The sequence below is a fragment of the Synechococcus sp. CS-1329 genome, assembly GCF_025128055.1.
Taxonomy (GTDB): Bacteria; Cyanobacteriota; Cyanobacteriia; order PCC-6307; family Cyanobiaceae; genus Regnicoccus_A.
On record NZ_JAHLYS010000024.1, the window covers coordinates 1 to 54,899 of the forward strand.

Sequence of the window (54,899 nt, forward strand, 5' to 3'; positions counted from 1 at the left end):
CATGGCGACCCTGGCCTTGAACTCGGGGCTGTGGGTTCGGCGTTTGCTCAACTCCTTCGGAGAAGGCTTCGCCAACGTTGGGAGCCCCTTTCAGGGGCGGTGCCCCGCCTCAGAGGTTAACGATGGGCCCTGTCCAGAAAAGCCAGACCACCTCATAGAGCACCATCAGTCCGGTGCCGAAGCTGGCCATGAGGCTGGGGAGCAGGAAGCGGGAATCACGGGCCAGGCGGCCATAAATCAGGGCGACCTCGCCCAGAGGCAACCGCGCCCTCCTCTCCCCCTGGGGCAGGCGATGGGCCTCCGTCAACCCACGCGAAACGGCCACCGCCGTGGCCGCTCCCAACAACGCCAGCAGCAGAAAATCGCCCCGCCACGGAGCCACCCGGGCGATCTGTCCGTCCAAAAAGGGCGCCAGGCCGAGGGCCAGGGCAAAACTCATCGCCACGTAGGACATCGCCCGTGTCAACGACCGATCGCTGAAGACATCGCGCAGACAGGCCCTCGACACAGAGGTGCCGCAACCGGCGCCGATGCCCTGGATCAGGCGCAGGATCAGAAAGGGAACAAAACCCGGGACCAGCCATCGGAGAGAGGTCCCCAGGCCAACTGCGAGAGGCCGTAGCCCAGTGCATAGGCGGTGATCGTCTCCTGGCTGGAAGCGGCGCTCACCTGAAAGTCGCGCGCCAGCTGCGGCAGGGAGGGCAGATCGATGAACAGCCCCGCCTGGCCCAGAAACGTGGCAGCGCAGCCGTAAAGAATCGGGCTTCGTTGCGCTGCCGCTGAAGTGATGCCGAATCCTGCATCTGAGCGTTGATCGTATCGGCGGCCACAAGCCAAAACGCTGCAGCAGGGCCTGTCTGGCGACAGGGCGCGCCATGGTGGAGCGGTAGCCGCCGCAGCGAGCATCGTGAAGGCAGAACCGCCTGAATCCAGCAGCGCCCCTGAGGTGGGCGGCGGCTGGCCCGTGATCGACGGCTGGGCCAAGGCCACCCTCTCCCCCCAAGGCCCCCTGCTCTGGCAGACCCTGCTGCACAAGAGCGCCTGCCTCTCCTGCGCCTGGGGCACCGGCGGCCAGAATGGCGGCTTTCGCGATGAGCTGGGCGAACCGCTGCAGCGCTGCCTCAAGAGCGTCGAGGCGATCGGGGCGGAACTGCAGGCGGCGGTGCCCGAGGCGGTCTTCGGTCAGCGCAGTCTCCAGGAGCTGCAGCGGCTCAGCTCGCTGGAGGCCGACCGCCTCGGTCGCCTCAGCCATCCCCTGATCCTGCGCGAGGGGCGCAGCCATTACGAGCGCCTCAGCTGGGACGACGTGCTGGAGCTGGCCGAAACGGCCTTCCGGCGCCCGCCGGAGCGGGTGGCCTCCTACAGCTCCGGCCGCTCCTCCAACGAGGCCGCCTACCTGCTGCAACTGCTGCTGCGGGCCTGGGGCTCCAACAACCTGGCCGACTGCTCCGACCTCTGCCACGCCCCCTCCACCGTGGGCCTCAGCGAGGTGTTTGGCTCCGGCACCTCGATGGTGAGCCTCGAGAGCCTGCAACAGGCCGAGTGCGTGGTGCTGGTGGGCTCCAACGCCCCGGCCAACCACCCGCGGCTGATGAACGAGCTGATCCGCCTGCGCGAGCGCGGCGGCAGCGTGATCGTGATCAACCCGGTGCTGGAGGTGGGCCTGCTCAAGTTCGGCTCGCCGGCCTTTCCGATCAAGTCGATGCTGCGGGGCTCGGAGATCGCCTCGCTGTTCCTGCAACCGGTGCCGGGCAGCGACACCGCCGTGTTCCTTGGAATCCAGAAGGCGCTGCTGGAGGCCGGTCAGGTTCGGCTGGAGTTCCTCAAAGCCCACGCCGAAGGCGCCGAGGCGGTGCTGGAGCAGCTGCGCACCACCAGCTGGGAAGCGATCAGCGCCTGCTGCGACCTCAGCCGCGAGGAGCTGGAGCAGGCCGCCGCCGTGATCGCCCGCTCCAGCGGCGTGGTCTTCGCCTGGGCGATGGGGATCACCCACCACGCCAACGGCACCGCCAACGTCCATGCCATCGCCAACACCGCCCTGCTCAGCGGCAACGTGGGTCGGCCCGGCGCGGGCACGATGCCGATCCGCGGCCACTCCAACGTGCAGGGCTTCGGCTCGATGGGCGTCACGGTGAAGCTGCGCGCCGAGATGCAGCAGGCCCTCGAAGCGCTGCTGGGCCGTCCACTCAGCCGGGTGCCCGGCTACGACACCCGCGCCCTGATCGAAGCGGCGGAAGCCGGAGGGGTGGACACCCTGCTCTGCCTGGGGGGCAACCTCTGGGGCGCCAACCCGGATTCCGAGCAGGCCCGCCGCGCCCTCGGCCACATCGACACCGTGATGTATCTGGCCACCAAGCCCAACCAGGGGCACTTCCATGGCCTCGGCGCCCGCCAGACCCTGGTGCTGCCGGTGTTCAACCGCTTCGAGACCCCACACCGCACCACCACTGAATCGGGCAACAACTTCGTGCGCCTGAACGAACCCGGCACCACCCACCTCAAGCGCGCCGACCTGATCAGCGAGGTGGGCTTCCTGGCCGAGCTGGCCCGGCGGCTGATGGGCAGCGAGCCCGTGGACTGGGGCCGCCTCCAGGATCCTGTGTATGTGCGCCAGTTGATCGCCCGCACGGTGCCCGGCTATGGCCCGATCGCGGCGATCGATGCCACCAAGCGCGAATTCAGCGTGGAAGGGCGGGTGTTCGAGCAGCCCAGCTTCCCGACGCCGTCAGGGAAAGCACGGATGGAGCCCACACCCCTGCCGGCGCTGCAGCTGCCTGAGCCGGCCCACTTCGGTGGCCTGGCGCCGGGGGAGAGCGGCCTGGTGCTGGCGCTGATCACCGCCCGCAGCTACGGCCAGCACAACACGGTGGTCTACAAGGCGGGCGACGCCTACCGGGCCATGCCCCACCGCCAGACGATCCTGATGAACCGCGCCGACCTGGCCCGCACCGGCCTGGCCGCCCACCAGCGGGTGACGGTGCAGGGCGAGGCCGGCCGCCTCGAGGAGATCGAGATCATCCCCGGCGAGATCCGCGAGGGCGCCGCGCTGATGTTCTATCCGGAGGTGAACGCGATCATCCGCGCCCCGGTGGATCCCCGCAGCGGCACGCCGGCCTTCAAACGGGTGCCGGTGCTGGTGCGCGGCGGGCTCAGGCCGGTGGCGACGGCGCCAGGCGCCGCGTCAGCTGGTGCAGGGGCAGGCTGAGCAGGATCAGGCCGAAGGCAGCGGCGCTGTTGGCGGTGTCGTTACCGATGGCGGCGATCAGGAAGGCCAGGGAGCCCAGCCAGACGATCAGCGCACTGATCGGATAGCCCGGGTCGCGGAAGGGCCGCTCCAGGCCGGGCTCCCGCCAGCGCAGCAGCAACAGCGAGGTGATGCCGCTCAGATACAGCAGCACATAGAGGAAGGAGGCGATCCCCAGCAGGATCGTGAAATCACCGAACGCCACCAGCAGTCCCGCCGTGGAGGCGGTCAGCACCAGGGCCAGCACGGGGGTGCCGCCGGCACTCACGGCCGCGAACTGAGGCAGGAAAAGGCCATCGCGGCTGAGGCCGTAGAGGATGCGCGGCGCACCCATCACCACGGCATTCACCAGGCCGAAGGAGGAGATCAGCGCCAGCACCACGATCAGCTGGGAGCTCCACGACCCGAAGATCACCTCGGCGGCATCGGCCAGGGGCAGCACCGACCCGGCGATGCGCGAGACCGGCAGCAGCCGCAGCAGGGCCAGGTTCACCAGCAGATACAGCCCCGCCACGCTGAGCACGCCGCCCACCAGGGAGCGGGGCAGATCCTTGCTGGGCTCGGCGAATTCCTCGGCGAAATAGATCGGGCTGTGCCAGCCGTCGTAGGTGGTGATCACCGCCTGCATGGCGAACACCGCACCGATGCCGAGGCTGATCCCACCAGCCGCCAGAGGATCAGCGGGGCCCGCGGCCTCCAGCAGCGGCTCGGACAGGCCCGCCAGCTCCCTCACCGGAGGGTGCAGGAAGCAGGCCGTGATCAGACCGAGGAAGGCGATGGCCTTGCCCAGGCTGAGGATCTTCTGGCTGAGGCTGCCGGCCTCAAGGCCCAGCTGCTGGATCAGCGCAAAGGCCAGCAGCACCAGCAGGGCCACCACCTTGCTGCCCACGGGCAGGGCCGGCAGCAGACCGATCGTGTAGTCGCCGATGGTGACCGCCACCCAGGCCAGGCCAGCGCAATGGCCCACCCAGTCGATCCAGCCCACGGAGAAGCCGGCCTGATCCCCCAGGGCCCGACGGGCATAGACAGTCCAGCCGCCGGCTTTGGGCATGGCCGTGCTCAGTTCGGCCACAGCCAAGGCCCCCAGCAGGGCATAGAGCGCCCCCACCACCCAGGCGGCCAGGATCAGGGGCGCACTGCCGAGCTGCTCGGCCACCAGACCGGGGGTGCGCAGTATGCCGGCCCCGATCGTGCCCCCCACCGCCCCGGCGATTCCAAAGCTGACCCCGAGGATCTGCAGCAGTGAGCCGGACTGGGCTGGTGCTGGTTCGGGTGCAGCAGCGGTTGCTGGTTCAGTATTGGACATCGGGCAGCCTGCGATCAGCGCTGGCGGAACCCGAACCGGCTCCCACCAGCGGCGAGTCTGCTTGGCGGCCAGGGGGCAGTGACTTACCGGGGAGTCATCGCCCCGCCGGTTCCTGTGCCCGTTTCCGCTAGAGGCGGGCACTCCAGATTCCCCTGCCACGAACCACCTCCCTTGGAGTGGGCCGCCCAGGTGATGCCGGGGCGGCCATCACGAGCCACCGCCTTGCATGAGCGCCGCTCTCCCGCAGCGGTGGTCAGCAGAGCATCACCCGTCTGGCAGCTGTAGGTCTCTTTCGTCCCTTTGCCACTGGCCCTACAACCGACCAGGTTGGAGAAGCTCACCTTCGATCCATCCTCCATCGCTTTCTTGCCGAGATAAGTGGCAAAGGAGGTGGGGTCGGGCTTGAACGGCAGGGCGACGGCAGCCAATGGCAAGCTGAGCACCAAGAGGGCCAGCGCGACTTGAAACGTGTGGCGCATGAAAGGCAAGGCGATTGACGGCTGAAGCGAACGCATGGGCGTTCTTTCGATCATCACCCGCCCAGATAAGCCATCTCCGCATGGGGCCGTTGAGTTGTGACAGTCCCTGAAGATTGCCCCTGGGCGCGCTGCTCGCTGTAACGGTCGTGGCGTGCACTCCAGAGGCTGTGCAGTCCTTCGTTCAGGTTGCCGCCAGCGGCGGCAGAGGCGCGCAGCCAGGGTTTGAGATCCAGGCCGCTGGAGGCGAACAGACAGGTGTAGGCCACCCCGTCGGCGGTGACGCGCAGGCGGTCGCAGTCGCCGCAGAAGGGGGCGGAGATCGAGGCCACGACGGCCAGATGGCCCGCTCCATCGCGATAGCGCCAGCGGCTGGCCGTGCCATGGGCCTGGCGACCCAGGGGCACCAGGGGCCAGTGGGCGCCGATCCGGCGCACCATCTCGGTGGCGGGCAGCACCAGATCCGGCTGCCAGCCGTTGCGGTTACCCACGTCCATGAACTCGATCAGACGCAGCTCGATCCCCCGCTGGCGGGCCAGCTGCGCCAGCGGCAGCAGCTGATCCTCGTTGCGGCCCCTGGCGATCACGGCGTTGAGCTTGAGGGCGCCGGCGGCGGGATCGAAACCGGCGGCGGCGGCATGGTCGAGGGCGGCCAGCACCTTCTCGAGCACGGTCTCACCGGCCGCCGGGCCGCCGGCGAGACCCGCCATGCGCGCCACCGTGGCGCCATCGGTGCCATCGAGGCTGACGCTGATCCGATCCAGGCCAGCCGTCCGCAGGGCCTGGGCCCGCTCGACGCTGAGCAGCACCCCATTGGTGGTGAGGGCGATCTCGTTCAGCCCCGGCTCGCCAGGGCTGGCCGGGGCTGAACGCAGGGGCTGCAGGGCCGCCACCAGCTCCTCCAGACCCCGGTGCAGCAGGGGTTCCCCACCGGTGAGCCGCAAGCGACGGAAGCCCAGCGCCGACGCCGCGCTCACCAGCTGGAGCCGTTCAGCCTGGGTCAGCAGCTCGGGAGGGTCGTGGCTGTCCGGGCAGCAGTAGGGGCAGGCGAGGTTGCAGCGAGCGGTGAGGGAAAGACGCAGCACTCCACCCGGGCGGCCCAGTTGATCAAGGGGTGGGGTCGAAGCTGCCACATCTGCCCGGCCGGAGCGGCCGGCTGCCGGGAGTTCAGCCTGGCGCAGACCCGCTGAAACCGTCGCCTGGCGCCGGCCCGCAATCGGCCGGGGTATTGGCATTGAGCAGCTGGACGGGATCGAGGTCCACGGCGCAGACGCAACGGGTCTGCTCCAGCCAGCGCAGCAGGCTGCGGCCGCCCCGGCCGGTGAAGGCCTCCGCCGCCGCCCGGTTGGAGGGGGTGGCCGGATAGAGGCCCAGCAGGGGCTGCAGGCGGCGGCCGTCATGGGCCAGGTGAATGGTGTCGGGATCAAAGCCGGCCTCGGCAGCACCCACCAGGGTCCGCAGGCTCTCCAGCTGCAGGCGCGGCATATCCACCGGTGCGAGCAGCAGGCGCTGGCCGGGGTGGAGCGCCATCAGCCGGGTGAGTGCCAGCAGGGGTCCCTCCCGGGGCGGCGGCTCCAGCAGCACCTCAATCTCCAGCCCGAGCCGCTGGTTCAACTCATGGGCCAGCCGGCCGTGGGAGCGGTGACGACTCACCAGGGTGAGCGGGACTCCAAGACCAGCGAGCAGCTCCAGGGCCTGCTCCAACCAGGTGCCGCCATGGGGGTGGGGCAGCAGGGCCTTGTCGGTGCCCATGCGCCGGCTGTCCCCACCACTGAGGAGGCAGGCCCGCAGGGGGACCGGTTGCGGCCTGGGATCAAGGCGCGACGGGCCGCCGGCTGCTCCGCTCATCCACGAACTGAAGCACGCTGGCGACCACCACTTCCAGACTCAGTGCTGGGCGAAGGGACCCTGCTTCATCATCCGCGCCGAGACTTTCTTCTCCGGATCCACTCCGGCGAAGGTGGGTGGCAGCCAGACCCTCACCACCAACAGCAGGGCCATGGTGATCAGGAACATGCAGACCGCCAGGATCTGGTGCCAGTCGGTTTCAAGCACGCCGTTCACAATCACTTCCCGCAGCACCGACACGATCGCGATCTCCACCGACACACCGATCGACACCCTCTGCTCCTGCAGATAGATGATCAGCAGGCGGAACAGCTCCACCAGGATCAGGATGAAGAGGATGTCAGCGGTGATGGCGTGAAACTGGGGCGCCATCAGCAGCGTTGAAAAGAGGATGCGCATCTGCAGCACCATCACGCAGAACAGGCCCACGCAAAGGGACACCGCGATCAGGTCCTGAATGGCTTCCAGCGACTGAACGATCTGGACACGGCGGAACTGCTGGTACCAGCGCACATCGCCCGGGAGCGGTGTAGCCGAGCCGACCGAGGCCGGCAGCGGTTCGGCGTGGGCCGGCGGCCGCTCGACGCTGATCGGCTCAGCGGTGCTGGTGGGAGTGACGGTTGGGGTGGGTGAACTCACGGGGAATCGGGCTCAGCGATCGGGAATCTGTGGGCTGACCTTAGGCGGCACTTTTCTTATGGGTCAACCAGTGAACGATGAGGTTTGTTGATTGGCGCCATAGGCCCCTGCTCCCACGGCCACGTCCACACCCCTCCAGCACGGGCGATGGGCGAGCATGGGCTGTGGCCCCCCTTGCACCACCGACCCAGTGCCAGCTCCCGCCAAGGCTCAGTGCCCCTACTGCGGGGTGGGCTGTGGCCTGGAGCTCAAGCCACCGGCGGCAAACACCCCCAACAGCAGCAGCAGCCCAGCAGACAGCCCAGAGGGCGCCGCTGCGATCTGGTCGGTGCGGGGAGACCGGCAGCATCCCTCCTCCCTCGGCCAGGTGTGCATCAAGGGGGCCACGGTGGCCGAAACCCTGGATCGCAATCGCCTGAGCACCCCCCTCTGGCGCGAGCAGCGCGACCAGCCCTTTGAGGCCATCAGCTGGGAGCGGGCCTTCACGATCCTGGTGGAGCGGATCCAGGCCATTCAGGCGGAGCGGGGATCCGCTGGGATCGCCATGTATGGCTCCGGCCAGTTCCTCACCGAGGACTACTACGTCGCCAACAAGCTGATCAAAGGCGCCCTGGGCACCAACAACTTCGATGCCAATTCACGGCTGTGCATGAGCTCGGCGGTGTCGGGCTACAAGCTCAGCCTGGGCTCCGATGGCCCCCCCTGTTGCTACGACGACCTCGACCTGGCCGGCACGGTGCTGCTGATCGGCACCAACACCGCCGAATGCCACCCTGTGCTCTTTCAACGGCTGCTCAAGCGCAAGCGCCGCCAGAAAGACGCGCTGCAGCTGATCGTGGTCGACCCCCGGGCCACCGCCACCAGCGAGGCGGCCGACCTGCACCTGGCCATCCGCCCGGGCACCGACCTGGTGCTGCTCCATGGCGTGGGCCATCTGCTGCTGCAGCTGGGGGCCGTGGATCCGGAGCGGGTGGCGGCCAGCGCCGATGGCTTCGCTGAGCTGGCCGCCCTCTGGGCCGACTGGACACCGCAACGGGTCTGCAGCCTCTGCGGCATCGAGGAGGCGGCGCTGCGGCGCCTGGCGGCGCTCTGGGCCGCCAGCAGCGGGGTGCTCAGCCTCTGGTCGATGGGGGTGAACCAGAGCGTGGAGGGCACCGCCACGGTGGCGGGGATCATCAACCTGCATCTGGTCAGCGGCCAGATCGGCAAGCCCGGGGCCGGGCCCTTCTCCCTCACCGGACAGCCCAATGCCATGGGCGGGCGGGAAGCCGGGGGGCTGGCCGCACTGCTGCCCGGCTACCGCTCGATCCATGAGGCCAGCCACCGGGCCGTGATCGAGCAGCACTGGGGCTTTGCCCCTGGGGCGATCTCAGCGCGCGATGGTCTCTCGGTGTGGGAGCAGATCGAGGCGATGGAGCGCGGTGAGCTGGGGCTGTGGTGGGTGGCGGCCACCAACCCGCTGGTGAGCCTGCCCTGGCTGGATCGGGTGCGGCAGGCGGTGGAGCGCTGCCCCCTGGTGGTGCTGAGCGAGCCCTACGCGGGAACCGAAACCGAAGCGGTGGCCCACCTGGTGCTGCCGGCCGCCCAGTGGAGCGAGAAGGCCGGCGTGATGACCAACTCGGAGCGCCGGGTCACCTTGTCGGAGGCCTTCCGGCCGCCCCCCGGCCAGGCCCGCCCCGACTGGTCGATCTTCGCGGAGGTGGGCCGGCGGCTGGGCTTTGCCAGCCAGTTCGCCTACGGCTCCTCGGCGGAGGTCTACGCCGAGTTCGCGGCGATCACCGCCGGGCGGATCTGCGACCACAGCGGCCTCAGCCATGGCCTGCTGGCCGAGCACGGGCCGCAGCAATGGCCGTTCCCGGCCGGCACCGCTCCGGGGGGCGGCCAGGCGCGACTGCACACCGCGGGCGTCTATCCCACCGCCAACGGCAAGGCCCGCCTGGTGGCCCAGCAACCCCTGGGGCTGGGGGAGCCGCCGGATGCCCGCTTCCCTCTGGTGCTCACCGTGGGGCGCTACCTCGGCCACTGGCACACCATGACCCGCACCGCCCATGTGGAGCGGGTCAGCCGCAGCCACCCGGAACCCCTGCTGGAGATCCACCCCGCCGACGCGAAGCGCTGCCAGCTCGAGGATGGCGGCCAGGCAAGGGTGAGCTCCCGGCGCGGATCCCTGACCGTGAAGGTGCAGATCAGCGATCGGATTCGCCCGGGCACCGTTTTCCTGCCGATGCACTGGGGCGCCGCCCAGGAGCAGGTCTGCGAAGCCAACCGGCTGATGCACGCCCTCGGCTGCCCGATCTCGAAGCAACCCGAACTCAAGGCCGCCGCCGTGCGGGTGGAGCGGGCCGAGGAGGCTGGTTAACGCTCAGCTGTGCTGCAGCACCGCCTCCACCAGCTCAGGGGAAAGGCGCAGCAGCAGGGGGCCTCCGCCGGTGGGATGGTCTTCCACCAACCCCGACTGGCGCAGCCGCGAGAACATCTTGGTGACCGTGACGCGGGTGTTGCCGATCAACTCCGCCAGGCGCTCGTGGGTGATCCGGATCGGCAGTTCGTACCAGAGGCCATTGCGTCGTCCCAGCCGCTCCACCAGCAGGGTGAGCAGCGCCCTCAGGCGTTTTTCGGTGTCCGGGTGATGGCGGATCATCAGCAACTCCAGGGTCCAGGTGCTGAGGTCGGTGAGATCAGCCAGCGCTTCAGCTCGCTCCACCCGCTCGATCTGCACCTGGGTGAGGGCTTCGAGGCCCACCCAGTCGCGGCGAAGGGCGAGGGCATCGCAGACATCACCGGGCTGCAGAAAGCCGATCGTGATCTCCTGACCCGTGGAGACCAGCAGAAACACCCGCAGAACACCGGAGAGGATCCGCACCGGGGAGGTGGCCGCCGCGGTGCCGCCATCAAGCAGCAGGCTCTGACCCACCGCCATCGACAGCTGGCAGAAGGATTGATGAAGCGAAAGAGCTGTCCTCACGTGTCGTCGTGGGCGAAACGGCGGTAGAGAAAATCGAGGGCGCGGTTGCGGTAGTCGAAGTATTCGGGCAACTCCATCAGGCGGGCCCGATCGCGGGGCTGCGGGAAGGGAAGCTCAAGGATTTCGCCGATCGTGGCCGCCGGTCCGTTGGTCATCATCACCACCCGATCCGCCAGAAACAGGGCTTCATCGATGTCGTGGGTGATCATCAGCACCGTGATCTTGTGCTCCGACCAGATCTTGATCAACTCCTCCTGCAGCTCCTCCCTGGTGATCGGATCGAGCGCCCCGAAGGGTTCATCCAGCACCAGCACCTTCGGCTGCAGGGCCAGGGCCCTGGCGATCGACACCCGCTGTTTCATGCCGCCGGAGAGGCTGCCCGGCTTCTTGGCGGCGGCCTCAGTGAGGCCCACCATGGCGAGGTGCTTGTCGACCAGGGCCTTGGCCTGGCCGTTGCGCTTGAGCTCGGGAAAGACGTTGTTCACCGCCAGGGCGATGTTGTCGTAGGCCGAGAGCCAGGGCAGCAGGCAGTAATTCTGGAACACCACCATGCGATCGGGGCCGGGCTCCACGATCGGCTGCGACTCCAGCCGCACCTGACCGCTGGTGGGCTCGCGGAAGCCGGAGACCATATCGAGCAGGGTGGATTTGCCGCAGCCGGAGTGACCGATCACGCAGACGAACTCACCTTCGTGCACCTCCAGGTGCACATCGTCGAGAACGGTGTAGGGGCCGTTGGCGGTGGGATACACCTTCGAGACCCCATCGATCACCAGGAACGGCTCCGATCCCTGGCTGGTGGCTGCGGCTGAGGTGGCGGTGGGAAGGGTCTGCATCGGTTGGAAGGTGAGGAATCTCAGCGGAGCGGCGCCGCCGGCTCAGGGGTGGTGGGTCGCTCGGGCAGCACGATCGTTTCGTAGCGGATGCTTCTGCTGGAGCCGAGTTGCCGGAGATAGGCCATCGGATCGCTGGGATCGAGGGACTGGTTCTCGAACAGCGGCACAGGCAGCAGCCTGTGGCCATTGGCGCTCGGCTCAGGGGCCAGTTCGCCGCTGGCCTGGGCAAAGAGATCGGGGCGCTGAACGCGCTCCAGCACCTCGCTCCAGTTCTCGGGGAAAGCGGTGATGCCCCAGCGGGCCAGCTGAGTGAGAATCCAGAGCCCGTCGCGGCTGTTGGGGGCGTTGGCCTGGGCGGCGTGGAACCGGTTGAAGTCCGGGATCAGCTCCGGAGTGCCGGTGCCACGGTCGTAGGGGTCCACCAGGCCTGGCCGGATCGTGGCCAGTTCGGTGCCCACGTACTCGCGGCGGGCCAGCAGTTCGGCCACCTCGGCACGGTTGGCGGGGTCCTGGCAGTAGCGGCAGGCCTCCAGCAGTGCCTTGATCAGGGCCTGGTGGGTGCGGGGATGGGCCGCAGCCCAGTCTTCGCGAACCCCGAGCACCTTTTCGCAGTGGCCGGGCCAGAGCTCGCTGTCGGTGGCGATCACCGTGCCCAGCTGCTGCTGAACGGCCCGGCTGTTCCAGGGTTCGCCAACGCAGAAGCCATCAATGGTGCCCGCCTTGAGGGTGGCCACCATCTGGGGGGGAGGGATCACGATCAGGCTGACATCGCGGTCGGGATCGATGCCGGCCGAGGCCAGCCAGGCCCGCAGGATCAGGTTGTGCATCGACGCCGGATGCACCATGGCCAGCACCGGCTTGCGCTCGGGATGGGCTGCGATCCAGGCCTTGAAATCGGCGAGGCTGCGCACACCGGCGTCGTGGAAGCGGCGATGCAGCGTGACGGCGTTGCCGTTACGCGAAAGGGTGAGCGCCGTGACCATGGGCAGGGGCGGTTTGCCCTGGGAGCCGAGGGTGATGGCCAGAGGCATGCCGGCCACCATCTGAGCGCCGTCGATCACCCCCTCGCGCAGGTTGGCCTCCAGGGTTTTCCAGTTGGTCTCGCGCTGGAGGCTGACCTGATCGAGCCCGAATTTGACGAAGAATCCCTTCTCCCTGGCCACCACCAGGGGGGCGCAGTCGGTGAGGGGGATGAAGCTGAGGCTGAGGTTGACCTTCTCGAGGTCGTTGGCCGCGATGGCCGCCGAGGGATTCAGCCGCTGCTTGCGGGCCTGCTTCTGCTGGGTGAGGAACTGGACCACCTCACCACGCAGGCTGTAGTAACCAGGGTCTTCAACCACGGTGAGGTGGGTGCGGGGGCGGGCCAGGGGCACATCGAGGATCTGGCCGATGTAGGCCTCAGGGCCATTGGTCATCAGCACCACCCGATCGGAGAGCAGCAGGGCCTCATCCACATCGTGGGTGACCATCACCGTGGTGACCTTGGCCTCCTCACAGATGCGCATCAGCTGCTCCTGGAGATTGCCGCGGGTGAGGGCATCAAGAGCCCCGAAGGGTTCGTCGAGCAGCAACAGCTTGGGGCGCAGGGCCAGGGCTCGGGCAATCGCCACCCGCTGCTTCATTCCACCGGAGATCTCACTGGGGAACTTGTCGGCGGCGGCATTGAGACCCACCAGTTTGATGTTGTAGTCAATGATCGAGTGGCGCTCTTCCTGGGTGGAGCCCAGCATCACATTATCGACAGCCAGAGCGATGTTCTGACGGACTGATTTCCAGGGCAACAGGGAGTAGTTCTGGAACACCACCATCCGATCCGGGCCTGGCTCAGTAACTTCCCGACCAGCCATCAGGATCCCACCTTCGCTGGCCCTGGTGAGGCCAGCGAGCAGATTGAGCAGGGTGGACTTGCCACAACCGGAATGGCCCACCAGAGAAAGAAATTCTCCTTCGGCCACGTTCAGGAAAATATCCTTGAGAGCCACATAGCTGCCACCATCCTTGAGCGGAAAGGTCTGGGTGACGTTATCAACAGTGAACAGAGCTGGCATGATCAGTGTCCTCCACTCACCTTCGAGCCCACATAGGCCACGAGGCGGTCCAGCAGCAGCCCCACGATCCCCACATAGACAATCGCCAGAATGATCTGACTGGCACTGGTGTCACCACCGGCGTTGTAGGCATCCCAGATGAAATAGCCGATACCACCATCGGCCTTGAGCATTTCTGCCGCCACAATCGCCAGCCAGGCCAGACCCACAGCAATGCGCAGACCGGTGAACACGTAAGGGACCGTGGCCGGAATTACAATCTCGCGGATGTAAGAGCGCTTACGTAAACGCAGCACCCTGGCGACATTGGTGTAATCCTGCGGGATCTGGCGGATGCCCACAGCTGTGTTGATGATCACCGGCCAGATCGAGGTGATGAAAATCACGAAGACCGCTGAAGTATTGGCATCCTGGAACACCATCAAGGCAATGGGGAACCAGGCCAGCGGTGGCACCGTGCGCAACACCTGAATCACCGGATCAAAGCCCTTACCGATGAAACGGTTGAGGCCCAGAAGGCCCCCGATGGCGATGCCCACCACGCCAGAAAGGCTATAGCCAATCGCCACCCGCTGCAGCGAGATCAGAATCTGCCAGCCGAGGCCCTTGCTGGTCCCCCCGTCGTCATAGAAGGGATCGCTGATGTAAGGATCCCAGGTGTCCACCACCACTTTGATGGGCCCAGGCAGCCGGGCAGGCCCGAGGATGCCCGAGAGCAATTGCCAACTGATCAGGAAGGCCCCGATACAGATCACATAGGGGACCATTCCCTTGAGAATGGCTGAGTTGAACGGACGGGGTCTCCGCCGCTCGAGGGGAGCAGTGAGGGTCATGGAAAGACGTTGGTGAGTCGGGCTGGATCCCGATCAGGTCAGGCCAGGGCCTTGAACTTGAGCGAATCGAGGTAGGCCTTGGGGTTCTCGGGGTCGAAGACCACACCGTCAAAGAAGGTTTCCTTGCCGCGGGAATCGGAGGCGGGAATGGCCTTCTCCTGACCGATGGCGATGGCGGCCTCCTTCCAGAGGTCGGAGCGGTTGACCTTGTCGATCAGAGCTTTGGTATCGGTGGTCTGGGGCAGGTAGCCCCAGCGGATGTCTTCGGTGAGGAACCAGAGGTCGTGGCTCTTGTAGGGGAACGAGTGGGAGTCGGTCTCCTGCCAGAAGTGCATTCTCAGGGGTGAATCGGTGACGCTGCGGCCATCACCGAATTCGAAGGTGCCAGCCAGACGGGGCTTGATGTCCGCGACGGGAGTTTTGAAGTATTTGTCCTTGGAGGTGATCTCACACAACTCATCCAAGTTGGCAGGATCCTGGCACCAGATCTGGGCTTCCTGAACCGCCATCAGCATGGCCTTGGTCGCCTTGGGGTTCTTATCGACCCAGTCGGCCCGCATGGAGAAGGCCTTCTCCGGATGATCCTTCCAGAGTTCCCCGGTGATCGCTCCGGTGTAGCCGATCTTCTTGTTGACGGTGCGCTGGTTCCAGGGTTCACCCACGCAGAAGGTGTCCATGGTGCCGGTCTGGAGGTTGGCCACCATCTGGGCCGGGGGCACCACCACCAGATCCGCTTCAGAGACCGGATCCACGCCATTGGCCGAGAGCCAATAGCGCATCCAGAGATCGTGGGTGCCGCCGGGGAAGGTCATGGCGGCCTTGAGCAAGGAGCCGCTGGCCTTCTTGCGATCAGCGATCTCTTTCACCTTGGGGCTCTGAAGAGTGACTTTCTCCTTCAGAAATTCATTGGAGAGGGAGATGCCCTGGCCATTGACATTCAGCCGCGCCAGGATGTACATGGGCAGCGGCTTGCTGGTCTTGGTGATGCTCCCCACCGTGAGCAGGTACGGCATCGGCGTGAGGATGTGAGCCCCATCAATGCCCCCGCGGTCTGCTCCCAGTTCCAGGTTGTCGCGGGTGGCGGCCCAGGAGGTCTGCTTCACCACCTTGACATCGGGCATGCCGTGCTTGGCAAAGAAGCCCTTCTCCTTGGCGATGATCAGCGGAGACGCATCGGTGAGGGCGATGAAGCCGAGGGTGGCCCCTTTCACCTCAGTGTCGGAAGCACCAGCAGCCATCGGGGCCGTGCTGGTTTCGCTCTTCTTGCCACCGCAGGCACTCAACCAGACGGCACCAGCAGCTGTGCCGGCTGCGGTGATCAGAAACTTACGGCGCGAAAGATTGGACATGGAGCCTGAACGGATGGTTGAGGTAGTCGGGCTGCGAACAATCGCAATCCGGACGGGCTCCGCAATCAAGCGCACCGAACCGGCAGGTGGTGCTGGCGCTCAGGCTGACCAACTTACTAACAAGATCACAATCCGCCACAGCTCAGCGTAGTGATTGCTACCGGGAAAGCCTCCTGTCAGCATTCACGCCCATCCGGAACCCAGCCCGAACTCCTTCAGGGCCCTGGGCAGATTGCGGTGTTCATGGCCGGGGTGACTGAGCTTGGCCAGGGCAAAGCGCTCCAACTCATCGAGGTCCTGCCACTGCGCCAATTCCACGGCGGTGCCCAGCTGCTCGCAGGCCGCCCGCAGGCGCTCGGGCACGGCATCGACTTGCTGCCAGTCGGCGGCGATGGCCGGCTCCAGGTCCTTGGCCGGACCATCGGCCAGCTTGGCGCTGCGCCCCTTCAGCCACTGGCGCAGCTCAGTGATGGCTTCAGGCCCATCGGCCCAGGCCAGCAGCCGCCCCCGTTCGCTGGGGTCCAGGCCGTGCCAATGGCTCAACTTGAGCTTGACGCCAGCCAGATCGAGCTTGCGGCGCACCGCCATCGGCAGGCAGCGCAGATCATCGACAAAATCAGCTTCAAAGGCAAAGCAGCGCTCGTGCAGGCTCATGCCGAGAGCTCCTGACGCAGACGTTCGCCGCTGCGGGCCGCCAGCAGGGCCCTGGCCTGCGCCATGCCCGCACCAAGGCTGTCGCAGCGATCCGCCTGCCACCAGTACACCGCCAGATTCCAGAGCAAGGCGTCAGCCAGGGGTCCCACACCCACCAGCGCCGCCAGGGCCTGATCGCGCCAGATCTCCAGGGTCTGCCAGGCCACCTCCTGGGCGGTGATGCCGTGGTCGCGGGGGTGCAGCAGGATCCGTTCCATGGCGCCGTGGCGGCGGCGGGCGGTGATGCCGGCCCTGGTGGTGGGCAGGTCGGTGGAGCCTTCCAGACCCTTGACCGTGTACAGATCGAGTTCACCGGCGTGGCCCAGGGCCTCCCAGGCACGGCTTTCGGTGGGGGGGTGCACGAAGCCGCTCACCAGCAGGTGCTCCCCCTGATGGGGGGTCCAGAGCAACTCCAGGCTGGCCACGGGCGGCCGCTTGCCGATGGCATCGCGCACGGGCAGCAGGCGCTGGGCACGGGGGAAGTGCTCCGGCTGGTGGGTGAGGGCCAGGCCGAAACGATCCAGCCGCCGCTGCACCGCCTCCAGGCTCAGGCCCCGCCATTCGATCCCCAGGGCCGCGAACAGCTCCGCCAGGGTGACGCCGTATTTGACGGGCATGGGATCGCCGCCATGGAGCACCACCGGCTGATCCGCCGCCGCCAGCACCAGGGCCAGCAGGGGCAGCACCGGCGCCGTGCGGTTGCGGCCGTCGTAGGGGACACCGAAGCAGAGGGGCTTGCGCCCCGGACTGCTGAGGGCGGGGCCCAGCAGCCGGTAACTGTCGAGCATGCCGGTGAGCTCGATCGGTGACGGCCGGCGAATGCGGTGGGCGATCAGGAAGGCCCCCAGCTGGGCCTCGCTGATCTCTCCCATCAGCATCAGGTCCATGGCCTCACGGGCCTCGGAGCGGGTCAGCCCCGTGCTGGTGTGCTCGCCACTGCCCACCTTGGCCAGCAGTTCCCGGAAGCGCAGCGCATCTGAGGTGAGCTGCGGCCGCCTCGGCACCTGCCCACGGACCAGCTCTGGAACCATGTTTGGTACTACCTGCAACAAGAAAAAGCGGCACGTGCTGGGACGCTAAACGCTCAGGCCTCAGAGTTCGGGAGCGTTCGTGACTTCAGCTCAACCATCCGCAGGAGGGCCTCTCAGTCAGGTCGTGGCTCCCGTGAAGCTGAGCAAGGTGGAGAAGGCCAAGGCCGAAGCCTGCGGGCTGGATCTGGCCCCGCGTCTGGCCGCCCTGGGAGCTGAAGGGTGGGAATCCCTGGATGAGGCCACCCTCACCATCCATCTCAAGTGGCTGGGCATCTTCTTCAGGCCCGTGACGCCGGGGCGTTTCATGGTGCGCCTGCGCCTGCCCAACGGCGTGCTCAGCGCCGATCAACTGGAGGTGCTCGCCGATGTGGTCGACCGCTGCGGAGAGCACGGCAGCGCCGACATCACCACCCGGCAGAACATCCAGCTGCGCGGTCTGCTGCTGGAGGACATGGCCCCGCTGATGACCGCCCTGGAGTCAGTGGGGCTCACCAGCCGCCAGTCGGGTCACGACAACCCCCGCAACGTCACCGGCAATCCCCTGGCGGGCCTCGATCCGGAGGAATTCCTCGACACCCGCCCCCTGGTGGAGGCGATCCAGGCGGCCCTGCTGGGGCCCGAGGGTCCGCGCAACCTGCCCCGCAAGTTCAACGTGGCCGTGGGCGGAGCGCCCGACAGCTTCCTGTTGCACAACGATCTGGCCTTCCTGCCCGCCCATCACGGCGATGAACTGGGCTTCACGGTGATGGTGGGAGGTTTCTTCTCAGCCCAGCGCAACGAACTGGCCATCCCCCTGGGGCTGTGGCTGCGGGGCGAGCAGCTGCCGGCCTTCAGCCTGGCGGTGCTGCGCCACTACGAGCGGGAGGGCAGCCGCGAGAACCGCAACAAGACCCGCTTGATGTATCTCATCGACGCCCTCGGCCTGGAGGACTACCGCGCCCAGGTGCTGGACACCTTCGCGGAGTTCGTGGGCGTGGAGGAGGCCGCCGCCACCCCCACCCACGGCGGCTCCCATCTGGTGAAACGGGCCCCACGCGACATCTGCGGGGTCCACGCTCAGAAACAGGAGGGCCTGCACTGGGTGGGCCTGAACGTGCCGATGGGCCGGCTGGAGGCCGCCGAGATGGTGGAACTGGCCCGTCTGGCCCGGACCTACGGCACCGGCGAACTGCGGCTGAGCGAGAGCCAGAACGCCCTGATCGCCCATGTGCCCGAGCAACAGCTGGATGCCCTGCTGGTGGAGCCCCTGCTGGAACGCTTCCAGGTGAGCCCTGGCCCCCTGCAGGCCGAGGCGGTGAGCTGCACCGGCAACCGCTACTGCAGCTTCGCCCTCATTCCCACCAAGAGCACGGCCCAGGCGGTGGTCGACGAACTGGAGCAGCGCCTGGAGCTGCCCCATGGGGTGCGCACCCACTGGACCGGCTGCCCCAATGCCTGCGGTCAGCCCTACATGGGCCAGATCGGCCTGATGGGCGCCAAGACCCGGGTGGACGGGCAGATGGTGGAAGCCGTCAAGATCTTTCTCGGTGGCGCCATGGACGCGAATCCGAAACTGGCCGCCCTGCACGACAAGGGCGTGCCCCTCAGCCAGCTCACCGACGTGCTGGAAGGGTTGCTGGTGGAGCACTACGGCGCCCGCCCGCGTGCGGCTGCGGGCTGATCCGGCCGGGTCGGGCTGGTGGCCTGCCACCCCAAGCCCAGCGGAAGCCCGCTCGGGGCTCGACGCAGGCCGGCTCGCTCCAGTTGGCATCAAGGGCCATCAGGGCCTCGCGGTCGTCGCAGGGCTGGCCGCCATAGAGCAGTGCGGTGATGCGATCAGGATCGATCTCCAGCGCAGCCACTTCCTCCCAGAGCCGGCGGGTGAGCTCCCGGTCGGCACGAACGAACTGGGCTTCGGCCAACTGGCGCACAAGGGTGAACACCAACTGCTGCTGCTTGACCTGAGCGAAAGTGGCCGGCATCAGCCCCGCCGACCTGGCGCCGCTGCCGGCGCAGGCTCCTCGATCCATCGAGGTTGCTGTGGTGGCGTAGCCCATGGCGTCCTTGCCCTGACGACTGTGTCTTATTCCTTGCTAAGCGGGGAGCAAGCCCTTCACCAGGTCCAGTCGATGAAACGTATCAATGGAGACACTTTGCAATTCAGCCCAGCCGCGTGGGGCCAGCTGATGGCGCAGGCGAAACCCTTGTGACATCCCGACCGTGCCAGCTGCCAGCTGAAGGCAGCCCGGAGCGCTGGCCCTGGCTGCAGCGCCTCAGGCGTTCGGATGCCGTGGAGCCTGGCCCCTGGCTGGAGGCCATCGAGCAGGGTTCGTTGCCTGTCGCCAGCGACCTGGTGGCGGTGCTGGTGGAGAAGCTCGATGGCGCTGGATCGGCCCGGCTACTGCGCTGGTGGCTGGCCCTGCCCCCCAGCAACGAGCCTGCGCTGATGACCCAGCGGCTGGAGCTGCTGGATCTGATCGGCCGCCGCCGCGATCCCGCCTGCGCCGCCCTGCTGCGCGCCGCCGTGGCCGAACGGCCGGATCCGGCCCTGCTGGCGCTGCTCGGGCACCAACGGGACCGGCGCGACTTCGTCCGCCTCGAGCAGCTGGCCCGCCGGGCCGGCCCGGCGGCATCGCGTCGCGCGGCCCTGGAGGGCCTGGCGGTGGGGCTGAGCGTCTGGCCCCAGGCGGCGCTGCAACACCTGCTGCAGGAGCTCTGCACCGACCTCGATGCCCCCCTGGCCTCCCAGGCTGTGGATCTGCTCGCCCGCCTGCCCAACGCCCGCCGCGGGCTGGAGCAGGTGCTGGAGCGCCCCCTCGAGCCCGGGGCGGAAGCCCGTGCCCGGCGCCGCCTGGCGGCGCTGCCACGCAGCCCGCTGCTGCTGGTGGTCCATGGCCGCGCCGGGGGGGTGATTCCCGAGGAGCTGCAGACCCTGGCCCAGGAGCTGGAGCAGCGCCGGCGCGCTCCGGTGCAACTGCAGACCCTCAGCGGCAACCCGGTTGCACCCGAAGCCTCCCCCGTGCCGGGGCAGCCCCAGCGGCCGCTCACCCTGGTGCCCCTGCTGCTGCTGCCCGGCAACCACGTGCGCCACGACATCCCGGCGATTGCGGCGGCCTGGCGCCGCCTCGGCCCCCTGCGGCGGCTTCCCTTCCTGGGGGCGTGGCCCAGCTGGCAGGGCGCGATCGCCGACGAGCTGGCAGCCCTGTCTGAGCTGGCGGCCAGCAGCGGCCTCGCTGCGCCACCGCTGCTGCTGCATCACCCGCTGGAGCCGGGCGTGGCTGACCGCTACCTGGCCCATCTGGGGCGCCGCTGCGCAGCGACATGTCAAGCCACTCCATACACTGCGACAGATCTTGAGGACCTGGCCCTGGCAATCCGCGGCGCCGCCCTGCCCCTGGCCCTGGCCGCGAACCGGCTCACCGAGAACCTGCCAACGGCGCTGGGGGCGCCGCTGCTGCAGCGGCCGCGCTTTCGCACCCTGCTGCTCGATCAGCTCGGGGCGCTGCCATGAGCGCTGTCAGCCTGGACCGTGCAGGAGCCGCTGGCGACCAGCTATCCCCGGGCACCGTCTATCTGGTGGGGGCCGGCCCGGGCGATCCAGAACTGATCACCCTCAAGGCCCACCGGCTGCTGCAGTGCTGTGATGCGCTCGTCTACGACTCCCTGGTGCCCACGGCCCTGCTGGAGCTGACGCCGGCGGGCTGCGAGCGGCACTTCGTGGGCAAGCGCCGGGGGCATCATTCCGTGCCCCAGCCCAGCACCAATGCCGTGCTGGTGGACCTGGCCCAGCGCCACCGCACGATCGTGCGCCTGAAGGGCGGCGATCCCTTCCTGTTCGGTCGAGGCGGCGAGGAAGCGGCCCACCTGGCTAGCCATGGGGTGCCGGTGCAGGTGGTGCCGGGCGTCACCGCCGGCATCGCCGCGCCGGCCTACGCCGGCATCCCGGTCACCCACAGAAAGGCGGGCTCCAGCGTCACCTTCGTGACCGGCCACGAAGAGATCGACAAGGCTCGCCCCGGGGTCGACTGGCGTGGCCTGGCCCGCAGCAGCGATGGGCTGGTGATCTACATGGGTCTGCACAACCTCCGCCGCATCTGCGATGAGCTGATCGCCGGCGAGCTGGCGCCAGAGACGCCGGCGGCGGTGATCCAGCAGGGGACGGTCAGCGGCCAGCGGTTCCTGGTCAGCAGCCTTGGGGGCCTGGCGGATGCCGCCGAAGCCGAGGGCTATGGCTCCCCCTCGATCGTGGTGATCGGCCAGGTGGTGCTGGAGCGGGTGGCCACCTGCGCGCCCCCACCGGCGGACGTGGAGATGCCGATCCCGTTCTGAGCGGGCCCGGGGAGGGGTGGTTCGGCAAGCCGCCCCACGCAAGGCCCGTCCTGGTTTGTAACGTAATGTAAAAACAGGCCATGAACGACCCCGTCTCCCTCTCCCGCGAGTTCTCCACAGCCGTGCACTCCCGCGCCATCGACAACTGCGACGACGTTGAGGAGCTGCGCCAGGTGGCCAAGACCCTGCTGCGCGCCTGGCAGCTCCAGGCTGCCTTCACAGCCGATTACGGCGCCAAGCTGCTCAACATCAAACCCCGCTGAGCAACCTGCGCCCAGCCACCATCCAGGATCACTCCAGCTGCAGCACCCCGCGGGTGCGTTCACGCCGCTGCTGCTCCTGGGCGTTGAACTCGGCCATGCAGTTGCCCCTGGGCACCAGCAGGCAGCTCACGTAACTGGAGGCATCAATCATGGCGGCACGGATCGCCTTCGCCGCCGGTGTGCGCTGGGCCTCGGAGCTGTTGGAGCCGAAATTCAGGGTGCCGGCGGCGCCGGTGAGCCCCTGGCCGGTGCGCCCCATGTTGGGCGCCAGGAAGAGCGCCAGACCGGCGGCCGGCAGCAGATTCACCCCGTTCTCGCGGGCGGCGGCCGTGTTGCTCGCCCGCCCTTCCACCGTGCGCTGACCCACCACTTCACCGGTGGTGCTGTCCACCACCCGCACGTCGATCGCCACGTAGTCCTTGGTTTCCGCCTGCTGCTTGTTGGTGCCGAAGCCCAGCAGGCCGAAGTTGCTGCCGGAGGTCTTGCTCTCCACGTTGGTCTCGTAGGAGCTGATCGTGCCCAGCACGATGTAGCGCGCCCCGGTCATCTGACCCCGCTGGGCGGCATTGGCGTTCTTGCGCACGATGCCCAGTTCGGCGAGTTCCTGCTCCGAGAGCACCGCTTTGATGTTGTTGCGCTCCACCACCTGGATGTCGCCGGTGGCCTGGAGCTCATTGGAGAGCATCGCCGCGAGATCGGTGGCCACGGGTCCCTCCCACCACCAGGTCTGCTGGGTGACGGTGTTCTTGAAATCAGGCACCGAGACGGTGGGCCGACCCACCGGGCGGGGCTGCGCCAGGGCCGGGGCTGCAACCGTGCCCAGGCCGACTCCAGCGGCCAGGAGCAGGGACGCGGAGCGGACGGACAGCCAGCCCAGGGGCGCCGTGGGAGGGCAGGTCGGGCGATCGGACAAGGCGATGGATCCAGGGGAGCCCCCATTCAACCAATGATGGCCAGGCTTGGCACAACCGCATCGGCTTCTGGCCCCACGGATCGGTTCCGTAGCGTCCTGCACCTTGATGGGAAGGGCGGTTCTGTTCAATGGAGAGACTTCACACCGCCTGGCCATCAGCGCCGGCGGTTGCCGCCATGGCCGCATCCCTGCTCCGAAACAGTGAACAGAAAGGCCCCAGACCGGCCCCGATGTTCGAGCTGATTCCCTATGAGAAGTTCCGGGATACCCCGGCCGTGCGCTTCTTCGACATCACGGTGCCCACCTCCAATGCCCGGGATCTGGTGGTGCACACCGGCCCGGCGGTGAGCCCCCCCGACGATCCTGAAACCGGGGCCTGGCAGTTCTATCTCCACCCCCACCAGGAAGACAACCTGCTGGCGATGCACGGTGGCCGCACCTTTTTTCTGGTGAACCTGGGCTGGAACTACCCCTTCCACATCGTCCGCCTCGACACCGGCGGTGACATCCTGCGCATCCCTCCCGGCACCTTCCACCGCTCGGTCTCCGATCCGGATGGCTCCCTGGTGCTCAACCAGGCCGTGCGCGAGGAGGGTGTTTCGCTGGTGCGTGAATTTCACGTCTACAACAGTCATCGCATCCCCCGGCTGTTTGCCGTCACCAGCCAGACAGCGCCCCTGCCGAAGCTGCACGGTGTGAGCTGGTGAGGGCCAAATCCGGCGCCTGCTGAGGATGGGGGTCCCGAGGATCGAACTCGGCTCAGGCGGATTATGAGCCCGCTGCATTCACCAGATTGCTAGACCCCCGAGATGGGCTCTGGATTCACCAGAGTCCGCGCACTGGAGCCTCCTGATTGGGACGGGCCACGGGCCAATCATGGCCTGTCGGCTGAGCGGCTTGCACCGGCAACGGCATGGGAGCCCCGTTCAGGCTGGAGGAGAAGAGCGAGGGGAGGTCAGCCGTGCGCTGGGGCATCGGCAGGCTCTGCTGTTCCAACAGGGCCCTGGTGGTGGTGCCGATGGCTGAAGCGTCCCAGATGATGGCCTGCTCGGGAAAGCCGAGCCCCATCACCCGGTTGCCATCGCGGCCGCCCATGGCGATGCCGAGCATGTCGGTGATCTGGTGGCTGAGGCTGACGCCACGGGCGAAGCTGGAGCGCCAGGTGTGAGCCCGCTCGCCCATCAGCTGCGGGGTGCTCTGAACCACCTCGCAGCGGCTGACCTCCACGGGGGCACTGGGCAGCCGGCTGCTGTTGCCGCTGCCGGCCAGGGGTGCTTCCAGGGTGGTGGTGCAGATCACCGGACCCGCCAGAGCCGGAGCAGCGGCCAGCAGTGCCAGCGCAGCCATCGCGGCGGCAGCGGGGGGAGTGGCGGGGGATGTGGCTGTTCGGCGGCTGTTCATGGCGCGAAAGGCCGACTGGGCAACGGGATGGGCCTCAGACCCTGATCATCACGCAAACTAGGCCGCTGAACCGTGCTCGGCCAGGGACCTGGGCCGCAGCTCTGCCGCCACCTCCCCTCCGATGACCCTGCCACCCATCCCCTCCACAGCCCCGGAGCGGCGCCAGGTGCTGCTGGAGCTGCTGGCCACCAGGGCCTACCGCCACGGCCAGTTCACCCTGGCGTCGGGTCGCAGCAGCGACCACTATGTGAACTGCAAGCCGGTGAGCCTCAGCGGCCACGGGCTGGCCCTGCTGGCCATGGCCCTGCTGGAGCAGGTGGAGGAGGGGGCCGCGGCCGTGGCCGGCCTCACCCTCGGCGCCGATCCCCTGGTGAGCGGCGTGGCGATGGCGGCCGCCCAGGCGGGTCTGCCCCTCGACGCCCTGATCGTGCGCAAGCAGGCCAAGGGGCACGGCACCGGCGCCTGGCTGGAGGGGCCCCTGCCCGCCGCAGGGAGCCGCATCACCGTGCTTGAAGACGTGGTGACCACAGGGGGGTCCTCCCTCAAGGCCGTGGAGCAGCTGCGCGAGGCCGGCTACGTCGTGGAGAGGGTGGTGACGATCGTTGATCGCCAGGAGGGGGGCCTGGAGGCCATGACGGCGGCGGGCCTGGAGCTGCGCAGCCTCTTTCTGCTGGAGGACATCGCCGCTGCGGCTCAGACTTTGCAAGGGTGAGTCCATCGCTGAGCCCGCCATGGACCTGAACCGCTCCACCCCACCGGGCCCCTGGGACTGGCGGCCCGCCAGCCCCAGCCGCTGGCAGCAACCCGTGACTCTGGTGCGCCTTGAGGGGCCCGACAGCCTGCGCTTTCTCCATGGCCAGAGCAGCCAGGACCTGGAGCGGGCCCAGCCCGGCCAGTGCCTGGCCACCTGTTGCCTCACCCCCACCGGGCGGGTGCGCGGCCTGGCCGAAGTGCTGGTGGACGCCAGCGGGGCCTGGCTGGTGATCACCGCCGGCGATGGGGCCGCCATCCACCAGGCCCTCGACCGGGTGCTCTTCCCCGCCGATCAGGTGAATCTGGGGCCGCTGCTGGCCGGAACGCTGATCTGCCTGGAGGGCCTGGAGGCCGCCGGATCCCTGGAGGCGCCCGCCACACCTGCCTCGCCTGCCGCGGGCTGGTCCCTGCCCGGTCAGCGGCTGGTGCTCAGGGAGGACGAAGAGCTCCCCGCTGAGCTGGAGGCCCTTCCGGCCCTGGGGCCGATCGAGAGCGAGCGCTGGCGCCTCAGCCAGGGGCGAGCGCTGGCCCCCCATGAAATCAGCGATGAGGTGAACCCCTTCGAGATCGGTGTGGCGGATCGGGTCAGCCTGAGCAAGGGCTGCTACGTGGGACAGGAAACCCTGGCCAAGCTGGCCACCTACGACGGCGTCAAGCAACAACTGCGGCGCTGGTGCTGGGCGGAGCCGGCCGCAGGCAGCGCCAGCGACGGGCCAGCTCCGCTGCCGGGGGCGGTGCTGCGCACCCCCAGTGGTGAGCGGGCCGGGCGGATCACCTCCAGCCTGCGGCTGAACGCCGGGCCCGATGGCACCAGCCTCTGGCTGGGGCTGGCCCTGGTGCGGCGTCAGGCGCTGCTGGAACCACTGCTGCTGACTGGCGAGGGGATCGGCCTGGAGATCTCCGAGCCCACGGGAGTGGTGGCACCACCGGTGGGAGCTGGCGGCGCGGCGTCCTGAGTGAGCAGCCAGCGGGCCACCGCCCAGGTGGCCAGGCCGTCGTCGTGGTTGTAGCGGAAGATCCGGCGCAGGCCATGGAGGCTGCCCCGGCCCTCCGGAGTGCCATCCCCCCGCCACTGGCGCCACCAGAGCAGGCAGCGGGCGCCATCCACCCCCTTCTGGCTCCAGGCAAAGCCCAGCCAGCCCGCCACCGCCTTGAGGCCGTAGCTGTTCACCGGCAGCAGCCAGTGGCGTCGCAGCCGCTGGTGCAGGTCCACCAGGCGCTTGCGCAACGCCGCCAGCTCCCGCTCGCTGGCCCCCTGGCGCTGGGCCAGACGCACCAGCGCAATCGATTCAGTTTCGCCGTAGTGGAGCAGGGGCCAATCAGAAGGGGTGGCCGCCAGCAACCGGCGCAGACGCTGCCAGAGCCTGGCCTCGCCGTGCTCATGCAGGGCCAGCAGCGGCCTGTAGCGGCCGATGTCAGCCGCCTGCCCCTCGGGCCAGCGGCCATCGCCCCCCCGCTCGATGCGCAGGAAGCCATGCAGGAAGTCGTCGCGGGCGTCGGGGTCGGATTCGATGTCGTAGACGAGCACCCCGCTGGCGCCCGCCAGCTCGGGCAGGGCGGAGATCGGTTGGTGGGGCTCCGGCGGCAGGCGCAGGGGTTCCCCCCGCTGCTGCACGCGGGCCTGGGCCACCAGCCGCGCCGCCACCTCGCGGTGCTGCTCCCCGTGCACCTCCAGGGCATCGGCGAGGGCTTCGGGGTCGGCCGCGGCCAGGGCACTGAGCTGGGGCAGGCCCAGCTCGATCAGCAGCTCCCGCCGCTTGGCGCCGATGCCGCTCACCTCGCTGAGGTGGCCCTGCAGGGCGGCTTCGCGGTCGCAGAGGCCGCGCCAGGAGCAGAGCACACACTTCTTGCGGTCGCTCACCAGTGGCGGCGGCTGGGAGCGGGCCAGGTCTGCCGCCACTTTGGGCAGGGCCTCCTCCAGCTGGCGCTGCAGACCCTCCCCCAGCGCCAGCCGTTCCCGCTCCAGCCGCCCGGGCCCCGTCGCCACCACCAGGCCATGGCTGACCGCCCCCTGCTGCCAGCCCGAGAGCAACGTTCCCCAGAGGCCCATCACCAACCGGTGCTCGCGGGTGAGCCTTCGGCCCTGACGGGCCATCACCGGCTGGTAGGCGTAGGCCCCCCAGCGGCTCTCACCACTGCAGCGCTGCAGCAGCGGTGGGTGGGCCTCCAGCTCCAGGCCGGCGGGGCCCCGGCCCTTGAGACGCACACCCACCACCGCCGGGGCACCGGCAGCGCAGGCGGCTTCCCTGGCCAGCGGCTGCCGCTCCAGCAAGCTCACGAAACAGCGCTGCTGATCGTCGAGCTGGAGGGCCCGGTGGGCGCTCCACAGCCGCTGGCCCTGATCCCCATGGCGATCGAGCCAGGCACGGCGCCGACAGCGCAGCCAGCTGCGCAGCAACCGGTCGCTCACCAGCCGGTTGGACGGTTCAGCAGACATGGCGGCAGGCTACGGCGGACAGTGGCCTGCCGCCAGGCCGGCACCCGCTGAACCCCAGGCAGGGCGGCCTGCTGCTACGAGCTACTCAACCCCGCTGAGCCCATGGCGTCTGCCCCCCTGCCCCTGGAACCCAGCCCGATCAAATTCGGCACCGACGGCTGGCGCGGCATCCTTGGCGTCGATGTGACGCTGGAGCGCCTGCTGGTGGTGGCCGCGGCCGCGGCCCGCGAACTGGAACGCGCCGCGCCGGCGCAACTCAGCAGCCGCGAGGTGGTGATCGGCTACGACCGCCGCTTCCTGGCACCGGAGCTGGCCGAAGCCATCGCCAGCGCCGTGCGCGGCGCCGATCTCGAGCCGGTGCTCACCGATTCGGCCGTGCCCACCCCCGCCTGCAGCTGGGCGGTGGTGGAGCGGGGCGCCCTCGGGGCTCTGGTGATCACCGCCAGCCACAACCCCCCCGAGTGGATCGGCCTGAAGATCAAGGGCCATTTCGGCGGCTCGGTGGAGGAGTCCTTCACCGCCGCTGTGGAGAGGCGCCTGGAGGCGGGGGGGCTCAGCGTGCCCATCCCGGGCGACACCCCGCGCCTCGATGGCTGGGGCGGCTACCTGGCGGGTCTGAGCCAGCTGGTGGACACAGGCGCCCTGCGCCTTGGGCTGGAGTCGATGGGTCTGCGGGTGATCGTGGATCCCATGCACGGCTCGGCCGCCGGGGGATTGCCGGCCCTGCTGGGGGCCGGAGCACAGAGCGGATCACAGAGCGGTGAGGGAGGCGCCGGTGGCGCAGCCGAGGGCTCAGGCGAGGGCTGCATCGAGGAGATCCGCTCCTGGCGTGATCCGCTCTTCGGTGGCCATCCGCCCGAGCCGCTGGCGCCCTACCTGCAGGAGCTGATCGCCGCGGTGCGGGCCAGCGCTGAGGCCGGCCGACCGGCTGTGGGGATCGTCTTCGATGGCGACGGCGACCGCATCGCCGCGATCGACGAGCGCGGCCGCTACTGCAGCACCCAGCTGCTGATGCCCCTGCTGATTGATCACCTGGCCCGAGCTCGGCAACTGCCGGGAGCGGTGATCAAGACCGTGAGTGGCTCCGACCTGATGCAGCTGGTGGCCGAGGGGCTGGGGCGAGCGGTGATCGAGAAGCCCGTGGGCTTCAAGTACATCGCCACGGAAATGCTCGCCGGCGGGGTGCTGGTGGGCGGCGAGGAATCGGGCGGCGTGGGCTTCGGCATGCACCTGCCCGAACGGGATGCCCTCTTCGCCGCCCTGCTGGTGCTGGAGGCGCTCGTGGAAGGCGGCCTGCCCCTGGGCGAGCGCCTCGATCGGCTCCAGGCCGCCCACGGCGGCGCCAGCGCCTACGACCGGCTCGACCTGCGCCTGCGGGACATGGCCAGCCGCGAGCGGCTGGAGCACCAGCTGGCCCAGGAGCCCCCCACCAGCGTGGCCGGCTGGCCGGTGCAGGAGGTGGTGAGCACCGATGGGGTGAAACTGCGCCTCGGCCCCAGCCACTGGCTGATGCTGCGCTTCTCCGGCACCGAACCGCTGCTGAGGCTCTACAGCGAGGCCCCCAGCGGGGAGCGGGTGGCGGAGATCCTGGCCTGGGCCCGTCAGTTCGCCGAAGCGGCATGAGCATCCCCAGCCCCCAGCCGGCCCCGAGGGTGCTGGTGATCGCCAGCGGCAATGCCGGCAAGATCAGGGAGTTCACGGCTCTGCTGGCCTCGGCGGGCCCGGAGCTCGGCCTGGAGGTGCGTCCCCAGCCCCAGGGCCTGGAGGTGGAGGAAGACGGCGACAGCTTCGCCGCCAACGCCCGCCTCAAGGCCGAAGCCGTGGCGCGGATCACGGGGCACTGGACCTTGGCCGATGATTCCGGATTGAGCGTCGAGGCCCTCGGCGGAGCCCCCGGCATCCACTCCGCCCGCTACGCCAGCTCCGATCCGGAGCGCATCGCCCGGCTGCTGCGGGAGCTGGCGGGAGAGAGCAACCGGCGGGCGATCTTCACGGCCGCCCTGGCGGTGGCTGATCCCAGTGGTCGGACCATCCTGGAAGTTGAAGGCCACTGCCAGGGTGAGATCCTGGAGACTCCAAGCGGGGAGGGCGGCTTCGGCTACGACCCACTGTTCCTGGTGGCTGAAACGAGCCTCAGCTTTGCCCAGATGACACCTGATCTCAAGCGACGCGTGGGCCACCGCGGCCGGGCCCTCGACGCCCTGCTGCCACCACTGCTGCAGCTCTTCGGCGGGGAGGTGGCTTGATGGCCAGCCGCAGGCGAGTGCGGCGGGGTCTGGGCAGGGCGATGGCGGTAGCCAGGGCCGTGGCGGTGGGAAGCCTCCTTGCCCTGGCGGCAGTGAGCCCGTCGATGCCTGGGTTGGCGGCCCCGCTGAAGACCCCCAGAGCAGCCCCGGCCCTCTCCGCTCAACCCCTCGCTCAACCCCTGCCCTCCTGGCGTGAGGGACCCACCAAGGCACGGATCCTGGCCTTCATCGCCAGCGTCAGCCGCGAGGGGGACGCGGCCTATGTGCCACCGGCGGAGCGCATCGCTGTTTTTGACAACGACGGCACGCTCTGGTCGGAGCAGCCGATGTACGTGCAGCTGGCCTTCGCGATCGAGCGGGCCCGCGCCCTGGTGGCCCAGCAGCCCGAACTGGCCGCCAATCCGGTGCTGGCTGCGGCGGCCGCGGCCGGGAACGGCGAAGCGGTGCTGACCATGGGCACCAAAGGTCTGCTGGAGCTGGTGACGATCACCCATGCGGGCATGAGCACCGAGGTGTTCCGCGACCTGGTGCGCGAGTGGCTCGATGGCGCCTGCCACCCCACCTGGAAGCGTCCCTACACCGCGCTCACCTACCAGCCGATGCGGGAGCTGCTCGACCACATGCGCGCCAACGGCTTTCGCACCTACATCGTCTCCGGTGGCGGCGTGGAGTTCATGCGGGTGTTCGCCGAAGAGGTCTACGGAGTTCCCCCCGAGCAGGTGATCGGCTCGACCGTGGGCACCCAGTTCAGCCGCCGGGCCGGCCGCCCGGTGATCCTGCGCAAGCCCGAGCTGCAGGTGGTCAACGATCAGGCGATCAAACCGGTGATGATCGAGCAGGTGATCGGCCGCAGGCCCATCGCCGCCTTCGGCAACTCCGATGGCGATTTCGAGATGCTCGAGTGGACCACCAGCCAGCCCGGTTCACGGCTGGGGGTGATCATTCACCACGACGATCCGGAGCGGGAGGTGGCCTACGACAGCCCATCCGCCTTCGGTCGCCTCGATCGAGCGCTGCGGGAGGCGCCGCGGCGGGGCTGGTCGGTGGTGTCGATGCGCGACGACTGGAGCCAGGTGTTCGCTGCCCCCGCAGCCCCTGGCGATTCAGCCGGAGCCGGGGGAGCCAACCGCTGCGCGGGTGGCACTGGGCAGCTCCCCGAACAGCCGGCTGTAGTCCCGGGCGAAATGCCCCGGGTTGAGGAAGCCCCAGCTGGCCGCCAGCCCTGAGATCGTCACCGTGTCCGGGCCCGCCCCCAGCAGCGCCCGGCGCACCCCATGCAGCCGCTGCAGCTTGAAATAGGCCATCGGGCCGAGGCCCAGGTGCTCCTGGAATCCCTGGATCAAGCAGCGCCGCCCCACATGCACCTGCTGGCAGAGGGTCTCCAGGCTGATCGGCTCCTCGGGATGGTCCATCACCCAGTCCTGCAGCTGCTTGACCAGGGCGATCCGGGCCGGGGGCCGGGTCGGGGCGCCCTGCAGCTCCAGGCCGTGGCCCAGGGCCTCCGCCAGCAGGGGCATCAGGGCGCCCTCGGGCCTGCCTGGAAGCGGTGGCGGCGGCCCCGCCCCCACGATGAACTGCCCCTCCCGAAACGACAAGGCGTTGAGCAGGTGCCCTCTGAGCGCAACCCGGTGGTGGGTGGCGATGGGCAGGAGGTTGGCGCGGAAGGGGGCCGTCTCCAGGTCGAGGCCGCCCGGGCCATCGCTCCAGGGCGTCAGGCTGGTGGGCTCCAGCAGCAGCAGCGCCAGGTCCATCCGCTCGGGAGTGGAGAGGTGCACCTCCCCGCGGGGATCGAGCCCGAAGAGCACCTCGGCGCCGATACGCGTTCCGTGGGCCCGCAGGGGCAGCGCGCTGCTGTGGGGGTGCAGGCTCAGGGCGATCATCCGCTGATCCCGAGGTTTGCCGCCCGCCACATGCAGGCGACGGTTGGCCTGGAGGCGCAGCAACCGCAACGGCCCAAGACGGCTGAAGAACAGGCTGCCGTTGAGACGGCCGTTGGAGAGCTGGCTCAGCCGCAGATCAAGCCCAGCGCTCCGCAACTGGGTTTCCAGCTGTTCGACGGCCTCAAACCTCTGGGCCGGGGCCATCGGCGCTTGCACTTTCTGAGTGGGCTCACACTGCCATGGGCGGCATGTTGAGGAAGAGTTCACCTGCGCGACGACCCCGCCTCCCATGCCCAACGGAAAGCCCAACGTCCTGATCCTCTGGGGCGACGACATCGGCCAGAGCAACCTGAGCTGTTACAGCGACGGCCTGATGGGGTACCAGACCCCGAACATCGACCGCGTCGCCAAGGAGGGCGCCAAGTTCATTCACTACTACGCCGAGCAGAGCTGCACCGCCGGCCGCGCCGCCTTCATCTCCGGCCAGAGCGTGCTCCGCACCGGCCTCAGCAAGGTGGGCCTGCCCGGCGCCAAGGTGGGCTATCAGGACGAAGACCCCACCATCGCCGAGCTGCTCAAGCCCCAGGGCTACCGCACGGGTCAGTTCGGCAAAAACCACTTCGGGGATCGGGATGAATATCTGCCGACGATGCACGGCTTCGATGAGTTCTTCGGCAACCTGTATCACCTGAACGCCGAAGAAGAACCTGAGCTGCGCGACTATCCCCCCGAAGCTGACTACCCCAACTTCAAGAAGAATTTCGGACCCCGCGGCGTGTTGCACTGCTGGGCCAATGGCGACGGCACCCAGCGCATCGAGAACACCGGCCCGCTGACCAAGAAGCGGATGGAGACGGCCGACGAAGAGTTCATGAAGGAGGCCAAGCGCTTCATCAAGGACGCGGTGGCTTCCGGGGAGCCGTTCTTCGTGTGGTTCAACACCACCCACATGCACTTCCGCACCCATGCCAGGCCCCAGGATGTCGGCCAGTCAGGGCGGTGGCAATCGGTCTACCACGACGTGATGATCTATCACGACAACTGCATCGGTGAGATGCTCGACCTGGTGGACGAGCTGGGCATCAGCGACGACACGATCGTGATGTACAGCACTGATAACGGTCCGCACATGAACAGCTGGCCCGATGCCGGCATGACCCCCTTCCGCAACGAGAAGAACTCCAACTGGGAAGGGGCCTACCGGGTACCCTGCCTGGTGCGCTGGCCCGGCCAGATCGAGCCCGGCAGCCTGTTCACCGGCATCGTCAGCCACCTCGACTGGCTGCCCACGCTGCTGGCGGCCGCCGGTGAACCGGACATCAAGCAGAAGTGCCTGGAGGGCCACCAGGTGGGCAACAAGACCTTCAAGGTGCACCTGGATGGCTACAACATGCTCGACTACTGGACCGGCAAAACCGACACCAGCCCGCGGATAGATTTCTTCTACTTCTCCGACGACGGCGATCTCACGGCGCTGCGTTACGACAACTGGAAGTTCGTGTTCATGGAGCAGCGCGCCGTCGGCACGCTGCAGATCTGGCTGGAGCCTTTCACTGTGTTGCGCGTCCCCAAGATCTTCAACCTGCTCACCGATCCCTACGAGCGGGCCGACATCACCTCCAACACCTACTTTGACTGGCTGATGGACCATGTCTTCCTACTGGTTCCAGCTCAGGCGAGGGTGGCCCAGGCCCTGGAAACCCTCAGGGCCTTCCCGCCGCGCCAGAAGGCGGCCAGCTTCACGGTGAGCGATGCGATCGAGAAGATGACGGCCACCCTCGGCAGCTCCTGACGATCCGATGCCGCCCGCTCCCCTGTCTCGTCCCAGTCCAGCCCCTCAGGCCCTGAGGCCTCCGGGGCGTCCGCCGGCTCGGGACATGGCCTGGATTCCCGGCGGCAGCTTTTCGATGGGCTCCGATGCCCACTACCCGGAGGAGGCCCCAGCCCACCGGGTGGTGCTGGATGGCTTCTGGATCGATCGCAGCCCGGTCACCAACGCCCAGTTCCGCAAGTTCGTCAAGGCCACGGGTCATGTGACCCTGGCCGAGCGTCCGGCGGATCCGGCGGCCTATCCCGGCGCCCTGCCGGAGCTGCTGGTGCCGAGTTCGATCGTCTTCGTGCCGCCGCCGGGGCCCCTCAGTACCGGTGATCCCTACCGCTGGTGGCAGTACCTGCCCGGTGCCAACTGGCGACACCCGGAAGGACCGGGCAGCTCGATCAAGACCCGCGAGCACCATCCTGTGGTGCATGTGGCCCACGAGGATGCTCTGGCCTATGCCGCGTGGGCCGGCAAGCAACTGCCCAGCGAGGCGGAGTGGGAGCGGGCCGCCCGCGGCGGTATGGAGGGGATTGAATTCGCCTGGGGGGAGGAGCTCCATCCCGGCGGGCGGCCGATGGCCAACACCTTCCAGGGGGACTTCCCCCACCACAACAGCCTCCTGGATGGCTGGGAGCGCACCTCGCCGGTGGGAACCTTCCCGGCCAATGGATACGGCCTGCTCGACATGATCGGCAACGTCTGGGAGTGGACCGACGACTGGTACGCCGGCCATGGCGCCACCGTGGCGGCCCACAAGCAGGCGGGGGGCTGCTGCACGATCGAGTCCCCCCGGGGGACCTCGCGGCAAGCGAGCATCGACACCAGCTCCCAGCACGGCACCATCCCCCGCAAGGTGGTGAAGGGCGGCTCCTTCCTCTGCGCCCCCAGCTACTGCCGCCGCTACCGGCCCGCGGCCCGCATGGCCCAGGGCCTCGACACCTCCACCTGCCACATGGGCTTCCGTTGCCTGGTGCGGCCGCCCGTGGCCTCCCCTCCCCCCTCCCAGCCATGACCTTCGCCTTCCTCAACGGGCTTGAGCTGCTGGCGGGTCAACTGCGCCTGGTTCTGGAAACCCTCTCGGTGCTCTGCGTGCTGGCGGGGCTGCTCGCCACCCTGGTGCGGGCCCTCACCCAGCCCCACCGCCGGCCCTGGCGCCTGCGCCCCTCGAACGGCGTGCGGCTCACCTTCGGCAGCTGGTTGGCGATGGCGCTGGAATTCCAGCTCGCCTCCGACATCGTGGCCACCACCACGGCGCCCACCGAAAGCAACCTGATCCAGCTGGGGGTGGTGGCCGTGATCCGCACCTTCCTCAACTTCTTCCTCTCCAAGGAACTGGAGGCCGAAAGGGAGCTGGAGCAGCGGCGCAGCCCGGATGCCACCTCTTAAGCCCCTCCCACTGCAGATCACACCGCCGTGAGCCTCAACAACGAACTGGCCAAGGAACGCAACCGGGCCGCGGCCGAGCGCACCCTGATGGCCTGGATCCGCACCTGCCTGTCGCTGATCAGCTTCGGCTTCGGCCTCGACAAGATCATCGGCGCGATCCAGGCCAGCCGTTTTGAGGGCAGTTCCCATGCCCACCTCAGCGTGCGCCTGATCTCCATCGGCTTCGTGATCACAGGGATCCTGGCCATGGCCGCCGCCACCCGCCAGCACCGCAGCACCCTGCGGCGCCTCAAGTCCGACGACTTCACCTACCGCGAAGAGACCTCGGTCAGCACCGCCACGGCCCTGGCCCTCACCGTGATCGGTGTGGTGGCCCTGGTGCTGCTGGTGGCCGGTGGCGGGGGGAGCGTATGAGCGGCGCCGCAGCGGCCCTGGTGGGCCTGACCCTGTTCAGCTTGATGTTCAGCCTGGGGCTCAGCCTGGAGCTCGATGGATCTGAGATGAGGAAGGCGCGGCGGCGGCCAGGCGTGCTGATCCGGGTGCTGATCGGCTCCTGCCTGCTGGTGCCCCTGCTGGCCCTGCTGCTGCTGGCCTCCCCGCCTGGCCTGGCCCTGGCACCGCCGGCACGCTTCGGCATCGCCCTGATGGCCCTCTGCCCCAGTGCCCCTCTGGCGATGCGCAAGGCCCGGACGGCGGGAGGGGCATCGGAGCTGGCGGCCCTGCTGCAGGTGTCCGCCGCCCTGCTGGCCGTGGCCTCGATTCCACTGATGGCCCAGGTCTTCCGCCACAGCTTCGCCATCGAGGGATGGGAGCTCAGGCCGGAGCAGGTGATGGTCCAGATCAGTCAGGTGCAGCTGCTGCCGCTGCTCTGCGGCATCGCTCTGCGCCGCTGGCAGCCTGCTCTCACGCACCGTTTTGAGGGGACCGCGATGCGGCTGGCGAACGCCCTGCTGGTTCTGCTGGTGGTCCTGTTCCTGGTGGCATTGGGCCCTGATCTGCTGGCCTTCGTGATCGGCAACGGCCCGGCCCTGCTGGTCATGGCCCTGATGACCCTGGGCTCCCTGGGCCTCGGTGCCCTGCTGGCCGGCAGAGATCCGATCGCCCGCACCACCGTGCCGCTGGTGACCTCCATGCGCAATCCAGGCCTGGCGCTGCTGTTCGCCGGGATCCACGGCGGCGGCATGCCCGAGATCAAGACGGCGATCCTGGCCTATCTGCTGGTCACGATCCTCGTTTCGATTCCCTTTGTGAGCTGGCGGAAAAAGCGGAGGATTGCGGGCTGATCCCCTGGATCCGGCGGGTTCGCCCCAGGCGTCTGGAGTCAGGATCATTCCGTTCCTTCAGCTTCAGGCATGCCCCCGTTGCTTTCCTCACTTCGGCCCAGGGGCAGCCGGCGCGGGCTGCAGCAGGCGGATCTCTCAGCCGGGCTGACCGCCGCCGCGGTGGTACTGCCCAAGGCGATGGCCTACGCCACGATCGCCGGCCTGCCGGTGCAGGTGGGGCTCTACACGGCCCTGGTGCCGATGGCGCTCTATGCCCTGCTGGGCAGCTCCAGGCCCCTGAGCGTGAGCACCACCACCACCCTGGCGATCCTGGTGGGCAGCGAACTGAACCGGATCTCGCCGTCGGGCGACCCCGGCGCCCTGGCGGCGGCCAGCGCCACCCTGGCCCTGCTGGTGGGGGCGATGCTCTGCGGCGCGGCCCTGCTGCGGCTGGGCTTCATCGCCAACTTCATCTCCGAGTCGGTGCTGGTGGGCTTCAAATCCGGCATCGGCCTGGTGATCGTGGTGGATCAGCTGCCGAAGCTGCTGGGGCTGCATGTGGAGAAGGAAGGCTTCTTCCGCGACCTCGGCGCTCTGATCAGTCAGATCCCCCAGGCCTCACTCGCCACGGTGCTGCTCTCGGCCGGTCTGTTCAGCCTGCTACTGGGCCTGCGGCGCCGCTGGCCGTCACTGCCGGCGCCGCTGCTGCTGGTGGCCGTCGCCATCGCCAGCTGCGGCCTGCTGGGGCTCGATCGCTTCGGCGTGGAGCTGGTGGGCGCGGTGCCCAGGGGCCTGCCCCCCCTCAGCTGGCCCCAGCTGGATCTGATCGGCGGGCTCTGGCCGGGGGCGGCGGGCATCGCGACGATCAGCTTCACCGAGAGCATCGCAGCGGCCCGGGCCTTCCGCGCCAGTGATGAACCCTCGCCCAATCCCGACCGGGAACTGCTGGCCCTGGGGGTCGCCAACATCGGCGGTGGTCTCTTCGGGGCGATGGCGGCGGGGGGCGGCACCACCCAGACGGCGGTGAACCGTCAGGCCGGTGCCCGCAGCCAGGGGGCCGAACTGGTGACGGCGGCTGCCGCCCTGGCCACGCTGCTGCTGCTGGCCCCCTGGCTGGCGCTGATGCCCCTGGCCGCCCTGGCGGTGGTGGTGATCGTCTACTCCTTCGAGCTGATCGCCCCCGGTGAGTTTCTGGCGATCCGCCGCGTGCGCCATGCCGAATTCCAGTGGGCCGTGGTGGCCTTCCTGGGGGTGGTGTTCCTGGGCACCCTCCAGGGCATCCTTGTGGCCGTGATCCTCTCGCTGCTGGCCCTGGTGCAGCAGGAGGTGAACCCGCCGGTGTATGCCATCGGCCGTAAGCGCGGCACCGATGTGTTCCGCCCGCTCTCGGAGCGCCACGCCGCCGATGAGACCTGGCCAGGGCTGCTGCTGCTGCGCGCCGAAGGGCGCCTGTTCTTCGCCAATGCCCACGGCGTGCTCACCCGCATGGGCGCCGAGGTGGAGCAGCACCGGCCCCAAGTGGTGGTGCTCGATGGCAGCGCCCTGATCGACATCGAATACTCCGCCCTCAAAACGCTCACCGAAATGGAACGGCGCCTGGCGGGCGACGGCATCAGCCTCTGGCTGGCCGGTCTGAACCCCTCCGTGCTGGAGGTGATCCGTCGCTCCGAGCTGGGTCAGCGGCTGGGCCAGGCGCGCATGCACCGCAACATCGAGCGGGCCGTGGAACATTATCTGGCTGCAGCGAAGGTTGAGCCCTGAACATTGCAGTCAGGGCGTCAGCCCTGGGGCAGGGTGCTGGGGTTGCCGTTGCGCAGGGCGTGATAGCCGGGCGAGAGAATTTCCACCCCCGCCTCCGCAAACTGATCCTGCAGGGCGGCGAGCATCGCGGAGAGGGTTTCGCGGTAGAGCGACACATCCCCCAGATAGGCCACCAGCTCATAGCTGATGTGGAAATCATTGAGGGAGGTCTGCAGCACGAAGGGGGCGATTTCGCCGGTGATTCCCTCCACGCTGTTGGCGGCAGCCAGCATCAGTTCATGCACCTGCCGCCAGGGCACGTCGTAGCCGATGGTGATCGTGGTGGAGAGCGCCACCGGCTTGAGAATCTCCCGGCGCGAGAAGCTGAAATTCACCACCGAGGCACCGATCACCATGGCATTGGGAATGCTCACCAGTTCGTTGCGGGGCGTGCGCACCCGGGTCACCAGCAGCGCCCTCTCCTGCACCACCCCCACCGTTCCGTTGATCTCAACGCGATCGCCGAGGCGAAAAGCGCGGGTGTAGATCAGCATCACGCCACTGATGATGTTGGTGGCGATGGCACTGGAGCCGAGGGCCGCCAGGGCACCCACGAACAGGCCGGCGCCCTGGAAGGCCTGGCTGCCGGATCCGGGGATGTAGGGGTAGGCCAGCACCACCCCCACCAGGGAGATGAAGATCGTCACCAGCCGTGCCGTGGGCAGGGCCCACTCCTGATGAAAACCGGGAATGCGCAGCCGGCCGCGATCGAGGGCAGCGAACCAGGCCTTGCTGGCACGGATCGCCAGCACCGTGCCCGTGATGATCACCAGGATCCAGAACAGATCGGGGATCGCCCCGGCCACAGCGCCTGCTGCGTTCTCGATCACCTGCAGGATCTGCTGACGCAGGCCAGCGGCGACGACCTGCGTGGGCGGAAACAGGCTCAGCAGCAAGGGCACCAGCAGGTAGCTGATCAGCAGCAACAGGAACCAGTGGCTGAGGCGGCGGACCAGCTGCAGGATCTGGCGCACCTGAGTGGATTCCAGCAGCTGGTTGGAGCCGATGCGCAGGCCCTGCAAGCGACGGTTCTGATCAAGGGCAATCCACTGGGCCAGCCGCCGGTTCAGCTTCAGCTGGGTGCGCAGCCAGACCAGATAGACGGCCAGCACCAGCAGAGCCAGCAGGGTGCCCTGGATCCAGGCGATGGGGGTGTTGCTGCGTCTGTAGGCGCTGATCGCCGCCGCCAGCTCGCCGCGGTAGCGCTCGGCCAGCTGTTGCCGGCTGAGGCCGAAGCAGGCGCCGGCCTTGTCATCGACGGCCATCAGCCGATCGCTGCTGCCATCAGGCCGCTTGATCACCAGGAAGGTGTACGGCGGGGCATCACTGACCGCCAGATTCTCCGGCTGGAACGACTGGTCCTTGGCCAGGCGGAGCAGCTCCCGGTTGGCTTGGCGCACGAACCCCGCAGGGCTCTGGGCGCCGACCGCCGCGCGGACTTCCAGCACCTGGCGCCCATCGAGGGTCAGGAACTGGGGTGGATCGGCACAGCCCGGCCTGGTGCTGGCGGGCGGGGAAGACGATGGCTCCTGCTGGGCCTGGAGGGGAGACGGTGTCACCGCCCCCATCCCCAGAGCCAGCACCAGGGCGAGCAGCAGCCACAGAGCCGCCCGCAGCCCCCGTCTCAGCCCGCCTGATCGCCCCACGGCACCCCTCACAGCTGGCTCAACTGGATTGCACTGACGTCATGTTGCTGCCACCCAGCCCCCATCACCACGGCAAGCCGAGGGGGCACGCCAATCTCAGTAGGTTGCCCCCATCCTGGGGAGCCTCCCCGCCCATGATTGCGAAGCCACCAGGGCGCCGGCGCCTGCTGCTGCTGGCGGCCCTGCTGGTGGGCCTGCTGGCAGGCCTGCTGCCGATGAGCCCGTCGTTGGCTGCTCCCTCGCCCACGGCCGCTGAGGTCCCCTCGGCCCAGGTGGAAGTGGATGGCACCGGCCTGTTCCGGGTCTGGGCCTCCAAGGACTACAGCGCCGAGCAACGGGTGGAGGCGGCCAATGGATCGCTGCAGCGGGCCGCCCAGAACCCCGGGCCGGCGGCTCTGGAGGTGGCGGAGCGCAACGGCCTGCCGGTGATCAGCCTCGACGGCAAACCCCTGCTGACGGTGACCCGACTGGATGCTCCGGAGGGCGTGAGCCTGCAGGAGCAGGCCGAAGTCTGGAAGCGACGGCTGGAGGAGGCCCTGGGGGAGGCACGCCGCCAGCGCCAACCCGACTACATCCGCCGGATGGTGATGCGCTCCCTGGCGCTGCTGCTGGGGGCCTTTCTGCTGCAGCGCCTGTTGGGGGCCCTGTTTCGGCGCACCTTCCCCTGGGCCTGGCCGCGGCCGGGCGATGACAGCGACACCGCCGCCAGAGCAACCTCCAAAGGCTTCCTGCTGAAGGCATTCCTGCGCACGCTGCAGGCGGCGATTTGGATCGGCGTGGCCTCGGCGGTGGTGGACCTCTTCCCGGTCAGCCGCACAGCTGTGCAACGGTTGCGTGTCGCCCTCTCCGACAGCCTGGCCTCCCCCTTCCTGCCCCTGGGGGAACGCAGCTATTCGGTGCTGGATGTGATCGTGCTGATCACCCTGTTTCTGGCCCTGGCCAAGGGGCTGGGGATGCTGCAACGGGTGTTGCGCAACCGCGTCCTGCAATACACTGGAATCGGCAAAGGGACCCAGGAAGCGATCGCCTTCGTGGCGCAATACGCCCTGTTGTTCATTGGCTCCCTGGTGCTGCTTCAGCTCTGGGGTCTTGACCTGAGCTCCCTGGCCCTGTTCGCCAGCGTCTTCGGCGTGGCCCTGGGTCTCGGGCTTCAGGGCATCACCAAGAATTTCATCAGTGGTCTGATCATCATCTTCGAGCGACCGATTCAGGTGGGTGACTTCGTCGAGATCGGCGAACTGCAGGGCACCGTGCAGAAGATCAGCCTGCGCTGCACCGAAGTGGTGACCCTGGATCGCATTTCGATCATCGTGCCGAATGCCGAATTTCTGGAATCCCAGGTGGTGAACTGGAGTCACGGCAGTCCCACCTCCAGACTGATCCTGCCGATCGGCGTGGCCTACGGTTCGGATTGCAGCGTGGTGCGCCAGGCCCTGGTGGAGGCCTGCAGCGACTATGCCGGCATTCTTGCGGATCCCAAACCCAAAGTGTTCTTCAAGGGCTTTGGCGACAGCTCCCTCAACTTCGCGCTGCTGGTGTGGATCAACCAGCCGATGCGTCAGTACGAGATCATCAGTGATCTGAATTACCGGCTTGAGGCCGTGCTGCGCCACAGAGGGATTTCCATCCCCTTCCCCCAGAGGGATCTTCACCTGAGCCAAGAAACCCTTCAGGCCCTGCTCGCCAGCACCACGGCCCCGCCCGCCCAGCAGGGGGCCGAGCCTAAGGATCAGGAGCCGCCGTAAGGGGGAGGCAGGGTGCTGGCACGGCCACTGCGGATCGCGTGATATCCCGGCGAGAGAATTTCCACCTGAGCGGCGGCGAACTGATCCTGCAACGCCGCCAGCAGATCAGAGAGGGTCTGCCGGTAGGTGTTGACATCACGCACAAAGGCATTGACCTCATAGCTGATATGGAAATCATTGAGAGAAGTCTGGATCACATAGGGGCTGATCTCATCGGTGATGCCATCCACACTGCGAGCAGCTGCCAGCATCAGCTCATGCACCTGGCGCCAGGGCACGTCGTAGCCGATGGTGATGGTGGCAGCCATGGCCACAGGCTGGGCAATCTCCCGGCGGGAGAAGCTGTAATTGAGGATCGAGGCTGAGATCACCGTGGCATTGGGAATGCTCACCAGTTCATTGCGGGGGGTCTGAATCCGCGTCACCAGCAGATCACGGCCCTGCACCACACCGATGGTGCCGTTGATCTCCACTCGATCACCTTCGCGGAAGGCGCGGGTGTAGATCAGCATCAGCCCGCTGATGATGTTGGTGGCGATGGCGCTGGATCCCAGGGCCGCCAGCACCCCCAGCAACAGCCCCGCCCCCTGGAAGGCCTTGCTGCTGGAGCCGGGAATATACGGATAGGCCAGCACCACGGTGGCCAGCACGATCAGGATCATCGCCAGCCGCGCCGTGGGCAGAGCCCACTCCTGATAAAAACCGGGGATACGAATTCGGCCGCGATCCAGTGCCCGGAACACGGCATTGCTGCAGCGGCCCACCAGCACCGCGATCAGCACGATCAGCAGGATCGCGAAGAGGTTGGGGATGATGGCCTCAATCCCGCCCAGCAGCGTGGCAACCAGGGAGAGAATCTGCCCCCGCAATCCCTCGGCCATGACCTGGGTGGGAGGGAATAGGCCCAGCAGCAACGGAATCAGCAGATAGCTGACCAGCAGCAGCAGCGCCCAGTGGATCAGCTGCAGCAACAGCAACAGCACCGAGCGGATCTGGCCGGAATCCAGCAGCTGGCCGCTGCGCTGCTGTGCCAGCTGGAACAGCCCGGATTCCTGGGCGGCAATCCAGGCGCGGACGCGGTCACGCAGACGCTGCTGCAGACGCACCCAGAGCACGTAGATCCCGAGCACCAGCAGTGCCAGGGCCGTGCCGCGCAGCCACGACCCCAGGGTGTTATCGCGGCGATAGGCGGCCAGGGCCTGGCGCAAATTGTCGCGATAACGCTGGGCCAGCTCCTGACGGCTGAGTTGGAAACAGGCCGCGCTGCGATCATCCACCGCCAGGGCGGGGGTGAAGACCTCGCCGCGCTCCACACCGATCAGCGCATACGGGGGTTCATCGCGCACGACGATCTGATCCGGCTGAACGGCAAGGTCGCTGGCCCACCGCTGCAGCGTTTCGCTGCCGCGCCTGGCATACACCGGTACTTGCTGGGCACCGGGAGCTGAGCGAACTTCCAGCACCTGGCGGCCATCCAGCCTGATCCACTCCGGCTTCACAGCGCAGTGCTTCGGCAGCTTGTCGGCCGGCTGGGTCTGAGGCGAAGCCAGCAGCGGGGTGAAGTTCAGGCCAAGGACCAGCAGCAGGCCCAGCAGCCACAGAGCCATTCGACCCACAGCCCTGGTGGAACCCGAAGCGCGGGCCAGGGCCATGGACACAACACCGATCAGGCCAGAATCATGGCAGCCCCATGGGGTGGCGACGGCGGCTCAGGTTCCGCCCTGCCCCCGTCCATCCCTGAGCTGAACCTCCAGCGGCGGCACCTGCACCAGCTGCACCGTGGTGGAGGCGATACCCACCCGCCCACCACTGGCCTCGAATGCTTCAAGGATGGAGGTGAACAGCAGGTCCTTGGTGAAGCGCCGCCGTTTGCAGTCCACGATGTAGCGCAGCGTGAAGGCCAGCCAGTTGTCGGTCACCACCATCGAAACAGAGGGCTCCAAACTGGCGGACTCCAACAGATAGCGGCGGATCAACTGCTCCCAGGCCTGGCGGGAGGCGAGCATCAGATCATCGGTGTAGAGATCCCTCACCGCTTTCTCCAAAATAGCCCGGGCCAGACGGTGATCACTGCCGTGCTTCACCGGCACCTTGATCTCATCCCAGAGAAAGGGAAAGTCGCCGGAGTAGTTGAAGACAGGCTCCTTGAACACAAAGCTGTTGGCGATGCGCACCACCCGGCCGCTGTAGAGATCGGAGTCCACCCATTCACCCAGCTCCATCATCGTTGTTCTGAGAATGCCGATGTCGATCACATCTCCCTTGATGCCACCGAGCTGAACGCGATCGCCAGGTTTGTAGAAGCCGCCGAAGGAAATCGCGATCCAGCCGGCGATGCTGCCGATCACCTCCTGCAGCGCGAAGGCGATGCCGGCACCGGCCACGCCGATCGCCACGGTCAGCCCCACCAGGCGGTCGCGGTAGACGATCGACACCAGCAGAATCCCCGCCAAATAGCCGGCGAAGGTGATCAGCTTGCGGCCGTAGTAGCGGCTGTCTGAATCCTTGAGGTTGCGGGTGATTACGTGCTGGGCCAGGCGCACAGCCAGCCCGATCAGCAGCAGGCCCACCAGGGCTGCCAACAGTTTGGCGATCGCCGGCTCCTGCCACCAGGACACAGCCATCAGGGGGAGGGGAAGCAGCGCTGGCACGGCACGCCGACGACGGGAGGGTCTCCAGCCTCGCGCCTCTGCCCATGGACCGGACTGATCAGCCCACCTAAGGTGATCAGCCCTGATCGGCACCAGGCCCATCGCACTGCCGCCACTCCTTGCGGGTTTGAGCACCCGAGCGCCACGGCGCCCCGTGCCGCAACAGCGCATTCGCCAGCTGATCACAGAGTTTCAGCAGGACGCCCGGCTGGATCAGGTGTTCGTGGTGCTCACCCTGGGCTCCACCCTGATCGCCAGCCTCGGCCTGCTCTCCAACAGTGCCGCCGTGGTGATCGGGGCCATGATCATTGCCCCCTGGATCACACCGCTGCGGGCCACCGCCTTCGGCATCCTGCGCGGTCGGTTGCCCCAGGTGCTGCAGGGGCTGCTGACCCTGTTCGTGGGGGCGCTGATCACCGTCAGCCTTTCGTTCCTGCTGGGCAAGGTGGCCGGGTTGCCTGATTTCGGCAACGAGGTGCTCTCGCGCACCTCACCGAATCTGCTGGATCTCGGCATCGCCCTGGTGGCCGGTGGCATCGCCGCCTACGCCAAGGTGCGCAGTGAGGCCGTGTCGTCGCTGGCGGGCACGGCCATCGCCGTGGCCCTGGTGCCACCGGTGTGTGTGATGGGCCTGCTGCTCTCCGCCGACCAGTGGAGCCTGGCCCTGGGGGCCGGCCTGCTCTACCTCACCAACCTGCTGGGCATCCTCAGCGGCTGCCTGGTGGTGCTGGCCAAATCCGGACCGGGGCTGCGCCACCACATGCGCCGCAGCCGGCTCAGCCTGATCAGCCTGGCCCTGACGGCCGTGCTGGTGCTCCCACTCACCAGCAGCTTCCTGGACCTGGTGCGCCTGAGCCGGCAGCAGGCGCTGCAGCGGCAGCTGCAGGCCACGATCCAGACCCTGCTGGTGCGCGAGACCGTGACCCTGGGCCAGGAGGCTCAGCTCGATGGCATGACCATCGACTGGAACCAGAATCCGCCCCTGATCCGGGTGGTGGTGCGGGCCAGCCGTCCGGATGTGCCCAGCCCGAAGCAGGTGGCGGCGGTGCAGAAACTGGTGAATGAGCGCCAGGGCCTGCGGTTCCGCCTGCTGGTGGAGCGCTCGGCGGTGGAAGTGGTGGGCCCGGAGGCGGAACCCAACCCCGAGCCGGAGGACGGCACATTGACTCTGCCGCCGCCGCCACCTACAGCCCCCGCTCCCGTGGCACCACCACCACCGCCGCCGCCACCGCCGCCGCCGCCGCCGCCGCCGGAGTAGCAAGGAGAGGTCAGCACCGTCCCAGGCAGCACCGATGTCCAAAGCTCAACTGAGTGCCTTCCTGATCGAAGTGGAAGGCGATGCCGCCCTGCGCCAGCGGGTGGAAGCGGCCACCGATGCCAACGCCGTGGCCGCCATCGCCCTGGAGCGCGGCCACGTGTTCTCCGCCGCCACCCTCAGCCGCCACCAGCGAGGCTGAAGCTCAGGATGCCGGCTCGAGGCTGAGGCGCAGTTGCTCGAGCCGGCGGGCGTTCACGCCCAGGTCGGAATCGCCCAGGCGGGATTCCGATCGCGCCTGAAGGCCGGTGCCGGAGGGATCCAGCGCCAGTTCCAGATCATCGACAAAACCGAACAGCTGGCTTTCAGCCGTGGCATGCAGATAGCTGAGCTGGGGGGAGTCGAGCCTGGTTTCGATCTGCACCGCTGGGGTGGCCTCCAGCTGCAGCGCCAGCTGCTCAAGCGCCGCCTGGGGATCGGCCAGCGGCCAGTCCTGGCGAGCGCAGTGGGCCGGGCTGGGGCAGGGCCTGAGCTGTCCATCGAGCAGGCCGAGATCGGCCGGCGGCTCTCCGGAGAAATGCAGCCAGGATGCCTGGGCAGCGCCGGGATGGCCCAGCAGCAGCAGCCAGGCCAGCAGTTGGATGCCCATCAGCGCCAGACGGGTGAAGGGGCGAACAGTGGTGGTTCTCATGCTGCGGCCGCCCAGCTGCCGTGCAGACCGTGGGGCAGGGCCAGAGGCATCGGCAGCACCGCCTGCTCGCTGAGATCAGCGGCGTTGAGGATCACCAGGTCACTGGCGCAGCGGGCCCCGTTCCAGACCACGCAGAGGATCCAGCCGTCGTCTTCGGCGCAGGGTTCAGCCGCGCCGGCTTGATCAGCCGCCGGCCGCGGGCGCGGCACCATCACGGGCTCACTGACGAAGCCGCGGGGGGCCGCGCTCCAGAGGCGGCGTTCGCCACTGATCAGATCCAGCTTCTCGATCGCCTGCAGGGGGGCATTGCCGCGCTCCTGCTCGGTGACCGCCATCCAGGTGTAGCGGGCCTCAAGGCCCACCCGCTGGGGGTTGACCATGGCGAACTCGCAGCAGCGCTCCTCCAGCAGCTCCGTGCTCACCGCACCGCTGGCCAGGTCGATGCGGCAGCGCTTGAGCTGACCGATCGGCAGGCTCTCGAAATCGACGGCGCGGAAATCGACGCCGGGGCCGATGGTGGGGAAGTCGTCGTAGAAGATCGAATCCACCACCACCTGGCCGGCCGTGCCGGCACTGGGATCCTCGAAGGCATTGAGGTGGTGGAAGACAAACCCTTCGGGGGCGCTCACCTGCAGCGGCTCGCCATCGCCCGAGCGGGGGATCAACCAGAACTGGCCCCGCTCTCCGGGCTTGGAGTCGAGGCACTGGGCGGCTCCCTTCCAGCCGAGCACGAAGCCGAGCGGGTTGAAGCCCATGGCGTTCTGCAGGAACACCGCCCAGTTGGCGGTGATGGCGAAATCATGCAGAAAGGCAAAGCCGTTGAAGCTGCGCTTCTGGTCCACCACCAGGGTGCCGGCGGCGGCACCGGGGCTGGCGTCGAACTCCATCAGGCGGATGGTGCTGCGTGGGCCGGCCTTGACGCCGAAGGTGACCATGCGCTGCTGGCCGTGGTGGCCGGGATCAAAGCGAGGGTGAGCGCTGAAGGCCTCACCCTCCGCGAGCACGCCGCCGAGCAGCTCCAGCCCTTCGGTTTCGAGGCTGGTGGGATCGAGGCTGTGGGGGGAGCTGGCCTCCCACAGCGCCAGCAGCTTCTCGCCCAGACGCACCACATGGGTGTTGGCGATGTTCTTGAGGCGCAGGTCGAAGGCGTTCGCGAGCGGGCCGCCGGGCTTCTGGCTGCCGAAGACACCGCGATAGAGGACCTTGTCGGCCGCCTCCTCCGCCAGCCAGCCCTCCGTGCGCACGAAGCGGTTGCTGAGCTGCGCGGCGCCAGCCTCGAAGCGCACGGCGGTGATCATGCCGTCGCCATCGAAGGGGTGGTGCACCCAGCGGCCGCCGCGCTCCAGCCGCCCGGGGCCATTGCGGTAGAGACTGCCGCTGAGCTCGGTGGGGATGGTGCCGCTGGCGGCGGCCAGGGGCACGGCGCTGAGTTCGCTGCCCACATTGCGGAAGGCACTGGCCCAGTCGGCACGGTTGTACAGGGCAGCGGCCTCGCTGGGTTCGGGCCGACTGGGGGCAATGGTCATCGCTCACTCACGCAGAGAGACCACCATCATCACGTAACGGAGTGTGACGGCGTGATCGGTCTCAGCCCAGGGCCCCCGCCCGCTCCAGCACACCCTTGCTGCTGGGCACCTCACCGCAGCGGCGCGGATCCAGCTCCACCGCCTGGCGCAGGGCCCTGGCAAAGGCCTTGAAGCAGGCCTCGACGATGTGGTGCGAATTGAGGCCATCGAGCTGACGGATGTGCAGGGTGAGCCCCGAGTTGTTGACCACCGCCACGAAGAACTCGCGCACCAGCTCGGTGTCGTAGGTGCCGATGCGCTGGCCCGGAATCACCAGGCCGTAGCTGAGGTGGGGGCGGCCGGAGCAATCCAGCACCACCTGCACCAACGCCTCATCCAGGGGCGCGGTGAAATGGCCGAAGCGCTGGATGCCCTTACGGCTCCCCAGGGCCTGGGCCAGGGCCTGACCCACGGCAATGCCCACGTCCTCGTTGGTGTGGTGGTCGTCGATGTGGGTATCGCCCTCGGCGCTGATCTCCAGGTCGAGCAGGCCGTGACTGGCGAGCTGATGGAGCATGTGATCGAGGAAGGGCACACCGGTGCTCACCCGGCAGCGGCCGCGGCCATCGAGGTTCAGGCGTACGCGCACATCGGTTTCACCGGTGGCGCGGTGAACAGTGCCGCTGCGGCCGCCGGAGCTGCCGGGATCGAGGTCCGGAAGGGAGGACATGGGGCAACGGGGCGGAACTGCAGCAATCATGCCGAAACCGAAGGCCGGAATCAGTCCACAATCACCTGCACCGATCAGGCCGCGGCTTGAACAACTGTCCCCAGGCGGTGCTCACTGAGCTGCGCGCAGGCCACCGGCGCTTCCTGGATGGTGAATCGCTCCATCCCCACAGCAGCCGCGAGCGCATGCTCGAAGTGGAATCGGGTCAGCACCCAACTGCAGCGGTGCTGGGCTGCGCCGATTCGCGGGTGCCTGTGGAACTGCTCTTCGACACGGGCTTCGGCGACCTGTTCGTGGTACGCAACGCCGGCACCCTCTCCACCACCGCGGCGATCGCCTCGCTGGAGTACGCCGTGGCCCACCTGGGCGTTCCCGTGATCGTGGTGCTGGGCCATGAACGCTGCGGCGCCGTGGAGGCGGCCCTGAACCCGGCGCTCACCCTCACCCCGAGCCTGGCCCAGCTGGTGGGGCAGTTGCGCATGGAGCTGATCAACCTCGGCGGCCACCACGACCTCGACCAGGCCTCCCGCCACCACACCCTCAACGCCGCCCGCAACCTGGTCGATTCCAGCGTGCTGCTCACCGATCTGATGCGCGGCGGCCGCCTGCAGGTGGAGGCCGCCTTCTACAACCTGCACACCACCACCATCGACTGGATGGGTTCGGTGATGCCGATGCGCTCGGAGACGCTGCTCAACCCACCGTGAGGGGGGCGGCGGCGCTCACATGCCGTTGATGCAGTAGCCGGCATCCACGTAGATCACCTGGCCGGTGATGCCGGAGGCCAGGGGGCTGGCCAGGAAGGCGGCGGTGCTGCCCACTTCGTCCTGGGTCACGGTGCGCTGGAGCGGCGCCTTCTCCTCCACGTTGTGGATCATGTCGAGGATGCCGCCGATGGCGGAGCTGGCCAGGGTGCGGATCGGGCCGGCGCTGATGGCGTTGACGCGCACCTGCTTCTCGGGGCCCAGCTCAGCGGCCAGGTAGCGCACCGAGGCCTCCAGGGCCGCCTTGGCCACGCCCATCACGTTGTAGTTGGGGATGGCGCGCTCGGCGCCCAGGTAGCTGAGGGTGATCACGCTGGCCCCCTGGCTGAACAGGGGCTTGGCGTGGCGGCAGAGGGGCGCCAGGGAATAGGCGCTCACCTCCAGGGCGCGGGCGAAGCCCTCGGGGCTGATGTCGGAGTAGTTGCCGATCAGCTCCTCCTTGCCGGCAAAGGCCAGGCAGTGCACGAGCACATCGATCGAGCCCCACTGCTGCTTCACCTGCTGGAACACCGCCTCGATCTGGGCGGGGTTCTGCACGTTCAGCGGCTCGAACAGCGTGGGGTTCAGCGGTGCGGTGAGCTCCCGCACCTTGGCCTCGAAGCGGCCCTTCTCATCCGGCAGGTAGGTGACCCCCAGCTCGCAGCCGGCAGCCACCAGCTGCTGGGCGATGCCCCAGGCGATCGAGCGGTTGTTGGCGATGCCCGTGACGAGGGCCTTCTTGCCGCGCAGATCGAGGAGCATGGGGGAGATGCCGAGGACCGGCCAGGGGACAGTGGGGGGATTCTCCTCTACCGCTTCCGGCAGCCCCGAGCCAGCCCATCCCGCATCAGCCGATGACAGCACCCGCTCCCCTGCCAGATCCGACGGCCTCCGATCAGCCCAGCGCCACGGACCTCGCCGGCATGCCCCTGGGCTGGCCCGGGCACAGCGGCGATCTGCCGCGCCGGTTCCCAGGCCGCGAGGCCCTGGTGCAGGAGCTGGCGGCACGGTTCCCCGAGGCCAGCGGTGGCGCCAGCCCGATCCGGGGGGGCTCGAAGCCGGCTCTGGCAGGCCTGGAGGCCCTTGATCCGGTGCGCTACGCCTCCAGCCGCAACCACCTCGATGGTGCCGTGAGCGGCCTCTCCCCCTACATCCGCCACGGGGTGGTGAGCCTGGCGCAGGTGCGTGATCTGGTGCAGCAACGCATGACCGGAGGGCCGGAGCCCGTGAGCGAGAAGCTGTTGCAGGAGCTGGCCTGGCGCGACTACTGGCAGCGGCTCTGGGTCCGGCTGGGCGATGGCCTCTGGGAGAACCTGGAGCCGCTCAAGACCGGCCACCCCGAGGCGGCCTACGCGCCCGGGTTGCCCGGCGACATCGACCAGGGCCGCACGGGCCTGGCCTGCATCGATGCCTTCGCACGCCAGCTGATCGAGCACGGCTGGCTGCACAATCACGCCCGGATGTGGCTGGCTGCCTACGTGGTGCACTGGCGCCGGGTGCGCTGGCAGGCGGGGGCCCGCTGGTTCCTGCGCCACCTGCTCGATGGCGATCCCGCCAGCAACAACCTCAGCTGGCAGTGGGTGGCCAGCAGCTTCAGCTCCAAGCCCTACGTCTTCAACCGCGCCAACCTGGAGCGCTTCGGCGCAGGGCGCCATTGCCCGGGCTGCCCGGCCGCGGCGGCCTGTCCCTTCGAGGCCAGCTACGAGGCCCTGCAGGCCCAGCTGTTCGCCGCGCCCCAGGGCGAGGCGAATTGAGCATGGAGCGCCCGGTGCTCTGGATCCACGCCGAGGCCCTGGGTCCGGCCAATCCCGCCCTGCAGGCCCATCCGGGCCAGCCGGCCCTGTTCGTCTTCGAGCCGGGGCTGCTGGCGGGCGACGCCGGGCCGATCAGTCTCCAGCGGATCGTCTTCCTCTACGAGTGCCTGCTGGAGCTACCGGTCACAATCCGCCAGGGCGATGGGGCCGAGGAGGTGCTGGCCTTCGCCGCCCGTCACCGGGCCGATGGGGTGGTGACCAGCGCCTGGGTGGACCCGCAGCTGGGGGAGATCGCCGCCGGCGTGGCCGCCTCCCTGCCCCTGCAGGTGCTGGAGCCGGAACCCTTCGTGGTGCTGCCGCAGCCGGTGGATCTGCGCCGTTTCAGCCGCTACTGGAAGCTGGCCGGGCCCAGGTTGCGGCCGGATCGCGCCGAGACAGACACGTTCTCGTGATCGATCCCAGCGAAGCCACCGTCCTCCGCGGCCCCATCACCCCCGGCGACCCCGCCCTGGCCGCGCCGCGGCGGCTGGAGCAGCCCGGGCTGCCGGCCACGGTCTGGTGGGCGGCGCTGAGCTGGCTCACACCCCAGCGGCGGCAGGAGTTGCTGGCGCTGCTGCCGGCCGAGGAACACCAGCGGTTGCAGCGCTGGCGCCAGCCGGCCGATCGGGATCGTTTCCTGCTGGGCCGGGGCCTGCTGCGGCTGCAGCTGGGGCAGGCGCTGGGGCTGGAGCCCGCCGCCCTGCGCTTCCGCCTCGGGCCCCAGGGCAAACCGGCCCTGGAGGAGGGGCTGAACGGCCAGAGCACCTTGCAGTTCAACCTGGCCCATTCGGGCGAGCTGGTGCTGCTGGCCCTCCACCCCGAGCGGCCGGTGGGGGTGGATGTGGAGCGGCAGCGGCCGGGGCTGAACTGGCGGCCGATCGCCAGGCGCCACCTGTCCAGTGGCTGCCTTGGGGCCCTCGAGGCGCTGCCGGTGGAGCAGCAGCTCGATGGCTTCCTGCAGCACTGGTGCCGCCTGGAGGCGGGGCTGAAAGCGACGGGACTCGGTCTGGCCGCAGCCGGCGCCCCACCACCACCAGGCCTGGAGCTGCACGATCTGCAGCTGCCGGCGGGCTACAGCGGCAGCCTCGCCCTGCTCTGAACCTCCCTAGGGCTGGTTCTCCTGCTCACGGATCGTGTCGGGATCCAGGAGCAGATCCTCCTCTTCGAGCATCGGCAGCTTCTCCACCTTCACCTGGGAGGGATGACGGGGTGGCTCGATCCACTCCCAGCTGCTGCGCGGAGCGCGGCTGAGGCAGAGGGCCTCCAGTTCCCTGCGCAGGGCCCGGCGCACATCGCGGCGGGCCACGGCGGCGAAGAACTCCTCGCGGCTGGCCAGGCCGGAGCTGAACGGGTGGTCGCCGTTGCCGTTGAACAGCCGCGCCGGATCCGGCAGCCAGCGGGGCCGGCAGTAACCCGTGCGGCGGGTGTCGGTTTCGAGCCAGATGTGCAGCCCATAGCCATCGGGCTGGCTGACCACCGCCAGGCCGTCGTGGGGCTGCTGCCGCTGCAGGGGAAAGAGGCGCCAGGAGGGGCGGCGGGCAGCGGGCACGCAGGCGGCCACGGCCGTCAACGTCGCCAGGGCAGCCAGCGCCAGCAGGAGGGATGCCGGACGGTGGGGGGGCCGGGCCAAGGGCGGGATGCGGGTGGGGGGATCCTGCCTTGGTCCCGCCGCGGCCGTGGACGCCACAATCACTTCAGTGTTCAGCGCAGCAACGGTCGATCCATGGCCCTGACTCCCTCGACGATGCTGCCGCTGGAGCATCCTTTGCCCGGTTTCGCGCTGGAGAGCAGCGATGGGGAGCTGGTGAGCAGCAACGGGCTGCCACCACGGCCCCTGCTGGTGCTGTTCCTCTGTGCCCACTGCCCCTTCGTGAAACACATCGAGGCGGAGCTGAGCCGGATCGATCGCGACTACAGCGACCGGATCACGATCCTGGCGATCGCCAGCAACAGCCTGATCACCCATCCCCAGGACGGGCCGCAGCAGCTGGCGGAGCAGCGCCGCCGCTGCGGCTGGAGCTTCCCCTACCTGCTGGATCCGGAGCAGAACGCGGCCCAGGCGTTCAAGGCGGCCTGCACTCCGGATCTGTTTCTGTTCGATGCCGACCAGCGGCTGGTGTACCGCGGCCAGCTCGATGACAGCCGCCCGGGCAACAGCCAGCCGCCCGATGGCGCCGACCTGAGATCGGCCCTTGATTCGCTGCTGGCGGGGCGACCACTGGAGCGGGAGCAGAAGCCTGCAATCGGTTGCAATATCAAGTGGCACCCGGGACTGGAGCCGGCCTGGGCCTGACCCTTGGGGGGGCTTAAGGTTGCTGCCATGCAGGTGCCCCCCTTCGATCTCACCGAGCAGCTTCATCAACTGGGTGAGGCCCTCGAAGACGCCGTTCTGCAGGTGTTGCGCAGCGGGCAATACATCGGGGGCGCCACGATTGCCCGCTTCGAGCAACAGTTCGCCGAGGCCGTGGATGTTCCCCACGCCATCGGCTGCAACAGCGGCACCGACGCCCTGGTGCTGGCCCTGAGGGGTCTGGGCATCGGCGAGGGCGATGAGGTGATCACCAGCTCCTTCAGCTTCTTCGCCACCGCCGAAGCGATCAGCGCCGTGGGTGCCACGCCGGTGTTCGTGGATGTGGACGAGTCCACCTACCTGATCGATCTCGAGCGGATCGAGGCGGCACTCACCCCCGCCACCAAGGCGGTGATGCCGGTGCACCTGTTCGGGCGGCCGGTGGACATGGAGCGGCTGGGGCAGATCGCCGCCGCCCACCAGCTGCTGGTGATCGAAGACTGCGCCCAGGCCACCGGCGCCAGCTGGGCCGGGCGGCCGGTGGGCGGCTGGGGCGATGCGGGCTGCTTCAGCTTCTTCCCCACCAAGAATCTCGGCGCTGCAGGCGACGGCGGTGCGGTCACCTGCCGGGATCCGCAGCTGGCCGCCCGCATCCGTGAGCTGGCGGTGCACGGCATGCCCCGCCGTTACCTGCACACATCCCTGGGGTACAACAGCCGCCTCGACGCCATGCAGGCGGCGGTGCTCTCCGTGAAACTGCCCCACCTGCCTGGCTGGGTGGAGCGGCGGCAGCAACTGGCGAGCACCTACCGCAGCGAGCTGGCGGATCTGCAGGGGCTGGTGCTGCCGGCAGCGGGCCCCGGCGGCCACAGCTGGAATCAGTTCGTGGTGCGCGTTCCCCGCTGCCCATCGGCCCAGGCGGCGGGCTGCGGCGGCGGTTGCCAGCCCTCCAGCGACAGTGCCACCTATGGCCTGCCGGAGAGCTGCTGCCGCGACTGGCTGAAGCAGACCCTGGCTGAAGCCGGCGTCAACACGATCATCTATTACCCGATTCCGATCCACCGCCAGCCGGCCTACGCCCAGCTGGGCTATGGGCCCGGCAGCCTGCCGATCACCGAGCGGCTCACCGCCGAGGTGCTGAGCCTGCCGATCTTCCCGGAACTGAGCGCCGCCCAGCAGGCCACCGTGACGGCCGTGCTGCGCCAGCTGGTGGCTCAACCCCTCAGCCTGGCCTCCTGAGGAGCTGCTCTCCTCAAGCCACCGGTGCGGAGGCCACCGAAGCCGCGTGCAGGGCCTTGAAGCGGGCCTGCTGCGTCTTGTGATTCACGATCGGGGCCGGGTATCCCCGCCGCTCCAGGGGGGCGATCTCGCCGCGGATCAGGTCAGCTGTGGCCACCCGCGCAAGCTCAGGTAACCAGCGGCGAATGTAGGTGGCCTCGGGATCGAAGCGGGCCGCCTGGGTGTAAGGGTTGAAAATGCGCAGCGGTTTGGGGTCCATGCCGCTGCTGGCACTCCACTGCCAGCCACCGTTGTTGGCCGCCAGATCACCGTCCACCAGCAGGCGCATGAACAGGCGTTCACCCCAGCGCCAGTCGACGATCAGATCCTTCACCAGGAAGGAGGCCACGATCATGCGGCAGCGGTTGTGCATCCAGCCCGACTCCTGCAGCTGGCGCATGGCGGCATCGACGATCGGCACGCCGGTGAGGCCGTCGCACCAGGCGGCGAAGCGGCCCTTGTCGTTTTCCCAGGGGAAGTGGCGCCACTGGGGGCGATAGGGCCCATCCGCCAGAGCGGGGAAATGGAACAGGGCCTGCTGATAGAACTCGCGCCAGGCCAGTTCCTGCTCCCAGACCGTGATCGCCTGGTGCTCCTCCTCGCTGCGGGCCCGGGGGCGCTGCTCCTGGGCGGCGGCCCAGGCCTGGCGGGGGCTGAGGGTGCCGAACTTGAGCGCCGCGCTCAGGCCTGAGGTACCCGGCTCCGCCGGCAGATTTCGCCCTGGCTCGTAGCCCAGCAGCGGGCCATCGGCGAAGGCCGCCAGCTGGGCAGCGGCGGCGGCCTCACCGGGACGGCAGGGGCAGAGATCCGCGCCGGTGAAGGCGGCACCGGGCAGG

General features: G+C 68.4%; 54 protein-coding genes, 1 tRNA gene and 1 pseudogene (1 of these 56 running past the window's edge). 27 read left to right on the forward strand and 29 right to left on the reverse strand.

What is annotated here, in order from left to right:
• Window positions 1-109 precede the first annotated feature (109 nt).
• Complete coding sequence (locus KQ304_RS04520) at window positions 110-601, reverse strand: MFS transporter (protein ID WP_259735990.1); 492 nt, start codon at window positions 599-601, stop codon at window positions 110-112.
• Window positions 553-906 (reverse strand): hypothetical protein, encoded by a 354-nt coding sequence (locus KQ304_RS04525; RefSeq protein ID WP_259735996.1) that lies wholly within the window; start codon window positions 904-906, stop codon window positions 553-555. The genes KQ304_RS04520 and KQ304_RS04525 overlap by 49 nt, the downstream gene beginning before the upstream one ends.
• 1 nt (window position 907) lies before the next feature.
• On the opposite strand from KQ304_RS04525, the gene KQ304_RS04530 reads away from it, so the two are divergent.
• Window positions 908-3,205, forward strand: a complete 2,298-nt coding sequence (locus tag KQ304_RS04530) for an FdhF/YdeP family oxidoreductase (protein WP_259735925.1) — start codon at window positions 908-910, stop codon at window positions 3,203-3,205.
• On the opposite strand, the gene KQ304_RS04535 is transcribed toward KQ304_RS04530, so the two are convergent.
• The 5 genes from KQ304_RS04535 to KQ304_RS04555 all read right to left on the reverse strand — a co-directional run bounded on the left by KQ304_RS04535 (window position 3,150) and on the right by KQ304_RS04555 (window position 7,429).
• Window positions 3,150-4,550, reverse strand: coding sequence for an APC family permease (locus KQ304_RS04535; RefSeq protein ID WP_259735926.1), 1,401 nt, complete (start codon window positions 4,548-4,550; stop codon window positions 3,150-3,152). The genes KQ304_RS04530 and KQ304_RS04535 overlap by 56 nt on opposite strands.
• A gap of 83 nt (window positions 4,551-4,633) precedes the next feature.
• A complete protein-coding gene (locus KQ304_RS04540) occupies window positions 4,634-5,065 on the reverse strand; it encodes a hypothetical protein (protein ID WP_259735927.1) in 432 nt (143 codons plus the stop codon).
• A 17-nt stretch (window positions 5,066-5,082) separates the two neighbouring features.
• A complete protein-coding gene (locus KQ304_RS04545; protein WP_259735991.1) occupies window positions 5,083-6,108 on the reverse strand; it encodes a GTP 3',8-cyclase MoaA in 1,026 nt (341 codons plus the stop codon).
• 85 nt (window positions 6,109-6,193) lie between these two features.
• Window positions 6,194-6,874: a molybdenum cofactor guanylyltransferase gene (locus KQ304_RS04550; RefSeq protein ID WP_259735928.1), complete on the reverse strand. Its 681-nt coding sequence runs from the start codon at window positions 6,872-6,874 to the stop codon at window positions 6,194-6,196.
• A gap of 39 nt (window positions 6,875-6,913) precedes the next feature.
• On the reverse strand, window positions 6,914-7,429 hold the full coding sequence (locus tag KQ304_RS04555; protein ID WP_399228451.1) for a phosphate-starvation-inducible PsiE family protein: 516 nt from the start codon (window positions 7,427-7,429) through the stop codon (window positions 6,914-6,916).
• A 241-nt stretch (window positions 7,430-7,670) separates the two neighbouring features.
• On the opposite strand from KQ304_RS04555, the gene KQ304_RS04560 reads away from it, so the two are divergent.
• Window positions 7,671-9,872, forward strand: coding sequence for a molybdopterin oxidoreductase family protein (locus tag KQ304_RS04560; RefSeq protein ID WP_259735929.1), 2,202 nt, complete (start codon window positions 7,671-7,673; stop codon window positions 9,870-9,872).
• A gap of 3 nt (window positions 9,873-9,875) precedes the next feature.
• Here KQ304_RS04560 and KQ304_RS04565 read toward each other — a convergent pair whose 3' ends face one another.
• The 7 genes from KQ304_RS04565 to KQ304_RS04595 all read right to left on the reverse strand — a co-directional run bounded on the left by KQ304_RS04565 (window position 9,876) and on the right by KQ304_RS04595 (window position 17,268).
• Complete coding sequence (locus KQ304_RS04565; protein ID WP_259735930.1) at window positions 9,876-10,433, reverse strand: Crp/Fnr family transcriptional regulator; 558 nt, start codon at window positions 10,431-10,433, stop codon at window positions 9,876-9,878.
• Window positions 10,434-10,474: 41 nt separating this feature from the next.
• Entirely contained in the window at window positions 10,475-11,314 is an 840-nt protein-coding gene (locus KQ304_RS04570) for a nitrate ABC transporter ATP-binding protein (RefSeq protein ID WP_259735931.1), read from the reverse strand.
• A 20-nt stretch (window positions 11,315-11,334) separates the two neighbouring features.
• Entirely contained in the window at window positions 11,335-13,362 is a 2,028-nt protein-coding gene (locus tag KQ304_RS04575; protein ID WP_259735932.1) for a nitrate ABC transporter ATP-binding protein, read from the reverse strand.
• A gap of 2 nt (window positions 13,363-13,364) precedes the next feature.
• A complete protein-coding gene (gene ntrB, locus KQ304_RS04580; protein WP_259735933.1) occupies window positions 13,365-14,195 on the reverse strand; it encodes a nitrate ABC transporter permease in 831 nt (276 codons plus the stop codon).
• Window positions 14,196-14,233: 38 nt separating this feature from the next.
• Window positions 14,234-15,544 (reverse strand): CmpA/NrtA family ABC transporter substrate-binding protein, encoded by a 1,311-nt coding sequence (locus tag KQ304_RS04585; RefSeq protein WP_259735934.1) that lies wholly within the window; start codon window positions 15,542-15,544, stop codon window positions 14,234-14,236.
• Window positions 15,545-15,727: 183 nt separating this feature from the next.
• Window positions 15,728-16,198 (reverse strand): nitrate reductase associated protein, encoded by a 471-nt coding sequence (locus tag KQ304_RS04590; protein WP_259735935.1) that lies wholly within the window; start codon window positions 16,196-16,198, stop codon window positions 15,728-15,730.
• A complete protein-coding gene (locus tag KQ304_RS04595; RefSeq protein ID WP_259735936.1) occupies window positions 16,195-17,268 on the reverse strand; it encodes an anthranilate phosphoribosyltransferase in 1,074 nt (357 codons plus the stop codon). The genes KQ304_RS04590 and KQ304_RS04595 overlap by 4 nt, the downstream gene beginning before the upstream one ends.
• A 133-nt stretch (window positions 17,269-17,401) precedes the next feature.
• Here KQ304_RS04595 and KQ304_RS04600 point away from each other — a divergent pair, with 133 nt between their 5' ends.
• Window positions 17,402-18,928, forward strand: coding sequence for a ferredoxin--nitrite reductase (locus KQ304_RS04600; RefSeq protein ID WP_259735993.1), 1,527 nt, complete (start codon window positions 17,402-17,404; stop codon window positions 18,926-18,928).
• On the opposite strand, the gene KQ304_RS04605 is transcribed toward KQ304_RS04600, so the two are convergent.
• A complete protein-coding gene (locus KQ304_RS04605) occupies window positions 18,861-19,304 on the reverse strand; it encodes a hypothetical protein (RefSeq protein ID WP_259735937.1) in 444 nt (147 codons plus the stop codon). The two genes, KQ304_RS04600 and KQ304_RS04605, sit on opposite strands and share 68 nt — an antisense overlap.
• 149 nt (window positions 19,305-19,453) lie before the next feature.
• On the opposite strand from KQ304_RS04605, the gene KQ304_RS04610 reads away from it, so the two are divergent.
• From KQ304_RS04610 to KQ304_RS04620, 3 genes are all read left to right on the forward strand, one after another.
• Window positions 19,454-20,758 carry a CbiX/SirB N-terminal domain-containing protein gene (locus KQ304_RS04610; RefSeq protein WP_259735938.1) on the forward strand — a complete coding sequence of 435 codons (1,305 nt, stop codon included), beginning with the start codon at window positions 19,454-19,456 and terminating at the stop codon, window positions 20,756-20,758.
• Entirely contained in the window at window positions 20,755-21,576 is an 822-nt protein-coding gene (gene cobA, locus KQ304_RS04615) for a uroporphyrinogen-III C-methyltransferase (RefSeq protein WP_259735939.1), read from the forward strand. The genes KQ304_RS04610 and cobA overlap by 4 nt, the downstream gene beginning before the upstream one ends.
• Before the next feature lie 80 nt (window positions 21,577-21,656).
• A complete protein-coding gene (locus tag KQ304_RS04620) occupies window positions 21,657-21,839 on the forward strand; it encodes a hypothetical protein (protein WP_259735940.1) in 183 nt (60 codons plus the stop codon).
• Between the two features lie 28 nt (window positions 21,840-21,867).
• On the opposite strand, the gene KQ304_RS04625 is transcribed toward KQ304_RS04620, so the two are convergent.
• Window positions 21,868-22,752 carry a CsgG/HfaB family protein gene (locus KQ304_RS04625; protein ID WP_311133885.1) on the reverse strand — a complete coding sequence of 295 codons (885 nt, stop codon included), beginning with the start codon at window positions 22,750-22,752 and terminating at the stop codon, window positions 21,868-21,870.
• 230 nt (window positions 22,753-22,982) lie between these two features.
• On the opposite strand from KQ304_RS04625, the gene KQ304_RS04630 reads away from it, so the two are divergent.
• The gene (locus KQ304_RS04630) at window positions 22,983-23,459 is read left to right on the forward strand and encodes a redox protein (RefSeq protein WP_259735942.1); all 477 of its coding nucleotides are present in this window, start codon (window positions 22,983-22,985) and stop codon (window positions 23,457-23,459) included.
• Window positions 23,460-23,485: 26 nt separating this feature from the next.
• Here the strand turns inward: KQ304_RS04630 and KQ304_RS04635 are convergent.
• Both KQ304_RS04635 and KQ304_RS04640 read right to left on the reverse strand, forming a co-directional pair.
• Window positions 23,486-23,558, reverse strand: a tRNA-Ile gene (locus KQ304_RS04635).
• A gap of 16 nt (window positions 23,559-23,574) precedes the next feature.
• The gene (locus KQ304_RS04640; protein WP_259735943.1) at window positions 23,575-24,153 is read right to left on the reverse strand and encodes an occludin/ELL family protein; all 579 of its coding nucleotides are present in this window, start codon (window positions 24,151-24,153) and stop codon (window positions 23,575-23,577) included.
• A gap of 121 nt (window positions 24,154-24,274) precedes the next feature.
• Here KQ304_RS04640 and pyrE point away from each other — a divergent pair, with 121 nt between their 5' ends.
• Together pyrE and KQ304_RS04650 are read left to right on the forward strand one after the other, a co-directional pair.
• Window positions 24,275-24,865: an orotate phosphoribosyltransferase gene (pyrE, locus tag KQ304_RS04645; RefSeq protein WP_259735944.1), complete on the forward strand. Its 591-nt coding sequence runs from the start codon at window positions 24,275-24,277 to the stop codon at window positions 24,863-24,865.
• 19 nt (window positions 24,866-24,884) lie between these two features.
• Complete coding sequence (locus tag KQ304_RS04650; RefSeq protein ID WP_259735945.1) at window positions 24,885-25,862, forward strand: folate-binding protein YgfZ; 978 nt, start codon at window positions 24,885-24,887, stop codon at window positions 25,860-25,862.
• Here KQ304_RS04650 and KQ304_RS04655 read toward each other — a convergent pair.
• Window positions 25,751-27,343 carry a TM0106 family RecB-like putative nuclease gene (locus KQ304_RS04655; RefSeq protein WP_259735946.1) on the reverse strand — a complete coding sequence of 531 codons (1,593 nt, stop codon included), beginning with the start codon at window positions 27,341-27,343 and terminating at the stop codon, window positions 25,751-25,753. The two genes, KQ304_RS04650 and KQ304_RS04655, sit on opposite strands and share 112 nt — an antisense overlap.
• Before the next feature lie 102 nt (window positions 27,344-27,445).
• On the opposite strand from KQ304_RS04655, the gene KQ304_RS04660 reads away from it, so the two are divergent.
• The 3 genes from KQ304_RS04660 to KQ304_RS04670 are packed head-to-tail and all read left to right on the forward strand — an operon-like array spanning window position 27,446 to window position 30,815.
• Window positions 27,446-28,966: a phosphoglucomutase/phosphomannomutase family protein gene (locus tag KQ304_RS04660; protein WP_259735947.1), complete on the forward strand. Its 1,521-nt coding sequence runs from the start codon at window positions 27,446-27,448 to the stop codon at window positions 28,964-28,966.
• Window positions 28,963-29,589, forward strand: coding sequence for an RdgB/HAM1 family non-canonical purine NTP pyrophosphatase (gene rdgB, locus KQ304_RS04665; protein WP_259735948.1), 627 nt, complete (start codon window positions 28,963-28,965; stop codon window positions 29,587-29,589). The genes KQ304_RS04660 and rdgB overlap by 4 nt, the downstream gene beginning before the upstream one ends.
• Complete coding sequence (locus tag KQ304_RS04670) at window positions 29,589-30,815, forward strand: HAD family phosphatase (protein WP_259735949.1); 1,227 nt, start codon at window positions 29,589-29,591, stop codon at window positions 30,813-30,815. Before rdgB ends, KQ304_RS04670 begins: the two co-directional genes overlap by 1 nt.
• Here the strand turns inward: KQ304_RS04670 and KQ304_RS13675 are convergent.
• Window positions 30,780-31,805: pseudogene (locus tag KQ304_RS13675) on the reverse strand (hypothetical protein); the annotation flags it as partial. The gene KQ304_RS04670 and the pseudogene KQ304_RS13675 sit on opposite strands and share 36 nt — an antisense overlap.
• Here KQ304_RS13675 and KQ304_RS04680 point away from each other — a divergent pair.
• The 6 genes from KQ304_RS04680 to KQ304_RS04705 all read left to right on the forward strand — a co-directional run bounded on the left by KQ304_RS04680 (window position 31,759) and on the right by KQ304_RS04705 (window position 37,697).
• Window positions 31,759-33,261 carry an arylsulfatase gene (locus KQ304_RS04680; RefSeq protein WP_259735950.1) on the forward strand — a complete coding sequence of 501 codons (1,503 nt, stop codon included), beginning with the start codon at window positions 31,759-31,761 and terminating at the stop codon, window positions 33,259-33,261. The pseudogene KQ304_RS13675 and the gene KQ304_RS04680 sit on opposite strands and share 47 nt — an antisense overlap.
• 85 nt (window positions 33,262-33,346) lie before the next feature.
• The gene (locus KQ304_RS04685; protein WP_259735951.1) at window positions 33,347-34,300 is read left to right on the forward strand and encodes a formylglycine-generating enzyme family protein; all 954 of its coding nucleotides are present in this window, start codon (window positions 33,347-33,349) and stop codon (window positions 34,298-34,300) included.
• Window positions 34,297-34,674: a DUF1622 domain-containing protein gene (locus tag KQ304_RS04690; protein WP_259735952.1), complete on the forward strand. Its 378-nt coding sequence runs from the start codon at window positions 34,297-34,299 to the stop codon at window positions 34,672-34,674. Before KQ304_RS04685 ends, KQ304_RS04690 begins: the two co-directional genes overlap by 4 nt.
• A gap of 27 nt (window positions 34,675-34,701) precedes the next feature.
• Complete coding sequence (locus KQ304_RS04695; protein WP_259735953.1) at window positions 34,702-35,088, forward strand: YidH family protein; 387 nt, start codon at window positions 34,702-34,704, stop codon at window positions 35,086-35,088.
• On the forward strand, window positions 35,085-35,957 hold the full coding sequence (locus KQ304_RS04700) for a bile acid:sodium symporter (protein ID WP_259735954.1): 873 nt from the start codon (window positions 35,085-35,087) through the stop codon (window positions 35,955-35,957). The genes KQ304_RS04695 and KQ304_RS04700 overlap by 4 nt, the downstream gene beginning before the upstream one ends.
• Window positions 35,958-36,026: 69 nt before the next feature.
• Window positions 36,027-37,697, forward strand: a complete 1,671-nt coding sequence (locus KQ304_RS04705) for a SulP family inorganic anion transporter (RefSeq protein ID WP_259735955.1) — start codon at window positions 36,027-36,029, stop codon at window positions 37,695-37,697.
• 17 nt (window positions 37,698-37,714) lie between these two features.
• On the opposite strand, the gene KQ304_RS04710 is transcribed toward KQ304_RS04705, so the two are convergent.
• Window positions 37,715-39,382 carry a mechanosensitive ion channel family protein gene (locus KQ304_RS04710; protein ID WP_259735956.1) on the reverse strand — a complete coding sequence of 556 codons (1,668 nt, stop codon included), beginning with the start codon at window positions 39,380-39,382 and terminating at the stop codon, window positions 37,715-37,717.
• Window positions 39,383-39,516: 134 nt separating this feature from the next.
• Between KQ304_RS04710 and KQ304_RS04715 the strand changes: the two genes are divergently transcribed.
• Window positions 39,517-41,127: a mechanosensitive ion channel family protein gene (locus tag KQ304_RS04715; protein ID WP_259735957.1), complete on the forward strand. Its 1,611-nt coding sequence runs from the start codon at window positions 39,517-39,519 to the stop codon at window positions 41,125-41,127.
• Here KQ304_RS04715 and KQ304_RS04720 read toward each other — a convergent pair.
• Both KQ304_RS04720 and KQ304_RS04725 read right to left on the reverse strand, forming a co-directional pair.
• Entirely contained in the window at window positions 41,112-42,779 is a 1,668-nt protein-coding gene (locus KQ304_RS04720; RefSeq protein ID WP_259735958.1) for a mechanosensitive ion channel family protein, read from the reverse strand. The two genes, KQ304_RS04715 and KQ304_RS04720, sit on opposite strands and share 16 nt — an antisense overlap.
• A 57-nt stretch (window positions 42,780-42,836) precedes the next feature.
• Window positions 42,837-43,751, reverse strand: a complete 915-nt coding sequence (locus KQ304_RS04725; RefSeq protein ID WP_259735959.1) for a mechanosensitive ion channel family protein — start codon at window positions 43,749-43,751, stop codon at window positions 42,837-42,839.
• 154 nt (window positions 43,752-43,905) lie between these two features.
• Here KQ304_RS04725 and KQ304_RS04730 point away from each other — a divergent pair, with 154 nt between their 5' ends.
• Both KQ304_RS04730 and KQ304_RS04735 read left to right on the forward strand, forming a co-directional pair.
• Window positions 43,906-45,036 carry a DUF389 domain-containing protein gene (locus KQ304_RS04730; protein WP_311133886.1) on the forward strand — a complete coding sequence of 377 codons (1,131 nt, stop codon included), beginning with the start codon at window positions 43,906-43,908 and terminating at the stop codon, window positions 45,034-45,036.
• A 34-nt stretch (window positions 45,037-45,070) separates the two neighbouring features.
• Complete coding sequence (locus KQ304_RS04735) at window positions 45,071-45,235, forward strand: Nif11-like leader peptide family natural product precursor (RefSeq protein WP_259735960.1); 165 nt, start codon at window positions 45,071-45,073, stop codon at window positions 45,233-45,235.
• Between the two features lie 3 nt (window positions 45,236-45,238).
• Here the strand turns inward: KQ304_RS04735 and KQ304_RS04740 are convergent, their stop codons facing one another.
• From KQ304_RS04740 to hisB, 3 genes are all read right to left on the reverse strand, one after another.
• Window positions 45,239-45,724: a DUF1499 domain-containing protein gene (locus KQ304_RS04740; protein WP_259735961.1), complete on the reverse strand. Its 486-nt coding sequence runs from the start codon at window positions 45,722-45,724 to the stop codon at window positions 45,239-45,241.
• Window positions 45,721-47,250, reverse strand: coding sequence for a carotenoid oxygenase family protein (locus tag KQ304_RS04745; RefSeq protein ID WP_259735962.1), 1,530 nt, complete (start codon window positions 47,248-47,250; stop codon window positions 45,721-45,723). Before KQ304_RS04745 ends, KQ304_RS04740 begins: the two co-directional genes overlap by 4 nt.
• Window positions 47,251-47,311: 61 nt before the next feature.
• Complete coding sequence (gene hisB, locus KQ304_RS04750) at window positions 47,312-47,959, reverse strand: imidazoleglycerol-phosphate dehydratase HisB (RefSeq protein WP_259735963.1); 648 nt, start codon at window positions 47,957-47,959, stop codon at window positions 47,312-47,314.
• An 86-nt stretch (window positions 47,960-48,045) separates the two neighbouring features.
• Here hisB and KQ304_RS04755 point away from each other — a divergent pair, with 86 nt between their 5' ends.
• Complete coding sequence (locus KQ304_RS04755; protein WP_259735964.1) at window positions 48,046-48,666, forward strand: carbonic anhydrase; 621 nt, start codon at window positions 48,046-48,048, stop codon at window positions 48,664-48,666.
• 15 nt (window positions 48,667-48,681) lie between these two features.
• On the opposite strand, the gene fabI is transcribed toward KQ304_RS04755, so the two are convergent.
• Window positions 48,682-49,464, reverse strand: coding sequence for an enoyl-ACP reductase FabI (gene fabI / locus KQ304_RS04760; RefSeq protein ID WP_259735965.1), 783 nt, complete (start codon window positions 49,462-49,464; stop codon window positions 48,682-48,684).
• Window positions 49,465-49,556: 92 nt separating this feature from the next.
• On the opposite strand from fabI, the gene KQ304_RS04765 reads away from it, so the two are divergent.
• The 3 genes from KQ304_RS04765 to KQ304_RS04775 are packed head-to-tail and all read left to right on the forward strand — an operon-like array spanning window position 49,557 to window position 51,594.
• The gene (locus KQ304_RS04765; protein WP_259735966.1) at window positions 49,557-50,456 is read left to right on the forward strand and encodes an FAD-binding domain-containing protein; all 900 of its coding nucleotides are present in this window, start codon (window positions 49,557-49,559) and stop codon (window positions 50,454-50,456) included.
• 2 nt (window positions 50,457-50,458) lie between these two features.
• Complete coding sequence (locus tag KQ304_RS04770; protein ID WP_259735967.1) at window positions 50,459-50,908, forward strand: hypothetical protein; 450 nt, start codon at window positions 50,459-50,461, stop codon at window positions 50,906-50,908.
• Window positions 50,905-51,594, forward strand: a complete 690-nt coding sequence (locus KQ304_RS04775; protein WP_259735968.1) for a 4'-phosphopantetheinyl transferase superfamily protein — start codon at window positions 50,905-50,907, stop codon at window positions 51,592-51,594. Before KQ304_RS04770 ends, KQ304_RS04775 begins: the two co-directional genes overlap by 4 nt.
• Window positions 51,595-51,600: 6 nt before the next feature.
• Here KQ304_RS04775 and KQ304_RS04780 read toward each other — a convergent pair whose 3' ends face one another.
• Window positions 51,601-52,134: a hypothetical protein gene (locus KQ304_RS04780; protein WP_399228454.1), complete on the reverse strand. Its 534-nt coding sequence runs from the start codon at window positions 52,132-52,134 to the stop codon at window positions 51,601-51,603.
• Window positions 52,135-52,218: 84 nt separating this feature from the next.
• Between KQ304_RS04780 and KQ304_RS04785 the strand changes: the two genes are divergently transcribed.
• Both KQ304_RS04785 and KQ304_RS04790 read left to right on the forward strand, forming a co-directional pair.
• A complete protein-coding gene (locus KQ304_RS04785) occupies window positions 52,219-52,788 on the forward strand; it encodes a thioredoxin family protein (protein WP_259735969.1) in 570 nt (189 codons plus the stop codon).
• Window positions 52,789-52,815: 27 nt separating this feature from the next.
• Complete coding sequence (locus KQ304_RS04790) at window positions 52,816-54,024, forward strand: DegT/DnrJ/EryC1/StrS aminotransferase family protein (protein ID WP_259735970.1); 1,209 nt, start codon at window positions 52,816-52,818, stop codon at window positions 54,022-54,024.
• Between the two features lie 13 nt (window positions 54,025-54,037).
• On the opposite strand, the gene KQ304_RS04795 is transcribed toward KQ304_RS04790, so the two are convergent.
• Window positions 54,038-54,899 carry the 3' portion of an FAD-binding domain-containing protein gene (locus tag KQ304_RS04795; RefSeq protein ID WP_259735971.1) on the reverse strand. It continues 626 nt past the right edge of the window, so 862 of the gene's 1,488 nt are visible here — the last part of the coding sequence; the start codon falls outside the window, past its right edge; it ends in the stop codon at window positions 54,038-54,040.

Coding starts and splice junctions, on each gene's coding strand:
- KQ304_RS04525 (WP_259735996.1), bottom strand. CDS start 906: ATGCTCGCTGCGGCGGCTACCGCTCCACCATGGCGCGCCCTGTCGCCA.
- KQ304_RS04535 (WP_259735926.1), bottom strand. CDS start 4,550: ATGTCCAATACTGAACCAGCAACCGCTGCTGCACCCGAACCAGCACCA.
- KQ304_RS04540 (WP_259735927.1), bottom strand. CDS start 5,065: ATGCGTTCGCTTCAGCCGTCAATCGCCTTGCCTTTCATGCGCCACACG.
- KQ304_RS04550 (WP_259735928.1), bottom strand. CDS start 6,874: ATGAGCGGAGCAGCCGGCGGCCCGTCGCGCCTTGATCCCAGGCCGCAA.
- KQ304_RS04560 (WP_259735929.1), top strand. CDS start 7,671: ATGGGCTGTGGCCCCCCTTGCACCACCGACCCAGTGCCAGCTCCCGCC.
- KQ304_RS04565 (WP_259735930.1), bottom strand. CDS start 10,433: ATGGCGGTGGGTCAGAGCCTGCTGCTTGATGGCGGCACCGCGGCGGCC.
- KQ304_RS04570 (WP_259735931.1), bottom strand. CDS start 11,314: ATGCAGACCCTTCCCACCGCCACCTCAGCCGCAGCCACCAGCCAGGGA.
- KQ304_RS04575 (WP_259735932.1), bottom strand. CDS start 13,362: ATGCCAGCTCTGTTCACTGTTGATAACGTCACCCAGACCTTTCCGCTC.
- ntrB (WP_259735933.1), bottom strand. CDS start 14,195: ATGACCCTCACTGCTCCCCTCGAGCGGCGGAGACCCCGTCCGTTCAAC.
- KQ304_RS04585 (WP_259735934.1), bottom strand. CDS start 15,544: ATGTCCAATCTTTCGCGCCGTAAGTTTCTGATCACCGCAGCCGGCACA.
- KQ304_RS04590 (WP_259735935.1), bottom strand. CDS start 16,198: ATGAGCCTGCACGAGCGCTGCTTTGCCTTTGAAGCTGATTTTGTCGAT.
- KQ304_RS04595 (WP_259735936.1), bottom strand. CDS start 17,268: ATGGTTCCAGAGCTGGTCCGTGGGCAGGTGCCGAGGCGGCCGCAGCTC.
- KQ304_RS04605 (WP_259735937.1), bottom strand. CDS start 19,304: ATGGGCTACGCCACCACAGCAACCTCGATGGATCGAGGAGCCTGCGCC.
- cobA (WP_259735939.1), top strand. CDS start 20,755: ATGAGCGCTGTCAGCCTGGACCGTGCAGGAGCCGCTGGCGACCAGCTA.
- KQ304_RS04620 (WP_259735940.1), top strand. CDS start 21,657: ATGAACGACCCCGTCTCCCTCTCCCGCGAGTTCTCCACAGCCGTGCAC.
- KQ304_RS04630 (WP_259735942.1), top strand. CDS start 22,983: ATGTTCGAGCTGATTCCCTATGAGAAGTTCCGGGATACCCCGGCCGTG.
- KQ304_RS04640 (WP_259735943.1), bottom strand. CDS start 24,153: ATGAACAGCCGCCGAACAGCCACATCCCCCGCCACTCCCCCCGCTGCC.
- pyrE (WP_259735944.1), top strand. CDS start 24,275: ATGACCCTGCCACCCATCCCCTCCACAGCCCCGGAGCGGCGCCAGGTG.
- KQ304_RS04650 (WP_259735945.1), top strand. CDS start 24,885: ATGGACCTGAACCGCTCCACCCCACCGGGCCCCTGGGACTGGCGGCCC.
- KQ304_RS04655 (WP_259735946.1), bottom strand. CDS start 27,343: ATGTCTGCTGAACCGTCCAACCGGCTGGTGAGCGACCGGTTGCTGCGC.
- KQ304_RS04660 (WP_259735947.1), top strand. CDS start 27,446: ATGGCGTCTGCCCCCCTGCCCCTGGAACCCAGCCCGATCAAATTCGGC.
- rdgB (WP_259735948.1), top strand. CDS start 28,963: ATGAGCATCCCCAGCCCCCAGCCGGCCCCGAGGGTGCTGGTGATCGCC.
- KQ304_RS04670 (WP_259735949.1), top strand. CDS start 29,589: ATGGCCAGCCGCAGGCGAGTGCGGCGGGGTCTGGGCAGGGCGATGGCG.
- KQ304_RS04680 (WP_259735950.1), top strand. CDS start 31,759: ATGCCCAACGGAAAGCCCAACGTCCTGATCCTCTGGGGCGACGACATC.
- KQ304_RS04685 (WP_259735951.1), top strand. CDS start 33,347: ATGGCCTGGATTCCCGGCGGCAGCTTTTCGATGGGCTCCGATGCCCAC.
- KQ304_RS04690 (WP_259735952.1), top strand. CDS start 34,297: ATGACCTTCGCCTTCCTCAACGGGCTTGAGCTGCTGGCGGGTCAACTG.
- KQ304_RS04700 (WP_259735954.1), top strand. CDS start 35,085: ATGAGCGGCGCCGCAGCGGCCCTGGTGGGCCTGACCCTGTTCAGCTTG.
- KQ304_RS04705 (WP_259735955.1), top strand. CDS start 36,027: ATGCCCCCGTTGCTTTCCTCACTTCGGCCCAGGGGCAGCCGGCGCGGG.
- KQ304_RS04715 (WP_259735957.1), top strand. CDS start 39,517: ATGATTGCGAAGCCACCAGGGCGCCGGCGCCTGCTGCTGCTGGCGGCC.
- KQ304_RS04720 (WP_259735958.1), bottom strand. CDS start 42,779: ATGGCCCTGGCCCGCGCTTCGGGTTCCACCAGGGCTGTGGGTCGAATG.
- KQ304_RS04725 (WP_259735959.1), bottom strand. CDS start 43,751: ATGGCTGTGTCCTGGTGGCAGGAGCCGGCGATCGCCAAACTGTTGGCA.
- KQ304_RS04735 (WP_259735960.1), top strand. CDS start 45,071: ATGTCCAAAGCTCAACTGAGTGCCTTCCTGATCGAAGTGGAAGGCGAT.
- KQ304_RS04740 (WP_259735961.1), bottom strand. CDS start 45,724: ATGAGAACCACCACTGTTCGCCCCTTCACCCGTCTGGCGCTGATGGGC.
- KQ304_RS04745 (WP_259735962.1), bottom strand. CDS start 47,250: ATGACCATTGCCCCCAGTCGGCCCGAACCCAGCGAGGCCGCTGCCCTG.
- hisB (WP_259735963.1), bottom strand. CDS start 47,959: ATGTCCTCCCTTCCGGACCTCGATCCCGGCAGCTCCGGCGGCCGCAGC.
- fabI (WP_259735965.1), bottom strand. CDS start 49,464: ATGCTCCTCGATCTGCGCGGCAAGAAGGCCCTCGTCACGGGCATCGCC.
- KQ304_RS04765 (WP_259735966.1), top strand. CDS start 49,557: ATGACAGCACCCGCTCCCCTGCCAGATCCGACGGCCTCCGATCAGCCC.
- KQ304_RS04770 (WP_259735967.1), top strand. CDS start 50,459: ATGGAGCGCCCGGTGCTCTGGATCCACGCCGAGGCCCTGGGTCCGGCC.
- KQ304_RS04785 (WP_259735969.1), top strand. CDS start 52,219: ATGGCCCTGACTCCCTCGACGATGCTGCCGCTGGAGCATCCTTTGCCC.
- KQ304_RS04790 (WP_259735970.1), top strand. CDS start 52,816: ATGCAGGTGCCCCCCTTCGATCTCACCGAGCAGCTTCATCAACTGGGT.